The sequence below is a fragment of the Pseudomonas sp. UBA5666 genome (genome assembly GCF_002420785.1).
Taxonomy (GTDB): domain Bacteria; phylum Pseudomonadota; class Gammaproteobacteria; order Pseudomonadales; family Pseudomonadaceae; genus Aquipseudomonas; species Aquipseudomonas fulva.
In genome coordinates this window covers 111,356-166,042 of the sequence record NZ_DIIQ01000044.1, presented here as the reverse complement: position 1 = coordinate 166,042, position 54,687 = coordinate 111,356, and the positions used below count along the sequence as shown (strand labels likewise).

Sequence of the window (54,687 nt, the reverse complement as noted above, 5' to 3'; positions counted from 1 at the left end):
GATCGAGCGCGGGCTGTACCGCTGCATGCAGGCCTGGATGCAGGCACCGAGCGCGCAGGCGCAGCCGTATGTGCTTTCCCGAGTCAAATACTAGGACTTTGTTAGAGGGCTGCGTTGGCGTACACTGACGCGCAAGTCTGTGAGGAACCTACATGAGCGCTATAACCATTACCGACGCCGCCCATGACTACCTGGCCGATCTGCTGTCCAAGCAGAACACGCCCGGTATCGGCATTCGTATCTTCATCACCCAGCCGGGTACCCAGTACGCCGAGACGTGCATCGCCTACTGCAAGCCGGGCGAAGAGAAGCCTGATGACACTGCTGTGGGCCTCAAGAGCTTCACCGCCTACCTCGATGCGGTCAGCGTGCCGTTCCTGGAAGACGCGCTGGTGGACTACGCCACCGACCGGATGGGTGGCCAGTTGACCATCAAGGCGCCTAACGCCAAGGTGCCCATGGTCAATGAAGACAGCCCGATCAACGAACGCATCAACTACTATCTGCAGACCGAAATCAACCCTGGCCTAGCTAGCCATGGCGGTCAGGTCAGCCTGGTGGATGTGGTCGACGAGGGCATTGCAGTACTGCAATTTGGCGGTGGCTGCCAGGGTTGCGGTCAGGCAGACGTTACCCTCAAGGAAGGCATCGAGCGCACGCTTCTGGAGCGTATCCCCGAGCTCAAGGGCGTGCGTGACGTGACTGACCATAGTCAGAAAGAAAACGCCTACTACTAGTAGGGCTTCCGGGTTGCGCCGAGCCGGAATCGGACTTGGCGTGGGCCCTGTAAGCCGACGTGCCGCTTTGCGCTAGCAACAAACTGTTACGTTTGCAACCTCTGCGACAATTGGCCGCTGCCTGTATTCAGCGGCCTGGAGAGGTAATCGCCGCCGGTGGGTAGAAGGGACATGGGGGGCATGCCAGAATGCGCCGGTTTTCTGGCCGGCCCGTCCCGAGGGTCGGCACCTTCCCTGTAAAGGATGGTTTCATGAATGATCTTCTGACCCGGCGTTCAGTCGTCGCCGGCATGGGCGTTCTTGGACTTGGCCTGCTGGCAGGTTGCAGTCCGGCGCGTGGGCTTGAGTTCAAGTACGGCAAGAACATGAGCAATGAAATCCTTGGGCGAAAGTTCTCGCTGCGGGATCCACAAGGCAACGTCCGTACCCTGTCAAGCTTCTATGGCAGCATGCCGATGGTCTTCTTCGGCTTCACCCAGTGCCCGGCCATCTGTCCGACCACCCTGGCGCGAGCTGCTCAAATTCGCAAACTGCTGCGCGGCCGTGACCGTGATCTGTTCCAGGTGGTATTCATCACGCTCGATCCAGAGCGCGATACGCCGGAAGTGCTCGATGCTTACGTCAAGGCGTTCGACCCGACCTTCACCGCGCTTACCGGTACGCCTGAAGAAATCGACGCCGTGGCCAGGGAGTTCAAGGTGTTCTACGAAAAGGTCCCGGCCGGCGACACCTATACCATTTCCCATTCGTCCACCAGCTACGTCTACGACACCCGTGGCACCCTGCGGCTGAGCCTCGGGCATTCCCTGACAGCCAAGGAATGTGCCGAAGACCTGGTTACCCTGATGGAGATCTGCTGAATGTCATTGCAATCCGTTAAGCGCGGCCTGGCGGCCTTGGTCCTGCTGGGCATCACTGGGCCGGTACTGGCCCAGACCACCGTCAGCGAAGCGTGGGTGCGCGCCAGCGTGCCTCACCAGCAGTCGACCGGCGCATTCATGACCATTACCGCCAGTGGCGACAGCAAGCTGGTCAGTGTCGCCTCGCCTGTGGCCAAGACCGTCCAAGTACATGAAATGACCATGAACGGGGACGTCATGGGCATGCGTGAGGTCAAGGCGGTTCCGCTGCCGGCCGGCAAGCCCGTCACCCTGGACCCCAATGGCTTGCACGTAATGTTGATGGGCTTGAACGATCAGGTAAAGGAAGGCCAGCAGGTCCCGCTGACCCTGACGGTGCAAGCCGCTGATGGCACTACCGAGTCAGTCGCCGTGCAAGCTCAGGTACGTGCGCTCACTGCCCAGGCGCCAGGTGAGCATGATCATATGCACATGGACCACCCGTAACACTCAATGGGGCTGCTTTGCGGCCCCAGCAAGGTCAACTGCGAAATTTCGGTAGTGGCCTGTCCAGCGTCAATGACGTCAGTGCTCGGCGCACACGTGCTTCGTCAGCTTCCAGGGCCTTCAGGCTCGCCCTTATCTTACCGGCCGCCGGCAGGTCGCCCTGTCGGTCGATCCAGTCTGCGATCTCCTTGCAGGCGGTGCTTAGGCACGCTTGCCGCTGATTCATCAGTGACAGAAGGGTGGTGATCTCTCTTTCAGACATGACGGCTCCTCCTTTCAGCCTTTTAAGTGTAGCAGCGCCACGGCCAACCGACTGCGCCGCGTTGACGCACTCAAGCGGCGAAACAGGCTAACCGATAGGCCCCCGGGGTGATGCCATAGGCTTGCTTGAACTGCCTGTTCAAGTGGCTCTGATCGGCAAAACCCAGGCTGAACGCCACTGCCGCAGGCGGCTGCCCCTGCTTGAGCAGTTCCCTGGCCCTTACAAGACGTCGCTGTTTGAGCCAGGCGTGAGGGGGCATGCCCGTGGCCTGGCGAAACACCCGTGCGAAGTGAAACGGCGACAGGTTGACGGCAGCCGCCAGCAACTCCAGCGACGGCGGGTCGGCCAAGTGGGCTTCCAGCAACTCCCGGGCACGTACAACAGCGCGAGGCTCTTGACCTGGGGCAGACAGTTCGGCCAGGCGACCGTGGCGTTGAACCAGCGCCAATACCGCCTGGCGCCATACGGTTTGTTGATGCAGTGCGCTGGCGCTGCTCTCGGACAGTTGATGCAGTTGGCTGAAGGCGCTGGCAAGGCCAGGGTCGTGGATCACGCTATCGCGAAAGCGCGGCATCCCCGCATGGCCCAGTTCCAGTTCATCGAGCACGCCGGTTACGCGCTCATGTTCAGGGTAGAACCCGCGATAGCGCCACCCGGCTTCGTGGGCCTTGGCACCGGTGTGCAGTTCGTCCGGGTTGATCAGGACCATGCTGCCAACGGGGGCAAGGTGCTCGCTGCCTCGGTGCCAGAAGCGCTGGGCACCGGACTCGATGACCGTGAACACATAGCCTTCATGCACATGGGGTGCGAACCGCTGTTGCACATACCGGGCGTGCAGCATTTCCACATCGCCCAGCGCCGGTGCCTGCCATAGGTGCGTTTGCTCACAGGTCGTGGCGTTCATGAGAGGACACTTCGCAGGACGAAGAAAATCAACATGCTCAACAGCATGCTCAGCATCACGTTGCGGGTCAACCACACCAGTGCGGCGGCCACCACCGCCCCCAACAGGTAAGGGTTCAGCGGTTGCAGGTTGAGCGTATGCCCCGGCATGAAGATGATAGGCCCGCAGATGGCCGTGAGCATGCCCGGCACCGCAAAACCCAAAAATTGACGCGCATTGGCGCTCAGTCGCAACGGTAAGCGCGGTTCGAGAAAAGCATAGCGATTGAGGAAGACCACTACGCCCATGCCGATGATAAGCAGCCAGGTCATCACACAACCCTCCCAAGCTTCTGGCACGCGAAACCGGTGCCCATCCCAAGCAGGCCAGCGCTGACCAAGGCCGTTTCCCAATGCCAGTGGCTGAACAGTACTGAGGCGCCCAGTGAAACGGCGACACAAGCCAGGGTAGGCAGATTACGTACCAGGGGCGTGATCAGGGCGACGAACGTGGCGACGATTGAGAAGTCCAGGCCTAGCTGATCAAGGTGTGGAATGCTTTTCCCCAGCACGATTCCGGCCCAGGTGAAGAGATTCCATGCAACGTAGAATGTGAAGCCTATGCCCAAGGCATACCAGCGATTGAAATGCTGGTGGTCGTGCCGACTGGTCAGGGCAAAGAACTCATCGGTCAGCAGAAATCCAAGGCCCAGGCGCCAGCGCAATGGTAAAGGGGAGAGCGCTGGGCGCATCGACAACCCGTAAAGCAGGTGCTGTGAAGTGAGTAACAAGGTCGTCAGGAGTATGGAGGCCAGGCTGGCACCGCTTTTGAGCATGCCGATGGCCACCAGTTGCGCGGCGCCGGCAAAGACGATCGCCGAGAGCCCTTGGCCTTCCCAGGCGCTGAGGTTGGCTGCGATGGCCATGGACCCGGCCAGCAGGCCCCAGGGTGCGACAGCAAGCGACAACGGCAGGATGGCGATGGCGCCCTGCAGGAAGGCGTGGCGTGCGATGGACGGCATAGGTATGGGCATCTGGACAAGGCAGGCCAGCATGCCAAGCCATCACAGGCGATGGCTTGAACGTTCTTGCTCTCTTGTCACCCGCTTGGTGCGCCGCGCCCAGACCCGCGGCGGGTGGGTCAGGGCCGGCTGGTCAAATGCTGCTGCGCCGTGACACAGCCGTTGGTCTCTACGGCTTTTTGCAGCAATGAGTGGCGGTGTTGCGGATCGAGATCACCCAGCAGGCGGTAGACCTCAGCCTGGTAATCGCGCTGACGTCCCCACAGCATCTCAAGGCCCTGGGGTTGACTGCGGCTGCAGGCCATGCGGGTGGCAGGCTGGGGGTAGTAAGGCGCATAGAGGGTTGCCATGCTGGGTACGGCCTCCAAAGCGGCGCGGTACTGGGCACTGGCGTTGTAAGGTGGGCACCAGGTGGCGATGGCAGGCGCCGCCGGCGCAAACCCCTGGTCGAGGCTTGCCTGGAGCAAAGGGCAGGCAGCGTCGGGTATTTGCGCGGCGGGCAAGTAAGTCATGTAATAGAGCGCCAGACGGTACTGCGCGACTGGGTGACCGAGTGCGACCGACTTCTTGAGCAGTGCCACCGCAGTCGGCAAGGTGTGCGCCATGGCCTGCCCCTGACGACGCAGCTCTGGGTCGCTACCCAGGGCCGTTCGCAAGACGCTTTCATCCTCCTGGGTATCGGCCTGTTCCAGAAGGGGCAATGCCTGGCGGTAGAGCAGATCGGCATGGGGGTCAATGGACACTTCCAGTGCATGCCCCGCCGCAGGTGCCAGGGCGGCCAGTACCAGTGCCATTTGTGGCAAGCGACTCACAGGCTTGCCTCGCAAGTTGCCAGGCAAGGATGGACGGCTTCTCTATTCATGACAGTCAAGCGTACGCCTCAGGCAATCGGAACGACAGGCTATTCTAGCCATGCAACAGGCCGGTCCGAAAGACCACCCGACGATTGTCAGTCAGACACGCTTACAGTGTGCTTGCGCGCTGCGGTTTTTCCTGGGCAAGTCCGAGCTTGGCCGTTATCACTTTAGCCAACGCAGTCTGTCCCAAATCGTTGAGGTGCAGGCGATCAATGAACAGGTCCGAACCGAAGGCTGGGGAGCTGTCGAGCATGCAGTTCATGTCGTAGCAGGGCACCGGCGCGGCCTGTTCGCGAATGCGGCGAAAGAATGCCGCGTGTACCCTGCGATCGAAAACGCCTTCGAGCAAACGGTCGGTGCTTCCCGGCGTTTGCTGGAGCGCGCTCAGCATGGCCTGCTCACCCGCTGGCAGACTCTCGCGACACCAGTGCACCAGGGGCTGAAGGATGAAAGTGAGGGTGGTATGGGCGCTGCCTAGTAGCCGATCCCATTGCTGCACTGCGCGAGCGATATGGTCGGCTGCCTGGGTCATGCGTTTTTCTGCCGGGGACAGTGCTTCGATAGACTGATGAGGTCGAGGCGCGGCGGCCGGCGGTGCCAGCACCTTGGTCAACCGCTGCCAGAGGGTCAGGCCAGGCTGTGATGCTGCCTGGACTTCCTCTGAGCCGGCCACGGACGTTTGCCAGTCATTGCTCTGTTGAGGTTCAGGTGAGCAGGCAGTGATGTCCCAAAGCGCTTCGTGCGCCAAGCTGTTGAGCCCGCTGAGTATGACCACATGTCCCAGCGGCGCCAGGCGGTGCTCGTGGGTAAGGAACAGCAGCAGCTCCTGGCTCGCATCCAGCCCGCACCCGGCCAGGCTCAACCAGATTTCTCCGGTCAGCACCGAGAGCTGCGAGGCGACCGTGTGTTCATCCGAACTGGCGCCGATGCCCATGGCCACCGACCCCCCGACCAGCAGGTTGAGACGCGTAGTGCCGTTGCGTTCAGCCACCGAAAACCGCCGGCCGTTGCAGTAGCTGTAGCGCAGGCCCAGGGCGTCGGTGTTGACGACGGCCGAGCTGAACCCGGTTTCGTGCACCCGAACGCGTTGAGTGGCGCACTGGGTGGCCTTGGCAAGCAGCTGTTGGTACTCGAGCTGCAAAGGCGAAAGCCCTTGGCGACTGGCTGTAGACATCTGGTCTCCTGGCAAGGCACCGCGTCAGGCAAGGTGCTAGGCGGTTAGCTCCCTGAGGTTGTACAAAAGCCCGCCGATGGCGATCAACAGCAATGCCACGCCAGACGCAAGGCTGATGAATCGATGGCTGCGTGCTGAGGCAATCTTGCCGATGGCAAAGATGTAAAGACTCAGCACGGCGAAGTCGATAACGATCCATAGCAGAGAAAGCACGACCATGCTCTTGCCGAACGACTCGGTAATCTGGATGAACTGCGGGAAGAAGGCGATGAAGAAAATGATGTCCTTAGGGTTGGAGATGCCCACCATGAAGCCTTGCCAAAGACCCCCGCGGCCCGCGGGCTTGGCCATATCGGGCTCGTGGTTGGGATGCGGCGCCTTGAGCGCTTCCCTGAGCGTGCCCACGGCGATGTAGCCGATGAACAGGCAACCCAGCAGGCTCATGGCGCCAAGCCATGCCCTGTCAATGGCTGCGCTGGTAAGAATGATCCAGGCCGCTGCTCCGATCAGTACCAGTGAGGCCCAGTTGGTGCCCAGGGCCGTGAAAATGGCCTTGCGTGAGCCCGAAGCGGCTGCGGTGTTGACGATCAATGCCACGACCGGACCTGGAGTGGCGATCAGCAGCAGGACGGTAAGGGCGTAGGTGGCAGTCAGGGCGGTATTCACGTCATTTCTCGATGATGTTGTCGGGGGTGGCAGACACGGCGGTCCTGGCATGGAAAGGGCAGCGCGCCGGGTTCAACGAACCGGTTTCCTGCAACTGGTACTGCATCCACTCGAAATTATCCGCTTCACCGAAGAAACCGAGGCTTTCAGGTACTAACCCGTCGTTGTAGTGGCCGACCCGTTGACGAATGCGCTCGCGGATGCGCTGGCCGCTCTGGGTGGCGACATTGGCCACTTCGTCGAAGTTCTCTCGGGGGTTGATGACGAATGTGATGTGCTTACCCAGGTTGCGGCTTTTCATCTGCTCGTGGCCCGGGAAATTCATGTTGATGAACAGCGCCATGCCGGCAAAGCAGAACGACCAGCCGCTGTCGGCGGGGTCGGCTGGCACTGTCTGGGGCCAGGGGTTCGGATCCCGAGCATGAACGCCTTGCAGCACCTTCCAGGCAAGCGCCTGCTGTTGGGCAAGCGGCATGTCGGTCACCGTTTCGAGAAATATCACCAACGGGTGGCCGATACGTAGCTTGGGCGCAACCGGATCCATCAACCGGACATAGCTGGCCAGCCCTTGAGCGATGTCATCCGCCAGCTGTTCGGCGCGGGCGAAAAGGACATAGCACGTCTGCGCATTGACTGCCTTGCGCCCGAACAGGCAGGGGAATTCCGGATTGGCAAGGGTCTGGCGAAAGTGTTGCAGGGTAGCGATTGTCCAGTGTGTTTCGATGCACTCATGTTCGAGGGCCTGCTCAAACGCATCCAGGCGGTAGCAATGTCCATATGCCGTAAACATGGTTTCCCCGAGCTTCAAATGATGAACGATCCACGCAGATTCAGGCAGGATTGAGGTTATGTATGTTTTTTCACTGCATTTTCTAGCACTGTCGGCAGGTTGTAAAACGCGTGAAATTATGAGCTACTATTAGTCTTGCTAATACTCAGGAGGCGTCAATGTCGGAAAGGATTCAGGCCTTGCATGCACTGCGTGCGTTCGAGGTTGCGTCCCGCTATGGTTCATTCACCAAGGCGGCGGAAGAGCTCGCACTGACCCAAGGCGCAGTCAGTCACCATATCAAGACCCTGGAGGGCATGTTCGGCTGCGATTTGTTCGAGCGGCGCGGGCCCAAACTGAGCCTGACCGAGCATGGGCGCTTGCTCTCTCAAGAGCTCAAGGTCGGCTTCAAGATCATTGAGAACGCTTGCTCGCTTCTGCGCCAGGACCGCTACGGCCTGCGTCTGAAGGCGCCTTCAACGCTCACCGTGCGTTGGTTGCTAAGGGCACTGGATGGCTTCAAGAAACACGAAGACACCTGTTCGGTGCAGCTGTCGAGCGTGTGGATGGACATCGACAGCGTCGATTTCTATTCCGAACCCTACGACTGCGCCATCTTGCTGGCCAACGGTCGGTTCGCTGCCGATGTGGAGAGTTGCCGGCTGTTCGACGAGTGGCTCATACCGGTGTGCCACCCTGACTACATGGAGCAGGCGCAGCCTGTGCTGTCGGACCTGAACCGTTGCGAACTGCTGCATCCCTCGCCGGATCGGCGCGACTGGCGGCGCTGGCTGGCGCGGATGGAGGCCCTTGATGTCAGCATCGACCAAGGACAGGTGTTCGACACGCTCGATCAAGGTATCTCCGCCGCTCAGCAGGGCCTGGGCATCTCCGTGGTCGATCTGGTGTTGGCCAGTGCCGATCTGGCAGCCGGGCGCCTGGTGACACCTTTCAAGCAAGCCGTGGCAACTGGGGATGGCTACTACATGACTTGGCTGAAAAACAGCCCCAAGGCCCGTCAGATGCAAAAGTTGCGAGATTTTCTTCTCGGTCAAGTGCCTCCACTGGTGCTCAAGGACATCAACTACCTGTACAGCTGAATTCACTACACCGCACAGGGTAAGCGCGACCCGTCCACCGACGGTGGAGGTTAGACGCTGGGGCTTGGTTGCCGGCGCAATCATGTCGTCTCGCAGGCAAGGCCAGGTGCGCCTGGAGCGACCCGTTACATTCGTCATCATCAACAACGCAGAGGGCGCGGCGGTGGATTTGCAGCAGGGCTTCGTCCTGACCCGGCACTGGTACGACACGCAGGCAGGTACGTGCGTGGAGCTGTGGCTGGCTACCGATCAGGGCCCCCGGCAAGTGCGACTGGCGCCCCAGATCAATGTGGCGTTCGTCCCTCAGGCGCAACAAGCGCACGCGCAACGGTTGCTGGCCGACGAGCCGGATGCAGAACTGCGCCCGCTTGGATTGAAGACATTCGATCAACGCCCAGTAATGGGCCTGTACTGCCGTCAATACCGGCAATTGCTTCAGGTAGAACAACGGCTGCGCGCCGCAGGTATCGACGTCTACGAGGCCGATGTCAGGCCACCGGAGCGCTACCTCATGGAGCGTTTCATTACGGCCCCCGTGCAGTTCGCTGGACGCCTGGATGAGCAGGGCGTGCTCTGCGATGCCCAGCTCAAGCCGCACGGCAGCTACCGTCCATCGCTGCGCCTGGTGTCGCTGGACATCGAAACCACCGAGCGGGGCGAGTTGTACAGCATCGCCCTGGAAGGCTGTGGGCAGCGCCAGGTGTACATGCTCGGCCCACCCAACGGTGACCCTCGCGAAGTTGACTTCGACCTGCACTACTGCGCCGATCGCAGTGCGTTGCTGCACTGCCTGAACCACTGGATAGCGCGCCACGACCCGGACGCGATCATCGGCTGGAACGTGGTGCAGTTCGACCTGCGCCTGCTGCATGAACACGGCAAGCAGCTGCAAGTACCCATGCACCTGGGCAGGGGGGGAGCGGCCATGACCCTGCGCGCGTCAGGTAGTGGTGGCCATGTCTTCATCGATGTGCCCGGCAGATTGGTGATCGACGGCGTCGAAGCGCTGCGCTCGGCAACGTGGAGTTTTCCATCGTTCAGTCTTGAAAATGTCGCGCGAACCCTCTTGGGTGACGGCAAGGCCATCAGTACGCCCTACCAGCGCATGGATGAAATCAATCGCATGTTCGCCGAGGACAAGCCTGCGCTGGCGCGCTACAACCTGAAGGACTGTGAACTGGTCACACGCATCTTTGCCCACACCAGGTTGCTGGAGTTTCTGCTTGAGCGCGCGTCGGTCACGGGCCTGGCGGCAGACCGCAGCGGTGGCTCGGTGGCCGCCTTCTGCCACTTGTACATGCCTCACATGCACCGCCAAGGCTACGTCGCGCCCAACCTGGGCAGCCGCCCCGACGAAGCCAGTCCCGGCGGTTTCGTCATGGATTCACGACCTGGGCTGTACGATTCGGTACTGGTGCTGGACTACAAGAGCTTGTACCCCTCGATCATCCGCACATTCCTGATTGACCCTGTCGGCCTCGCCGAGGGGCTGCAACAGCCAGATGACACAAACGCGGTCGAAGGCTTCAGAGGGGCGCGTTTCTCACGCACACGTCACTGTCTGCCGGCGATCGTCGAACGTGTGTGGCGCGCCAGGGAACACGCCAAGCAGGATCGCAATGCGCCATTGTCCCAGGCGCTGAAAATCATCATGAATGCCTTCTACGGGGTGTTGGGCTCAAGTGGCTGCCGGTTTTTCGATGCGCGACTGGCCTCATCGATCACCTTGCGCGGGCACCAGATCATGCGCCAGACCCGCGCCCTGGTCGAAGCCCGCGGGTATGACGTGATCTATGGCGATACGGATTCGACATTCGTCTGGCTCAAGACCGGCCATGATGAGGCGGCGGCCGAGCAGATCGGCAATGCACTGGTGCGCGAGGTGAATCAATGGTGGCGCGAACACCTGCGCCAGACGCTCGGCCTGGAGAGTGCGCTTGAGTTGCAGTTCGAGACCCATTACCGGCGTTTTCTCATGCCCACCATACGCGGCACCGAGGAGGGCAGCAAAAAGCGCTATGCCGGCCTTGTTCAGCGTGCCGATGGCACTGAAGACATGGTCTTCAAAGGGCTGGAATCGGTACGCACCGATTGGTCGCTGCTGGCCAGGACCTTCCAACAGCAGCTCTACCGACGCATTTTTCGCGGCGAGCCTTATCGCGAATTCGTTCGCGAGTACGTCGGCCAGATGCTCGCTGGAGAGCACGACGCTTCGCTTGTATATCGCAAACGCCTGCGCCGCCCGCTGGCGGAGTATCAGCGTAACGTGCCACCGCATGTGCGGGCCGCACGGCTTGCCGATGACTATAACCGGGAACTGGGTCGCTCGCTCCAGTACCAGCGCGGAGGCTGGATCAGCTACCTCATGACCACTGCCGGGCCCCAGCCGTTGGAGAATCGTCGTGCCCCCATCGACTATGACCATTATCTGTCACGCCAGCTGCAGCCGGTCGCCGATGCGATTCTTCCCTTTGTGGGTGATCGCTTTTCTACGTTGATCGATGACCAGATGCTGCTGTTTTGATCGTGAGGTAGTACCCCGTCGCCGCAGGTATGTTTGTCGTCTCGCTAACCTCCCGTGCAAAATCACTTCACGGGAGCAACTGATGGACACCGCACTCACTGATCAACAGCTGGCGGAGCAGGCCTGCCAGGATGGCCTGATCGCTGCTCGCTTGCCGGCCTGGCTCAAAAAGCTCGATAAGGCATTCATTGCCCAGGCAGGGCAAGCGCTGAACAGCAGCCTGAAATGCCGCCAGCGTCTGGCCGAGCGGTGGGGATTGATCGAAGGTATCGAGGCATTCGCCAAGCCCCTGCTGGAAAAATCCCTGAGCGCTCGTTTCGGTATCACCCAGGGCGTGGACCAGTTGTGGTTTCGCAATGCTTACGAGGTACCGCTCGCCACTTACTTCCCGATACGGGTGCCCTTGTACGAACGCCACTACTACCAGATACCGCTGCTTGAAGCCGTCTTGCGAAATTTTACCGCTGAACAGACGCAGCCCCAGGTCTTGCCGCCGATGGCTGGCGTGTTCGACGCGGCAGGTAACTCGGTGCCCAGGCTTAGCGCCGCTCGGTTTGCCCAGTTGACCCGGGAACTGGATCTGGGTGGGCTCTATCAACAACACTTGTCTGCCCATCTAGCGTCGGCCTCCATGCAAGCGTTACTAGGTGAGCTGAACCGGCACGAAATGGTGCTTGATGCATTCAAGGCCGATGCCCAGGGCGTGTTCGCTCCCGGCGAGCTCGAACTGTTGGTCGATTTGTGGCAAAGCGGCAGGCTGGGACGCCTGCACGGCGATCGAGTGCTTCCTAAAAGCTTGCAGATTATGGATTGTCCATTGCAGCAGATTCTGGTGCTGGATGTGCGGGACGAATCGTTGGCACCTTTCTACACTTCGAGCAAGCGTGTGCTGGTGTATATCCCGGGTGACCCGTTTGGAGCCTGGAGCACAGCCGATAATCTGGAACGCTTTGAACGCGCTGTGCTCAACGCACGCTTGCGCCAGCCTGCCTATCAGCAGTTTTTTGCGCGTTTCATTCGACGTCGTGATAGCCAACGATTCTTCAGCCAGCTCGCGTCGGCTTTCTATGAAGACATACCGATCTGGGCAACAGCTGACCTGTACCCGGTAGCAAGCGCCTTGTCGGAGCCTGTGTTCGAAACCCTCGCCCGCAGCCGCGTTGCACACGTAATGGACGATGCCGCAACGCTGGCGCCTCCGGTCAACGCGTTGGATCGGGCCATTGGGCGCGCGCATGAGAAACGCCTGGCAGTCGAGGGCTGGACGTTGCTGGGGCTGGCCAGTTTCTGGCTACCTGGGTTGGGCCTGGTATTGCTTGCCGTGACTGCCTGGGAGTTGATGAAGGAGGTGTATCACGGGGTAGACACTTGGCACGAAGGCGAGACGGAGCAGGCTATGGACCATATGACCCATGTGGCCGCTCAAGTTGCATTGATTGGAGTTACCGCGGGAGCGGGTTATGGTTTGGCCAAGGTGTGGAAACGCTCGACGTGGGTAGATGGTCTGGTCCAGTCCAACGTTGAGGATGGGGGCGCGCGCCTGTGGTCCGAGGACCTGGCGCCCTTTCGAAGCTCCCCGCCACCTGTTGAAGCGGTGGCAGATCATGAGGGGATCAGCCGCCAGGATAGCCGCGCATGGATCCGCATGGACGGCCACACCTACCCGGTGCAGCAACGCACGACGGACGAGCAGTGGCAACTGGTGCCGCGCGAGGGTGTAGGTCCTCTTTTACAGCACAACGGTGCAGGTGCGTGGCGGTTGTGGAGTGAGTCTCCCCTGGATTGGTCGACCAGCCATTACCTGTTCAGGCGCCTGGGCGAGCCGATGGCTGAACTCGACGACACGCGAATCGAGCAGGTCATGGCCATTCACGCGCTCGACGATGACCAGCTACGCGGTTTGCATTTTCGCGGCGCCGACCTCTTGCCAGCGCTGATCGATACCAGCCGCCGTGCGCATCTTGCTCAGCGTACCGAGAACCTGCTGATGCAGTTGCGCACTGGTGTTGTAATCGAAGATCAGAGGCTGCTTGCGCAGGTTGTGCAGCTGACCGGCGGCGAGGGCCTGTCTTCTTCGGATCTGGCGGCGCAGCTCGATGCACAACGGTACGAGGTCATGCAGCACCTGCTTGATCAGCAAATGTCTCCTTCCAGTCAGGATATCCAGGCTTTGCAGTGCGTATTCCCACGCTTGTACCCCAGTGCGGCACAGGCGCTGCTGGCCAATGCGAGCAGTGTCGACCTGCAACGTCTGCGTCGGACGGGTCGCGTGCCATTGCAACTGGCCGAAGCTGCCCGTGAGCGCAGCTCGCACATTCGTGTGCAGCGCGCCCTCGAAGGCCTGTACTTGCGGACGTCGCAGGATACGGACTTGGCCAAGCTGGTCCTGAAATTGCTCGACTATCGAGTTGGAGGCATCGGTAATGTGCGGTGGCGCCTGTTGAGTGCGCAGTTCAACGGCGTGCAACTGACCAGTGCCGGAGAAGGGGATGTCGAGCTACAGCTGTTCCATGACACCCAAGGCTTCAGCGTAAGAAACGCCTTTTCGCAGGAAATCTGCCCTCCCGGGGACCTGTTCGAGGTCATCGTGAATGCCTACGATCAGGCCCAACTGACAACCATGGGGCTGCATGCGCCTTTCGCCGAAAGTTTGCGCCAGGAAGTCGCTGCGCTTGCCCAGGTTCACCGGGCAGCGCTGCCTGAGCTCCTGGGCATCGCAACTCGCGGCCGCTGGCAATTGCCCACCCGCTTGGCCGACGGCCGCGTGGGTTACGTGCTCAGTGGACGTGGAGGGCGCAGGCCCAACCCCTATCTGCGAAGGCTGAGGTTCCTGTACCCCACCTACACCGATAATCAACTCGACGAGTGGCTGACTGATGCGCGTTCGGCAGCAGGAGGCATCGAGGCGCGGCTGCAGTGCCTGGAGGATCAGTACCGGACGCTCAACATGCATTTGCGTATGTGGGCCAGGCAAGGCTCAAGTCATGCCGAGCGTCAACGTCGCCGGACGCTGGGAAGAGCCTTGCGCAATTGCTGGCAGCACGTGCTCGATGAGGGCATGCACGGCGACAGTCTGATTCTTGCCTATCGTTGGGACATGATCGGCATTCACACCGAAAGTCTACCGGAGCTGCCGCCCCAGATACGGTTTGATCATGTGTATTCACTGTCGCTGCGCGACGCCAGCATCCGCTACCTGCCTGAAAGCTTTCTGGGTGCGTTTACCAGTGTCCGGTCGCTCGAGCTTCCCGATAACCAGATCTCTCGGGTACCCCAGGCGCTCTTGCAGATGGAACATCTGTGGACGCTGAACTTGGCGCACAACCAAGTGGTGCTGGACGCGGGGCAGGCAACCATTCTCGGTAGCTGCAGCCATTTGCGTTACCTGGACCTCTCACGCAACCCGTTGGGCAGGCCCTTTTCGGTGGGCGGGCTGACATGCCTGCACGAGTTGCGTATAGCAGGCGCCGGCCTGCGCAGCTTGCCTTACCAACTGCTCGAGAGCACTTCGCTGCGGGTGGTCGACTTGCGCGACAACCTGCTTACGGCGTTGCCTGAAGACTTCTATGAATCGCGCCTGTGGGTGGAGGGGGAGGTCCACCTGGGCGGTAATCCGCTGTCGGCTGTTGAGCGCGAACGGCTGGAGCAAGCGTTACTCACAGCGGCTACCCGCGCCCGTGATCGAGCGATGGTACTGGTGCGGCTGAACTGGATGGATGCGATCGGCCTGGCCCAGCGCACGGAACTGGGCACCTGCTGGGAACACCTGCAGGCCATGGAGGGCAGCGGCGAGTTCTTCGGTCTGCTCGAACGCCTGATGGAAACAGCGGATTTTCAGCACCGCACAGGCGCGCGCTATCTTGCCGGCCGAGTCCTGACATTGTTGGGGGCCATGCGTGATTCGAGCGACTTGAGGATGGCGATGTTCAGCGACGCTGAGCAACTGACCTGTCAGGACAGCGTGGCATTGCGTTTCAGCGATCTGGAAGTGCGCCTGCGGGTCTGGCAGGCCGAAGTCCAAGCGCAGCAAGGTGAACGAGAGCAGGTGCTGTTGCACCTAGGGCGGCAGCTGTGGCGTTTGGATGAAGTCGAGCGTGTGGCCATGGACGACGTGCGCTGGCGACAGGCCGATGGTGCTGATCCTGACGAGATCGAGGTGGTGTTGGCTTACCGCCTGGCGCTACGCGAGCGCCTTGACTTGCCCATTTTCACCAGCGGCATGTCATTCAGGGCGGTGGCCGGGGTCACCGAGACGCATATCGAAGGAGCAGCCAGGCGCGTGTTGCAAGCAGAAACCAGCGAGCAACTGGCCAACTCCCTGTTGGACAGGGAATTCTGGTGCAGTCACGTGCGCCGCTTGCATGCACAACGTTTCGACGAGATGAACGCACCTTTTCATGCACGGCTGGAGGCTGTGCAAGAGGCTGCTGATCTGAGCGAACAGCAGGTGTTACAGCAGACGGAAGAAATTTCGCAGCAACGCCAGGCGGCCGAACGGGCGCTTCTGCTGGACATCACGCGTCAGGCGCTGGACAGCGCGGCCGAGCCCCTTCAACCCTAGGAACAGGAGCGCCGTCGTGCCGGAGCAGGGTGAGCGTGTTGAGCTATGCTCGTAGGCATGCACGAGCCATGTAAGGCGCCACATGGCAGGGTGACACCTCCAGTTACTTTTGAGTTGCGCCTTGCCGGGTGGGTTGGTTTAGGCTCCTGCGTCGGATCTTTCTCCAAGGTCCGTAGTCTTTGTTTGATCGAGAGAATAAGGAGATGCGCATGCTTGTCCGGTCATTGACCCTCGCCGCCCTGCTCGCCGCCGTGAGCCCGGCTTTTGCGGCCGACAGTAGTGGGCCATTGGCCCAGGAGCTGGGCAAGGCAAGGCCATTGGTCATCATCGCTCCCAGCAGTGCCGACCCTACCCTCAGGGCCGTGACCAAGGCCATGGAGGATCCGGCTACGCAGGCTGCCTTCAAGGAGCGCAACGTCGTGCTGTACAGCGTCGCCCAGATGATGGGGAAACGGGACGACAAGAACCTGGAGCAGCAGACCACCATGGCACTGATCCGCGAGCTCAAGCTTGGTGCGAGCAAGGGGACCAAGGTCATCCTCGTTGGCAAGGACGGTGAGCGGCACATGCTCAAGGATGATGACACTGGGGAGGTCCTCGATCCCCAGGCCATCATCAAGGCGGTGGACGATCTACCTGCCAGTGAAAAAGCGGTCAAGGCTTCCGAGCCGGTTGCGACCGCAGTGCAGGAAAAGACCAAGGAAACCAAACCGGGCAAGGCCGCCAAGCCCACCTCACCGCCCAAGCCCTTGGAAGACTGAGCCTCTTGTCGAGCCCTCTCATGGAAGACCGGGTGCCATGCAGGGCTGCCAGCGCAGCCCTCACGGGTCAGGTCGTGGATTGTCCTGCGCTGCCAGTTTGGGCCAGGGATGGGTCATCATGCAGCGATATCCGCGAGGTTTCCGGCAACGCCAGCCCGCCTACTAGCGCTATCAAGGCAATGACGACCAGATAGAAAGCCGGCGCCAGACTGCTGCCTGTCTGCCCGATCAGCCAGGTCGCGACCAGTGGGGCGGTGCCGCCGAACAGGGTATAGGCAACGTTGTAGGTGATGGCCGACGCGGTATACCGTGTACGTGTCGGGAAACTTTCTGATAGCAGGGCCGCGGTTACCACGCCGCTGGACAACGCGCCTACCGCCAGCAGCACGACACCGAGCAAGGCGCCGAACATCGACCCCGAGCTGGCCAGCCAGTAGGCTGGGAACACGCACACCATCACCCACAAGCAGGTGAAGCCAATGGTCTTGCGCCGCCCGATCCGATCCGACACAGCGCCGGCAACCGGGCAGCCAGCGGCGGCGAACAACAGCGCGACAGTGGTCACCAGCAGCGACTGGGCGCGAGTCAGGTTGCCCACCAATTGCAGGTAGGTGGCGAAGTAGGTGGTGAACATGTAGAACGACAGTGCAGTGAGGGAGATGAACGCGCCCAGGTTGCGTATCGCTCGTCCATGGTGGCGCAGGGTCTGCTTGAGAGGCGAATGCTCGTGTTCCTTGCCCTGGGCCAGTGCGTCACGGAAGGCTGGCGTTTCCTCCATGCGCCAGCGCAGGTACAAACCGACCAAGCCCAGTGGTGCGGCGATCAGAAAGGGTACGCGCCAGCCCCAGGTGGCCATGGCTTCCGTGGTCAAGCTCGCTTCCAGGCCGTAGGCGATCACGGCAGCGCAGGCAAAGGCCGAGAACGTCGAGACCGGCACGAAGCTGCCATAGAACGCGCGCTTGTCGTTCGGTGCATGCTCCATCAGGTAAGCACAGGCCCCCGCATATTCACCGCCTGCCGAGAAACCTTGTAGACAGCGGGCGAGCGTCAAGAGCACGGGGGCTGCCAATCCGATGGTGGCATACGTGGGCAGTAGCCCGATGAGGGTGGTCGAGCCTGCCATCAGCAAGATAGTCAGCGACAGGATACGTTTGCGTCCCAGGCGGTCTCCCAGGGCGCCGAACACGATACCCCCCAGTGGGCGCAGGGCGAACGCCACCGCGAACACTGCGAAGGTCTTGAGCAGGGCGACGCTCGGGTCACCACTGGCGAAGAATTGGCTGGCGATGAGTGTTGCAAGAAAGCCGTAAACGGCGAAATCGAACCATTCGACGAAATTGCCGATGGCCGAAGCGGCGATCACCCTGCGCAGGGTGGCAGGGGATACCTCGTGAAGTGCGGACATGCGGGTGCTCTCCGATTTTCCATTGGCAGCCATGACGAGCGTGGTGCGGTCGAGCCGCGCCATCAGTAGTTATGGTTGTCAGTAGATCGGCCCCGCTTACGAGTCGCTTTGTCGAGGACGACCTTCGGATGCCAGAAACGACCGCGGCGAGCGGGGCTTTAGGCCACGACAACGCGATTGCGCCCACCTTGCTTGGCCAGATACAGCGCTCTGTCAGCCGCGGCCAACGTGCCGGCCGCATCGCCTGTGCCCTCCCAGTGCGCCACCCCAAGCGACACTGTCAGGGCGCCCACCGGCGCTACCGGGGTGTCCCCGATGGTCGCGCGCAGGCGCTCGGCCACACTGGCTGCCACAGCTAGATCCGCACCGGGCAAGAGCATCAGAAATTCCTCCCCGCCAGTACGGCACAGCAAGTCGCCTTCCCGGCAGCAACGGCGCATCGAATGGGCCAGTTGTCGCAACACGGCATCGCCGGTGTCGTGCCCGTGGCCGTCGTTGATCCGTTTGAAATGATCCACGTCCATGACGATGGCTGAAAAGCGCCGCCCTTCGGCCTCCAGCAACGACAGGCTGAATTCCAGCCCGCGGCGATTGATCAGCCCTGTCAGGGGGTCGGTCTGGGCTTCGCGGTTCAGGCGGCCAATGCGTTCGTGCAGCAGGTTCAGGCCGAACAACAACGCTCGCTTGAGCTCAGCCGCCTCGAAATACCACGCACGCACCCGATGCAAGTCTTCGGCCGTGTTGGCGCTGTCCATCATCCGTGCACTTGCGGCGAGCTGCCAGAGCGGCCGAGCGATGACCAATGCCAGCCACCAGAGCAGCAGGCTGCCGACCAGCGCCAGTGGCGCTGATGTACCTATCACATTGAGGACCAGGGTATTGAGCGGCGCCACGGTGCGTGACAGTGGTTGCTGGGCGACCACGCCCCAGCGGGCGCTGGGCACGGTGGCGAAGCCTGCGAGCATCTCGACGTTCTGGCTGTTGGTGAGCGCCACGGTGCCGCTGGGCAGTGTTGGCAACTGATCGATCAAGGCATTGCCCTGCACGACAGTACCGACGCGCTGGTTATCAGGGTGATAGAGCAGGCGTCGCTGGTGGTCGACTACATAGAGGTATGAGCCGTCCTTGTAGAAATGCTCGCCCAGCAGGCTGTTGAGGATATTGCGTTCGCGCAGGTAGAGGGTGCCCCCTACGTAGCCCAGGTAACGGCCTTGCTTGTCGATGATCGGCTGCGAAAGCGTGACCACCAGGTTGTTGGCGGCAGAGACGTACGGGGTCGAGACCAGCGCACGCCGCAGGTGCAGCGCTTCGTCGACGCCTGGGGAGCGCATGCGCCCGCCCACCAGGTGCCGTAGCGGCGCAGGGGAAACTGACAACAATGTGCCGTCGGCATCGATCACGAACGTGGAATTGAACGCCATGCTCTGCGCCAGCACGCGGTCTGTTTCAACCTGCAAGGCCACGGCGTCACTCAATTGTCGGCCTTGTACACCTGCGCTGAACTGCAGTTGCTGCAAGGCGTTACCGATGAATGTTTCGGTGATGGTGGCCAACTTGGTGGCGTACACCCGGTTCGCTTCCAGTGCGTGATTGATCAGCAACTGTCGCTGGACGCGGTAGCTGGCAAAATAGCTGGCGCACAGCATCACCAGTGCGGTGAGTGCGCAGAGCACCAGAATGAGCCTGCGCAGGTCCAGTCGCAATCCATGCTTGGTGTTAGGCAATCCTGACCTCGGAATCATCAAATGCGGCGAATGGCAAGGAATGCTCATTGGCAGTCGCGTAGCGCGAGTGTCACTCAGGGGGCGTTTTTTTCAAGCGCCTTGAGTTCAGCCTCCACGTCCTGCATGCGCTGTTCAGCCACCGCCTGTACCTTGGCATCTGCGGCGGTTTGCTGCATCAGTGCCGTGAGTTTTTCACTCAACCGCTTGCCTTGCGGTGTCTTTTCCAAGGCGCGGGCCTTGGCGGGGTCCTGCAAGGCGCCGACGATACTGGCGAATTCGGCATCGGTGAAGTTCTGTTCGCTGTACAAGCGGAACAGGTCCTGACGCTGGTCGTCAACCGTCAGGTGCCGACGCAGGACCTGTTCGATACGGGTCTGGCTCACGTCAGGGTGCTTGCCCGCAAGGAGCACGGCCATGCGCTGAATGTTGTGGTCATAAGCCTCCTGCAGCGGCAACTGGGCAACGATCTGTTCTTCTCGCGAGGGTTTCTGGTCGCACGCCGTGACCGCGGCGGTGAGCGCAAACATGAGCAGCAACTTCGGGAGGCGAGGCATGGCTTGGCCTGAATGGGCTGTGGGGTAGGGCGATTATACGGGTGCGCGCACGTCCGGGACGAGCGTTGCATTTGCCTTGCCGGGCTGGCTGCGGTAGAACCAGGCCTTTGACTGCAACGGTTGCCCCATGCCTGAACTTACCCTGCGCCCCGTGACCCCCGAAAGCCGTGACGAGGTCGTGGCCTTTGTCGAGGCCGCGCGCCGGGACTTGTTCCCGATGCTTGCCAAAGCGCCTTTACCTCCCGACCTTGCACAGTTTGATGATGTCTATCTGCAAGGCGCCGGCGCCTTCCTCGAAGCACGGGCGGGCGCAGGCCTAGTGGGCGTGATCGGCTACCTGCCCTATGACAACCGCTTTGCGCAGTTCGACTACGGTGACCAGCGTGTGGCCGAGGTCGTGCGCCTGTTCGTGTTGCCTGCCTATCGCCGGCTTGGCGTGGCGGCACGCTTGTTCGGGGCCTTGAAAGCACAGGCGGCAATCGATGAAATCGACCGTTTTTACCTGCACACCCACCCATTTCTGCCGGGCGCCGTCAGCTTCTGGGAGCGGCAGGGCTTCACCCTGCTAGACGTTGAGGACGACCCGATCTGGCAGACGACCCACATGGACCTGCGGCTGCGTTAGGCGCTCGGACATGTCCTACATTGACGCGGGTGTGATGGACCACGCGTTCATTTTCTTACAAGGCAGGTGATGGTTTGCTTCCTCGTGCACGGACTTTTCACAGCCGCAGAGGGAGAGTGACAATGCCGCACATGGCCCTGTACAAACTGAAACTGCTGGATGAATTCGAGGTTCGCACAGACGGTTGGTCGTTCGACGATTTCCAGAACCGCCTGATGGACATCTGGCGTGGCGCCACCCGCCAGGATGCCGCCTGCATCATCAATGCCGCGCACCGAGAGGGCAGGTGGCCCAGGACGGTCAGGCAATACCTGTTGAGTCGCATCAAGGTGGCCGGCCACGTCGAACCGGAGTTGGAAGCCACGTTCATCGAACTGTCTGGCTCGCTCACTGGCCAGGAGCGGGCGCAATGGTGCCGCACGGCGACCGATACCGTTCACTGACCGCTGACAGGGGCGCGCGGCGGCCTCGCTGTCGCCGCCCGTATTCAACATGCACTACCGTCGGCCTACTCGATGTTCACGATGTGGCGCGTGATACGCAGGCGCTCACGCGCTGCGAAAGCGCAATACCTGAGCGCCGTCCAGCGGGTCGGTGAGCACGTGTGCGTGAACGCCGAAGGTACTCAGCAAGCAATCGGGCGTGAGCACATCCAGCGGTTTGCCCAGTGCGACCAGTCGCCCCTTGTTCAATACCGCCACACGGTCACAGGTCAATGCCTGATTGAGGTCATGCAAGGCCACCAAGGTGGTGACCGGCAATGCCTGCACCTGCTGCAACAGGCCGAGTTGATGCTGGATGTCGAGGTGGTTGGTAGGCTCGTCCAGCAATAGCACCGCGGGGCGTTGCGCCAGCGCCCGGGCGATGTGAACGCGCTGGCGCTCACCACCGGACAACGACCCCCACAGGCGGCTGCGCAAATGCAGTGCATCCACATCAGTCAGCGCGTGTTCGACGATGGCCTTGTCGTCCTCACCGAACGGCGCCAAGGCCGATAACCAGGGGATACGGCCCAACGCCACAGCGTCGAAGACTCGAATGGCATCGAGCGTGTCCGCATGCTGCTCGACCAGTGCCAATGACCTTGCCACCGCTCGGCGAGGCAGGCGCGAGAGCGACTTGCCCAGCAGTTGCACGGTGCCAGTGGCCGGCTTGCGCAGGCCTGCCAGCACTTTGAGCAGCGACGACTTTCCCGAGCCGTTTGGCCCGACGATGGCCAGGGTCTCGCCGGCGTGCACCGTCAGGTCGATCCCGTCGAGCACTGGGCGGCCCCCCAGGTGCAGGCTGATGCCCTGGCAGCCCACTGGGGCGAGCTGCATGGGCGCCATGGCGGTCACGCGCGCCCCCTGCGGGCCACCAGGATAACTGCGAACACTGGCGCACCGATCAGGGCCGTGACCACCCCCACGGGGATGACCTGCCCGGCAATCAGCGTCCTCGACAGGATGTCCGCGGTGATCAAGAACAGCGCCCCGCCCAGGGCACTGGCCGGCAGCAGGCGGTCATGACCGGGCCCGAGCAGCAGGCGTAGCGCATGGGGTATGACCAGGCCCACGAAACCGATCGCGCCGACGATCGAGACCATGACGGCGGTCACCAGGGCTGCACAGCTGATCAGCAGCAGTTGAGTGCGCCGTACCGCAACCCCCAAGGAGGCTGCCGAGTCGGCGCCGAAGGTGAAAGCGTCCAGCGCTCGGCGTTGCCACAGGCAAACCAGAAGGCCCAATAGGGCAACTGGTACGGCCAGCCAGACCGAAGGCCAGCGCACGCCGCTGAGATTGCCCAGCAGCCAGAACAGAATGCCGCGGGCCTGTTCGGCCGTGGCCGACTTGGTAATAAGAAGCGCCGTCACGGCATTGAACAACTGTGAGCCGGCAACCCCCGCCAGGATGATGTGAGCGCCAATGCCGCCCGGGCTCGCGGCGCGCGCCAGTAGCAGCACCAGTGCTAAGGCGGCCAGGGCACCGATGAAAGCCCCGGCTGACATGCTCAGCGTCATGCTGCCCAGGCCCAGCAGCCCGACCAGCACTGCACCTGTTGAGGCGCCTGCCGACAGGCCCAGCAGATAGGGCTCGGCCAGCGGATTGCGCAGCAACGCCTGGAGGATCACGCCGCAGGTGGCCAGCCCTGCGCCGCAGGCCGCCGCGACAAGGCTGCGGGTCAGCCGGTAGTTCCACACGACACCGGCGTCGATGGGGTCGACCGGGTAGCCCGCCTGCCAAGCATGGTTGGCCAGTACCTGGCCGACCAGGCCCAATGACAGCGGGTTTTCACCGATTGAAGTGCCCGCCAACAGCGCGCCCAGCAGGGCCGCCAGTGCGGCGCAGGTCAGCCCCAGACGCTTGATCACTGCGCTGCGACGCCGGTGGAGAAGGCCGTGGCCAGCGTCTGCACGCCGCGGAACAAACGAATGCCCGCCTGCATCGCCTCGGCATCGAGCACGATGATACGCCCATGCTTGACGGCGTCCATGTGCTGCGTCACAGGGTCATTGCGCAGAAAATCGAGTTTTTTCTGGTAGTCGTCGGCCGGAAAACGGCGGCGGTCCATGCGTGCAATGATCAGCCAGGTCGGGTTGGCCTTGGCCAATGTCTCCCAGCTCACGGTTGGCCACTCCTCGGTGGAGCTCACCACGTTGCGCACGCCAAGGGCACGCAGCATGAAGTCCGCAACGCCCTGGCGGCCCGCCACGTACGGGTCGGTGGCCAGATCGGCGCTGGAGAACCAGAACAGCGCCGAGGTAGTGGACAGGTCAACGCCCGCCAGCTGCGCCTGGGCATGGGCCAGGCGGCCCTTGAGTTCGTCGTTGAGGGCGGCGCCACGAGCCTGCACATCGAAGACGCTGGCCAACTCACTGACACTCTTGTAGATGCTTTCGACCTGGAAGGCTTGCAGCCGCGTGCCGTCGGCGCCCACCCGGTTGTCCTTGCCTTCGCAATCCGACGGCAGCACATAGGTGGCGATGCCCAGCTCATTGAATTGCTCGCGCGTACCCACCGCACCTTGGTCCCCCACCATCCACTCGAACTGGGCCGTCACCAGCTGCGGGCGCTTGCCCACTACCGCCTCGAAGCTGGGCTCGTTGTCGGCAAGCCGAGGGACCTTGGCGTCCTGCGCCTGGTAATCGGGCAATACGTCATTGAACCAAAGCGATGACGCGGCCAGCCGGGGGGCCAAGCCCAGCGCGTACAGCATTTCGGTGCCTGCCTGGCCAATCGTCAACACGCGTTGGGGGGCTTGGGCGAACACCTGGGGTTTGCCGCAGTTGTCGACCGTCAGCGGATACGCGGTAGGTGCACCCTGAGCCAAGCCGGCAATGCCAAGGCCAGCGAGCAGGGTGGCGAAACGGGGCAGCATGCAGGACGATCTCCTGTTGGGCAGTTCCCGGTGGCTCGCGCAAGACGAACGCGGGATTCACTATTGATTTGAGCGGTGGAAACCGGGGGGCACGCATGGTAGACCATCGCGCCGCCGGGTGAAACGCTTTAAGGGGCTGATTTAGCGCCTAGAAATACTTCAGCCACGCCAAGTCACGCCTGCGCGCCTTCAACCGGGCGAACCAGCGCACAGGTGGGTAGAGCATCAGCGGTAGCAGGGCCGACGTCAGCCAGACTGCGGCAATGGTCTCGAAACCGAAATAGGCGCCCTGGTTGGCGCCCCACACGCCCACTGCGCTCAGGTACAGCAGTTTGAGCACGTACAGGTGCAGGAGATAGAAAAACATCGGGGCTGCGCCAAACATCGCCAGCACTGCGATCCAGCGCGGGTGCCCGGCGCGCTCGAATGCGCGCAGCAACAGCAGCCCAACGCCCAAGGTCAACATCAGGAACAGCAGTGATGGAGGGTACTTGGTGATGTTGAAGAAACTCATCAGCGTCTGCGTCAGCGCAGGGTGAATGCTCCAGTGCGCTTCGCCATAGCCGTTGATCACGCGTAGCGCGACAAAGCCCAGGAGTGCGCCGCACCCAGCCTGTAGCAGGCGTCGTTGACGCAGTGCCGGCGTGCAGGCGCTGTGCAACCAAGGGCCCAGCCAGTAGCCAACGGCGATGACGCCGAGCCAGGGCAGTACCGGGTAGGATGTGCGCAGACGCAGTGTGGCGCTGATGTCGAGCCAGGTACGGTCATGCGCGATGGCCCACGGCACATGCCAAGGGGATGTGGCGTCGAAGTGTACGCCGTCAAGCAGGTTGTGCCCGGCGATGATGGCCAGCCCAACAGCGAGCAGACCAGCCCGGGGCAGCCATATCAAAGCTGACAGCGCCATCATGCTGATACCGATGGCCCAGATCACTTGCAGGTAGATCACAGTCGGCGGCACCTGGAATGTCCAGGCAACGTTCACTAGGGTGAGCTCCAGCACTACCAGAAACAGCCCGCGCTTGAACAGGAATAACGAGACTTCCCTGCGACTCTGCCGCTTTTCGCCATAAAGCCAGGCAGACAAGCCGGTAAGCAGCACGAAGACGGGCGCGCACAGGTGGGCGAGGGTGCGACTGACGAACAACGCCGGGTCGGTGGTTTCCACTGCCATCGGGTCACTGACCTGATGCTGCATGAAAAACGTTTCGCGGACGTGGTCCAGCAGCATGATCAGCATGACGAAACCGCGAAGGGCGTCGATGCTCTGCAGGCGTTGATGGGAGAGGGGCGTTGGCAGGATTGCAGGGGGCATGGACATCACGTATCAAAACGAAGATCGCAACGTTATCTTATAACTCATGCGCTGAGCAAGGCTGTCCTTGGCATGCGCACCTCGCTCGTATCGCCCAGGGCCGTTGCACGCATCCGGCCCTAACGCCCCTGCGCCTGTACTGGCTACCGACCCTTGCGACGCGCTACGCGCGCTTCGATGTTCTTGCGCCCAATGAGCAGCGCAGGCTTTTCCGTGACTGGCTCATCAGCCAGCCATTTGTACATGACAAGGCAATCCACCAACCCCAGATGCGCATGCCGATAGGCCTTGGGCAAGCGGCCGACGGTTTCGAAGCCCAGCTTGTGCCACAAGGCGATCGCCACCTCGTTGCTGGCAACCACCGAATTGAATTGCAGCGCCAGAAAGCCTTCCTGGCGAGCCAGCTTCTGTGAGTGCTCGCACATCAAGCGCGCCACGCCTCGGCCACGTGCCTGCTCGGTCACCATGTAGCCGCAATTACCCACATGGCTGCCTGGTCCGCCGGCATTGGCCTTGAGGTAGTAGGAGCCCAGGAGCTCGCCCTGGGCTTCGGCCACCAGTGTGTGCCGGGGCAGCTCGAGCCACAGATGCCGGGCCTGCTCAAAGGTCATGTCGGGGTCAAGGGCGTAGGTTTCCCGCGCCTGAACCACCGCCTGTAGCGTAGGCCAGAAGCGCTCGAAGTCGTCTGGCGTCATGGGGCGGATATTGATCATGTGCAGCCTCAGATGTAGATGAACACCAGCACCAACGCGGCGACCACTGCCCATTTCTCGAGGTAGTAACGCATGCGATTACGCTTCTTCAGCGCCTTGCCCCGTTCGCGGATGCGATAGATACGGGTGAACAGGCGATTGATGGCGCCGGTCTTGTCCCCCGCATCGTTGGGTGCAGCGGCAGCGGCCATGACGTTGCGGCTGAACCAGCGATTGAACGCCGTGGCCCAGCGGTACTTGAGGGGGCGCTCCACATCGCAGAACAGAATGATGCGATTGTGCTCGGTGGTGTTAGCCGCATAGTGGATGTAGGTTTCGTCGAACACCACGCCCTGGCCATCGCGCCACGAATATTTCTCGCCATCGACGTCGATGTAGCAGCCGTCGTCGTTGGGAGTGTCCAGGCCCAGGTGATAGCGGTAGGAGCCAGCATAGGGATCGCGGTGCCGAACCAGCTTGGCCCCAGGGGGCAGGGTGGCGAACATGGCGGCCTTGACGGTGCCGATGCCTTGCAGCAGTTGTGTGGTGCGTGGGCACAGGGTCATGGCCGACGGATGACTCTCGCCGTACCACTTGAGGTAAAACCGCTTCCAGCCGGTTTTGAAGAACGAGTTGAAGCCAACATCGTCGTAATTATCGGACTTCTTGATTTCACCCACCTGGAGTAAACGCTGGGCTTCCTCACGGATCTCCTGCCAGTGTTCCTGCAGCGGTTGTAGCTCGGGGAAGGCTTCAACCGGCAGGTAGGGCTTGGCTGGATGTTTCGAGAACAAGTAAAGGAAACTGTTGACCGGGGCCAGGAAACTGGAATGGTCACCCAGCTGGCGAGTCAGCTTGTGACGTACCCGACCGCGCAGGTGAACGTAGGCGATCGAGAAGACGAAGAGCAGAACGAGTGCAATTTTCATGGACGTTTACTTGTCGAAAAATGGCCATGCGCATGGCATAAGCCCGCCAGCATAAACAATCGTCGCAGCAGTTTGTACTGATTGTTACGAAACTGTCCGGCCGATTCGGTGTCGCGTTGCACGGTCCGCGACCCTGGTTTCACCTTCAGGAGATCTTATGGTTCAGGACACACGCTCCAGCGCCAGCCCTTTCAAGCGGCTGTTTTTCGCCCTGCCGGTCAGTGATGCCCAGCGCCGCGATGTCTCCCAGTGGCGGCGCAGCCTGGCGCTGCGCAGCGGCAAGCCGGTGCCAGCCGCCAACTTCCATGTCACCCTGGCCTTCTTGGGCAATGTCGACGCGGCTCAGGTGCCGTCTGTGTGCGCTGCCGTCGACCAATTGGTGCTGCCCGACAAGGCGCCGAGGCTGGTGCTCGATCGCTTGCAGGTGTGGCAGAAGGCCGGTGCCTTGGTGCTTGAGGCGCAGCATACGCCTGCGGCGCTTCTTCAACTGGTCTATGGGCTGCAACAGGCGCTGCTGCCCCTGGGGATCGCCGTGGCAGACCGCAGCTTTCGCCCGCACTTGACGCTGTCTCGCGAGTTTCACGGGCAGCCCCCTGAAGCCAGCTCGCCACCGGAGTTCTTTGGCAGCGCCCGGGAATGTGTACTTTACGAGTCCCGAAAGGGCGCTTACCAGGCACTGGCGCGCTGGGCATTAGGGGATGGGGGCGCATTTCTGAGCCCGCCGGGCTCACACCGGTAGGCTCTGATAGGGCAATTCTTCGCCGGGGCTGCGTTCGAACTGGCGTTTGTACTCGCGGCTGAACTGCGACGTGCTCTGGTAGCCCACCCGATGGGCGACCTGTGCCACGCCCATTCCTTCGCCGATCAGCATCTGCTGTGCCTTCAGCAGCCTCAGGCGCTTGAGGTACTGCATAGGCGCCATGTCCGTGCAGCGTTTGAAATGTTCGTGGAAGGTGGAGACGCTCATGTTCGCTCGCCCAGCCAGAGCCTCGACGCTCAGGGGCTCGCTGTAGTGCTCGCGCAGGTGGGCTAATGCAGCACCAATGCGGGCGAAATGGCCCTGCTGCTCGACCAACGCTCTCAGTACCCCGGCCTGTGGGCCACGCAAAGCGGCGTACAGCACTTCGCGTACCCGGGCCGGCCCCAGCACCTTGGCGTCCACAGGGTCTTGCAGGCACTCCAGCAATCGCTCGACCCGCTCGCGCATGGGCGCGTCCAGGGCGGCCGAGGTCATCGACTGGGGCGTCTGAGCCTGTACCGGGCCATCCGTGGCAAGCCCGGTGCTCTGCACCAGTTCGCTCAGCGTGGCGCGGTCGATCGCGACTGCCACGCCCAGCAAGGGCACATCGGGCGTGGCGAAGGTCTCGCACATGAAAGGGACCGACAGCGCCTGCACTAGGTAATGCCCGGCGCCGTACTCGAGCGTGCGGGGCCCCAGGCGGGCCAGCTTGCTGCCCTGGGCCAGGATCATCAGGCTCGGCTCGTAGATCTGCGGGCTGCTGGCCACGTAGTGGTCCCAGCTCAGCACTTGTACCTGGGGCAGGTGGGTGGACACGAACCCTGGGCGTAGTGCCAGGCGACGTATGAGCGTGCAAAGCGGGGCATTGGCGTCTACGTGACGGGTCAGTTGCATGGAGCACCGGGGCAGAGAATCGGACAGCATGGGGAGTCGAATTATGCCCGCCGCGCGTGGTCTTCACCAGCAGCTTCGGAGAATCAGGCAAGGCTTCCGGAGAATCTGCGGTGGGCAATGTCCCTCTCTAGGAACAAAATGCTTCACATGAACCGTTTCACTTAACCGCGAGGTCTCCATGTATACCGCTATCGGTTACGCCGCCCAAACCCCCACCAGCCCGCTGGCACCCATGACCTTCGAGCGCCGTAGCCCGCGCCCGGATGACGTGGCCATCGACATCCTGTATTGCGGGGTGTGTCACTCGGACATCCACCAGGCCCGCAACGAATGGGGCATTGCGGTCTATCCCTTGATGCCCGGCCACGAGATCGTCGGCCGCGTGACGGCAGTAGGCGCCCAGGTCACCGGCCACAAGGTCGGTGACCTGGTCGGTGTCGGCTGCATGGTGGATTCCTGCCGTCAGTGCGCGGCCTGCGCCAAGGACCTCGAGCAATACTGCCTCGAAGGCCCGACCATGACCTACGCCACGCCCGATCGCGTCGATGGCAGCAACACCATGGGTGGCTACTCCAGCAGCATCGTGGTCAGCGAGCATTTCGTGGTACGCATCCCCGAAGGCATGGACCTGCCTAGCGCCGCTCCTATCCTGTGCGCCGGTATCACCACCTATTCACCGCTCAAGCACCACGGTGTAGGCCCAGGCCACAAGGTGGGCATTCTTGGCATGGGTGGCCTGGGGCACATGGGCATCAAGCTGGCCAAGGCGCTGGGTGCCGAAGTCACGCTGTTCACCCGGTCCGAGGCCAAGGCCGCTGAGGCGCGTCGACAGGGAGCAGACCATGTGATCGTGTCCACCGACGCCGAGCAGATGAAAGCCGCTGCCGGTCGCTTCGACTTCCTGCTCGACACCATCCCTGTCCAGCACGACCTCAATCCCTACCTGGAAACCCTGACGTTCGACGGCGTGCACATCCTCGTCGGGCTGATCGAACCGATCGAGCCTGCGCTGCATGCTGCCAACCTGGTCATGAAGCGACGCGTGCTGGCCGGCTCGTTGATCGGCGGTATCGCAGAAACCCAGGAGGTGCTGGACTTCTGTGCCAAGCACGACATTCGCTGCGACATCGAGATGCTGGACATCCGCCACATCAACGAGGCGTATGAGCGCATGATCGCAGGCGACGTGAAGTACCGCTTCGTGATCGACATGGCGACCCTCAAGGCCTGATCAGCCATTGACCTGCACCGGGGCAACCGGTGCAGGTCCTGTTGCTGGCCCTACCAGGCCAGCGGCTTCTCCCCACCTTTCCAGAACAGCCAGCGCCGGACCTCACCATGCGGGCCTGTGCCGATCTGCCAATCGGGTCGGCCACTGTCGAGCGCGATCACCGAGATGAACCCCGCATGGCTTGCAGCGACGAGGGTTCTCCCATCCTCGCTGATGTCCATCGCGCTGATGGTCGAACCCAGATAGTGCTGCCAGCGTTCGCTACCGTCTTCCCCGAACGCCCTTAGATAACCATAGGCATCACCGACGATGTACTCGTCCTGGCGCGCCACGCCTGCATAGACCCGGGCGCCTTCCTGCACCACCGGCGTGCGGGGGTCCTGGCTGTAGTAATCGGTGTCCAGGCCTTCCAGGTCGCTCACCCTGACGGCCAGCGACGCGCCGCTGTAGAAGTGACAGGCATTGAGCAGCAACTGGTCCCCGGCGCGGTTGAACAGGGCGTAGTGCGGGTATTCGCTGGCCGGCCCGATACTGGCAACAGGCCGTAACCGATGGTCCAGCACCTGGTGTCGGTTGGCTTGCTCGCCCACCACGACCCGCTTGCCGTCAGGCGAAACAGCGCCGTGGGCCATGCTCAGGCCAAGGATGATGTCATCGGGGTCCGTGCCCTCTGCCAACGCCTGCTCGACCTGCTCCTGGCGTGGCAGCAGCCGGCTCGCGCCCTGCTCGGATAGCACGAAAATGCCCTCGTCGCTAACCAGCAGCACCTGTTGCCCGTCGGGGAACGGTATCAAGGCAGTCGCAACGGGGGGCAGGTCGAAAGGCTCGAACGGATAGCCCTTGGGCAACCCCTCCAAACCGGTAGGCCAGGCCAGCCGCCGCACCTGTGGGCCCCCCCATCCATCGGTCACGCGCACACCCTCGGCATTGGCCAGGGCGAAGAAGCGCCGAGCCGGGCACCGGCCGAAATGCTCGACGCCGATGATGGGTGTCACGCTGTAACCATCGATACGCACCACCTGGCCTTTCTCGTGAGGCATGCCGATCCGTGCGAGCAGGCTGCCGTCGTCGAGCAGCAGTAACGTGGCGATGCCCTGGCCGTGCGTATCGAGCAGGGGCAACAAGGGCGCATGGGCTGGCGGCCAGGCCTGGCGAAACGCCTGGCGCTGGTGCTCCTCGACAGCCGGCTGATTGACCGTGCGCAAGGCGGCGCGCCAGGCGTCCAGCAAGTGCTCGGTGGCAGGGTGCCGGGGTTCTTCGAGCTGGTCCCAGCCGTGCGCACGGCCTTGTGCGACATAGTCGTTGACGGCCTGGGCGTAGGTGATAACGGCCTGCTGCCATTGCTGCTGGGGATGCTGCTTGTCCATGAGTGGGTGGAACTCCTTGATGTGCGCCAGTATCCGAGATTGCGCATGGTACTCCTTCGGTACGGCGGTTGTGAGGCCCAAGCATGACGCGTACCATGCCTGCGTCCCCAATTTTAATAAGACACACGCTCATACCGCTCCTTGCCGGGGCTGGACGTGCGTGGTCTTGCCTTGCCTGTGGAGAACCGGTTTCACGCCATGAACGGACCCCTACCTGACCATTTGCCACCCACTGTAGGCGGCGGCAGCTGGCTGAGCGTCATCGCCCTGGCGTTGGCCGCCTTCATCTTCAACACCACCGAGTTCGTGCCGGTGGCGCTGCTCAGCGACATTGGCCGCAGCTTCGACATGACCACTGCGCAAGTGGGGCTGATGCTGACCATCTACGCCTGGGTCGTGGCACTGGCATCACTGCCGATGATGCTGATGACCCGCAACATCGAGCGGCGGCGCCTGCTGCTGTTCGTGTTTCTGGTGTTCATCGTCAGCCACCTGCTGTCGTGGCTGTCGCAGAGTTTTGCGATGCTGCTGCTCAGCCGCATCGGCATAGCCCTGGCGCACGCCGTGTTCTGGGCGATCACTGCCTCGCTGGCGGTGCGCGTCGCCCCGCCTGGGCAACAGGCCAAGGCGCTGGGCCTGTTGGCCACCGGCACGACGCTGGCGATGGTGCTCGGCATCCCCCTGGGGCGCGTGGTGGGCGAGGCGCTGGGATGGCGCGTCACCTTCCTGAGCATCGCCGGCGTGGCGCTGGCGACCATGCTGTGCCTGATGAAATCGCTGCCGTTGTTGCCGAGCCAAAACTCGGGGTCGTTGCGCAGCTTGCCGATACTGTTCAAGCGGCCTGCGCTGGTCATCACCTACCTGCTGGTGACGCTGGTGATCACCGCGCAGTTCACCGCCTACAGCTATATCGAGCCGTTCGCCTTGCATGTCGCGCAGATCAGCGGTGAACGCACCACGTTGGTCCTGCTGTTGTTTGGCGGCGCTGGCGTGGTCGGCTCGTTCCTGTTCAGCCGCTACAGCGATCGTTTCCCCCAGGGTTTTCTGGTGGGTTCGATCGGCATGCTGGCAGTTTGCTTGCTGCTGCTCTTGCCCTTGTCCGGCAGCTTCAATGCATTTGCTGTGCTGAGCATGTGCTGGGGTGTGGCGATCTTGAGCTTCAGCCTGTCGTTGCAGTCACGCACCTTGAAGCTGGCTTCCGACGCCACGGATGTGGCCATGGCGTTGTTCTCCGGCATCTACAACATTGGCATCGGCGGGGGGGCGTTGCTGGGCAGTATCGTCAGCAGCTACCTGGGCGTGGCCAATATCGGCCTGGTCGGCGGCAGCGTGGCAGTGGTCGGCTTGTTGCTGGCAGTCGGCAGTACCCGCCGCTTTCGCGACGCGCTGACGCATTGAGTGTGGCTTACAGGCCAGCAAGGCTGCTCAGCTCAGTACCGCAGCCCACGCTGAGAGCAAGAGCAGCCCGCCCAGGGCTCGGTTGAATAAGCGCATGCGGCGTGGCGTTTGCAGCCAGCCCGCACTGCCTGCGCCCAGCACCGCCCACAGCGTCATGCACGGCAGGGCGATCACCAGAAACACCAGCGCCAGTTGCCACACCGCCAGGCCAGGCGCGGCAAACACGCCGATCACGGCCACGGCCATCAGCCACACTTTGGGGTTGATTACCTGCAACGTTGCCGCGTCCACTGCCGTAAACGCCCGCACCTGGGCTGCTGCGCCGGTGTCGCCGGCGCTGCGCAGCAGTTGCCAGGCCAGCCAGCTCAACCACAACACCCCGCCCCACATCATCAGATGCTGGGCTTGGGGGTGGCGCGTCAACCATTGGCCCAGCCCCATGCCAACCAGCAATACGGTGGCCGCAGCGGCCAGGCAGGCCGCCAGGATGGGTACCAGTGTGCTGCGCAGGCCGTGACGCGCACCTTGGGCAAGGATGAGCAGATTGGTCGGGCCCGGGCTGATGCTGGCAACCAGGGCAAATGCCATAAATGGCAGGAAAGAATGCGTCATGTGCAGGGGCTCCTTGAGATCAGCCACCATGCTCGCCGTTTGCATCGCGTCAGTCTGGAAGGATTGAGCAGCGTTTGCGGTAGTGTGCCGGCGTGAGTCGATAGGCCCGCCGAAACCAGCGGCCCAGGTGGCTTTGATCGGCAAAGCCCAAGGTGACGGCTACGTCTGCAGGGCTGGCTCCGCTGGCGAGCAAACGCCGGGCCCTGGCCAGACGCAGCTGGATCAAGTACGCATGGGGGGCAAGCCCGAATGCCGCCTTGAAGGCTCTGGTCAAGCGATAGCGGTCGATACCACAGGCTGTTGCCAGCTCCTGGAGGCCCACATCCCGTGCGAGGTTGTCATGCAGATAATCGCGGGCCCGTTGCGCCGTGAGCGGCAGGCGCGGGTCCGGGTCGACCCGCTTGCGCCAGTGCAGGTGGCGCGTGAGGCAGGCGAGCAGGGCGTCGGTGGCCGACTGCCTGACGATGAGTAGCTCGTTTGCATGCAGTGCATTGAAGGCAAAAGCGGTGGTTTGGGCGAGCTGCAGGTCCTGAGTCAGCGTGTCGGCGAAACTGGGCAAGGCATCACGGGGCGCGTGTTCGAACAGCAGGCGCAACTGCTGCTCCAGCCAGTCCGGCTCCAGGTAGAGCGTAGAGTAGGTAAAACCGTCTTCAGTGGGCGCAAGCCCATCGTGCAGGTCCCCAGGCTCAAGCATGAAGACCTGACCCGGCACGCTGCGGTGCCTGACCCGACGGCAATTGAATTGCTGGACCCCTTGCTCGGTCACACCGACCAGGTAGCTGTCGTGCCAATGGGGGTCGTAGGCATGACCGACGAAATGCGCGCGGATCGACTCGATGCCGGTCTCGGCGTCCTGCTTGAGGTCGATCCAGTTACTCATGGGAGCTCGCTGTGTGCACGCTGATGCGGGGGCTGTATCACGAGCCTAATGCCCCCGGTTCCAGGTGTCTGGAAGATTTGTGCAACTGCCGAGCCTGGCTGCCGGCTGCAGTGCGTCGAACCGCTGGCGCAGCCACTGGTGCAGTTGCGTGACGGCGGGCGTGAGCTGCTTGCGGTGCGGACATACCAGCGTGACCGGCGTCGGCTCGCCCGGCCATTGAGGCAGGACGATTTCCAGTCTGCCACAGGCCAGATCGTCGCTGACATCCAGCCACGACTTGTAGACGATTCCCTCGCCAAGTACCGCCAGGCGGCGAATCACATCGGCATCATCACTGACCAGTGGCCCTTGCACGTGCACCGTGCGTTGGCCGAGTTGCCACTTGTCGTACACCCGTCCGTGCTGCATGTACAACAAGCAGGCATGAGTGTGCAGTGCTTCGGGTGTCTGGGGTCGGCCGTGGCGGGCCAGGTAATCGGGCGAGGCGACCAGCACGCGCTGGTTCCAGTCGGCCAGGGGGAGGGCAATGTAGTTGGCGTCCTGATTCAGGCCGTAACGCACGGCGACGTCCACCGGATCACGGCTCAGGTCGGCAATCTGGTCGGACAGCATGAAGCGCAGGTGCAGGGCCGGGTGTTCCCGGCGAAACGCGCTGAGCCATGGCAACAGCATGTTGCGGCCCAGGTCCGAGGGCGCTGAAACCTGCAAGGTGCCGCGCAGGGCGGTGGCATTGCCATGCAAATCGTCATGCCCGCGGCGTAGGCTTTCCAGCACGTTCACGGCGGTCGGCAGGTAGCGCTCGCCCTCAGCAGTCAGGCGCAGGCTGCGGGTGGTACGAACGAACAAGCGTACGTCCAGGTCACGCTCCAGCCGCTTGATGGCCGCTGCCACCTGGCCGGGTAACAGGTTCGCTTCTAGGGCAGCTGCGGTGAAGCTGCCCAGTGCGCTACTGCGTACGAACAGTTCGAGGTCGGCAAGGCGCAGCATTGTCACTCCGTGGGTGAAAGTGTTGCTCGATTGTGCCGGTTTTTATTTGTGGCAGGAAAGATACCATGGGCACTTCTTTCCTCTCGACGATCGGAATTGCCCATGGATACCGTCTCGCTGGCCAAGCGCCGCTACACCACCAAAGCCTACGATGCATCGCGTCAAATTCCCCAAACCACGGTCGATGCTTTACTCGAGCAATTGCGCCACAGCCCCTCGTCGGTCAATTCTCAGCCCTGGCATTTCGTCGTCGCCCAGAGCGAGGCTGCCAAAGCCCGCCTGACCACGAGTACCGACACCGACTACGCCTACAACTCGCCCAAATTGCGCGATGCCTCTCATGTCATCGTTTTCTGCACGCGTACCGACATGACCCAGGCGCACCTGGAGGCCGTGCTCGCCCAGGAAGCACTCGACGGGCGTTTTCGGGATGAGCAGGCCAAGGCGGCTCAGGACAAGAGCCGACGCCACTACGCCGACCTGCATCGTTACGAGCGCAAGGACCTGCAGCATTGGATGGAAAAGCAAACCTATCTTGCCCTGGGTACCGCCTTGCTGGGCGCGGCTGCCTTGGGCCTGGACGCTACCCCCATCGAAGGTTTCGATAGCCAGCGCCTGGATGCCGAGCTGGGGTTGCGCGAACAAGGCTTCACCAGCGTAGTGCTGCTGAGCCTGGGCTATCGCAGTGAAACCGACTTCAATTCCGGGTTGAGCAAATCGCGGCTCCCGGCCTCCCAGGTATTCACCTTCCTGTAAAGGCATGCCCGGCTGGCGTGATTCACCACAGTGCAGCGCTGGCCGTCTTCAATGCCGAGGCCATTACCGCAATGGCCTTGTCTACCTCTGCCTCTGTGGTGAACCTGCCGATGCTCAGGCGAATGCTGTTACGGGCACGGCGCTCGTCCAGCCCCAGGGCCAGCAGGACGTGGGATGCCGCATTGTTCGCCGAATTGCAGGCCGAGGTGGTCGACAGCGCCAGTTGCGTGGCAAGCGCCGCGTTGTTGAACCCCGCCTGCTCGATACACAGGTTCAAGGTGTGCGGCACGCGCTGGGTTGCGCAGCCGTTGAGCGTGATGCCGGGCAGTGCCAATAGGCCCTCGCGCAGGCGCTTGGCCAACTGTGCCAGGCGCTGGTCCTCGCCGTCGCCCGGTTGACCCGCCAGGGCAAACGCGCTGCCCATGCCCGCGATCTGATGCGTCGCCAGGGTGCCGGAGCGCAAGCCTTGCTCGTGACCACCGCCATGCAGCTGCGCACGCATGCCGGCGCGGGCCCGGGGGCCGACGAACAGCGCACCGATGCCCTTGGGGCCATACACCTTGTGGGCTGAGAAGGACATCAGGTCAACGGGCAGGCCGGCCAGGTCGATGTCGAGCTTGCCAACCGCCTGGGCGGCATCCACGTGCAACAGGGCGCCGTGCGCCCGCACCCGCTCGCCGATGGCAGCGATGTCGGTCACCGTTCCCAGTTCATTGTTCACCGCCATCAGCGACACCAGGCGCGTGTCGGCGCGCAGCGCGTCCTGAACCATGGCGGGATGGATCAGGCCTGATCGGTCCGGTTGCAGTCGCGTCACTGTCCAGCCCTGGCGCTCCAGTTCGGCCGCTGTGTCCAGAACGGCCTTGTGCTCTAGCTGACTGGTAAGCAGATGCCCAGGCTGGCCCAGTCCCTGTGCGATCCCTTTGAGCGCCAGGTTGTTGGACTCGGTCGCCCCGGATGTCCATACCAGCGACGCCGGCGACGCCCCCACGCGTTCGGCCACCTGCTCACGGGCCAGTTCGACTGCATCACGCGCTGCCTTGCCGTAGACATGCCCGCTCGAGGCCGGGTTGCCGAAATGGGCATGCCGACCCAGGCACGCAAGCATGGTCTCGATCACTCGATCGTCGACCGGGGTGGTGGCAGCGTAATCGAAGTAGAGCGGGGCGTCAGTCATGAGCAGGTCCATTGGCAAGAGAACGAGGGTGCCTGAACAAGATTAACTGCGCTGTGAAGAGACTTTTGCTCTAAATCAGGGCTTTTTAAGACCATTTTGCAAAAGCTTTCTCCCGCTCAGGCATAACGGAAAAAATGTTCCCGTGCTTGCCACGACCCTTCAGACGGTTTTTCTTCACGCACCGCGCAGAGACCGTTCCTCTTCGCTGACTACTCGCTCGCACAACTCTGTGATCTGCTCGCGCATCCAGCGGTTCGCGGGGTCCTGATCAGTGCTTTCATGCCAGTACAGGTGCGTCTCCAGCGCAGGCACCTCCACAGGCAGGGGCTTGTAGCACAGCTGATGACGGCGGGCGAAACGCTCTGGCACGGTCATCACCATGTCGGTTTGCTGCAAGACTTGCGAGGCCATCAGGTAATGCTGTGAGCGCAGGGCAACCTTGCGCTGTACGCCCATCTTGCCCAGCGCAAGGTCCACGTAACCCAGCCCGTTGCGGCGGCTGGAAATGTGGATGTGGGTCATGCCAAGGTACGCGTCCAGGCTCAATGCCTTGTCGGCCTGCGGGTGGCCTTGGCGCAGGGCGCAGACGTAGCGGTCCTGCATCAACTTGATGTGCCGCACTTGAGGGTCGGTGTTGAGAGGGGCATCGATGGCGAAGTCCAGTCGTCCCGCGGCGAGCTCCTTGGTCGTTTCTCGACGCTTGCACAGGAAACTCTCGATCAGCACCCCAGGTGCCAGGCGACGCAGACGCTGGAACAGCGGCGGCAGGATCACGGCCTCGGTCAGGTCGGTCATGCTGATGCGAAAGGTCTTGCTCGCTTGCAGGGGATTGAACGTTCGGCTTTCCTGCACTGAGGTGCGCAGCAACGCCAGGGCGCTGCGGACCGAGCCGATGATGTTTTGCGCCATGGGTGTCGGCACCATGCCCTGGGCGGTGCGCACGAACAGCGGATCGTTGAAGGTCTCCCGCAGCCTGGACAATGCATTGGACACGGCAGGCTGGGTGATGCCGACGATCTGCCCGGCACGGGTGAGGTTAGCTTCGGTGTAGATCGCATCGAAGACGATGAACAGGTTGAGATCGACCTTGCTGAGGTTCATGAGCGCCGCTCGTTCTTGGAATTATCGGCTGATCATATATCGGTTATGAATGTTAATACACGCCGAAAATAGACTAGGTGGATGACCCATGCCTGCCCTAGGCTTGCTTCATGTCATTCGACCCGAAGGAACCCGCCAATGGATTTCGCCTATTCGCCCAAGGTGCAAGCGCTGCGCGAGCGCGTGACTGCATTCATGGATACCTACGTCTATCCTGCCGAGTCCGTATTCGACCGCCAGGTGGCCGAAGGCGATCGTTGGCAGCCTACCGCCATCATGGAGTCGTTGAAGACCAAAGCGCGCGAGGAGGGCTTGTGGAACCTTTTTCTGCCTGAATCCGAATACGGTGCAGGGCTGACCAACCTGGAGTACGCCCCACTGGCAGAGATCATGGGCCGTTCATTGCTGGGCCCGGAGCCGTTCAACTGCTCGGCACCGGACACGGGAAACATGGAAGTGCTGGTGCGCTACGGCACGGCCGCCCAGAAGCAGCAGTGGCTGGAGCCTTTGCTGCGGGGCGAGATCCGCTCGGCATTCGCCATGACCGAGCCCGATGTGGCGTCCTCAGATGCCACCAATATGGCGGCCACAGCAGTGCGCGAAGGGGACCAATGGGTCATCAATGGCCGCAAGTGGTGGACCTCCGGCGCCTGTGACCCACGGTGCAAGGTGCTGATCTTCATGGGCCTGTCCAACCCGAACGGCCCGCGGCATCAACAACATTCGATGGTTCTGGTGCCGATGGATACCCCCGGTGTGAGGGTGCTCAGGCCTTTGCCGGTGTTTGGCTACGACGACGCCCCCCATGGCCATGCTGAGGTGGTGTTCGAAAATGTGCGGGTGCCGTTGGAGAACGTGCTGCTTGGAGAAGGCAGGGGGTTCGAGATCGCCCAGGGCCGACTGGGGCCTGGGCGCATTCACCATTGCATGCGATCCATTGGCATGGCCGAACGGGCCCTTGAACTGATGTGCAAGCGCGCGGTTGGCCGGACTGCGTTCGGTCAGCCACTGGCGCGCCTGGGCGGCAATGTCGACAAGATTGCCGATTCGCGCATGGACATCGACATGGCACGACTGCTCACGCTCAAAGCGGCCTACATGATGGACACGGTGGGCAACAAGGTGGCCCGCAGCGAAATCGCCCAGATCAAGGTGGTAGCACCGAACGTGGCGCTGCGCGTGATCGATCGGGCGATCCAGTTGCACGGTGGCGCGGGGGTCAGCGCTGACTTTCCGTTGGCCTACATGTACGCCATGCAGCGCACGCTGCGCCTGGCCGACGGGCCCGATGAAGTACACCGGGCTGCGATCGGCAAGTACGAGATCGGCAAGCACCTGCCTGCGTCGGGTTCAGCGGCCCAACGCTGATTGCTGTGGTCACCCCGCGAGGCTCAGCGGGCCGAACGGCTGTTGGTATCGGCAGGCGTAGTGGTGGCAGGTTTGTGCAGATGCGCGCCCGTAGGGTCATCCAACTGAATGACGACGCCTTTCTGCCAACTGTCGGCGCCGGTGTCAGGCGTCGGAATGTCGATGTCAGCGCGCTGCTTGCGCGTCTGGGTGGTATCGATGCCCAGGCGACGATTGCGCTGCTCGACCATTGCAGGGTCTGCCTGACCGTCTGCCGTAAAGCCCATCATCAGTTGGGGCACGCCCATCGGCAGGGACTTGTCCTGGTCGGTATGCCAGGTATGCCACGTCTTGCCGTAGGTGGTGGCCAGGCGTTTCATCAAGGCATGCTCGGCAGGCGCAGGTATACCGGGCGCCACCAACTGGCCAGAGGACACTTCATAACCGTGGCTGTGCCACAGGGCTTTTTCCTTGTCGGGTAAACGGGCGAACAACTTCTGATCGATGATGTACTCCACGCCCATGATCTTGGCCGTGGCCGTGCTGCCATCGTAGATCACGCACTGAATGACGTCTTCGTTGAGGATCGCACAGTAATGATGCGCTTCCATTTGAATATCCGGATGGCCGTTATAGAAGTGAAAGCCGTCCAGGTAGGCATTGAGTGCCTCAATGGGTGGTTTGGACTGTAACAGCGCCGCGCCTTTTTCAAGCCATTGCGTCCCGGTTTTTATTGGGGCGCCGGGTGTGTGTACGGGTGATGCGGTTTTGGCACCTGAGCAACCGGCGAGCAGGGCGCTGGCGATACACAAGCCAAGAAGGCTGGGGAACGGGTTGGGCATGATTCAGTCTCCGCTGGGTGTGCGCAACAGACCGCTTGCAGGGCACTAACATTTTCTTTGACGGACAGACGGTAATGCGGTCTAGTTAGTCAAGCGGGTTGAACCAAGCGTATGTTCGACTGCACTAACAAGTTACTGAAGTTTTATTGCCCGTCGTACTGAAAAGGAAACGTCCCCATGTCTCGTCTTGCAGAGTTTCGACAACTGGAACAGAAATTGGCTGCCCAACTTGCAGAGCTGGAAGCCATGAAAGGTAGCCCTGAGCTGCAGAAAGAAATCGAGTTTGAAACCAAACTGCGAAATCTGCTGGCCAAGTACGAATACAGTTTGCGCGACATCGTCAACCTGCTCGATCCGAAAAACGGTCAACGTCCCGCTGCGCCTGCTGCGTCCCAGAAAGCGCCGCGTCGTGCTCGGCAAGTCAAGCAGTACAAGAACCCTCACACCGGTGAAGTCATCGAGACCAAAGGTGGCAATCACACCAAGCTCAAGGCATGGAAGGCCGAACACGGCGCAGATGAAGTGGAAAACTGGCTGGCCAAGTAATGCCTGCCCAGCGTTATCCCACGACCCCGGACGGCCGCTATTTCGTTGTCCGGGGGCGGTTGTGGCGCTGTACCGACCCCTCCCTGTCCGAGGCTGAGCGTCAGCACTGGGTGCATGCCCTGATGGACGCCCGCAGAGCTGTAAAGGACGCAAAAGCCGACAACGATCCCGATCAGTTAACCCGCGCCCGTGCCCAGGTTCAGACGGCAAAGGTGGCGCTGGGTGAGCGGGGTCCTGTCTGGTGGGCCGACGGGAGCCCGGACTTCAACCGGCGCATGGCGGTCAATACTCCTTATGCCCAGTGGTTCCAGTCGCTTGATCCGACTCAGTAATCGCAGCCTTGCCCTGACCACGTGTTTTTATCAGCGACACCAGCACACCGCCCAGCAGCAGTCCGAACGTGACACCCAACGACAAGAGGGCGGGCACCTTGCCAATCAAGCCGTGGTAGAAGATCTTGCAACCGATGAAGATCAGCACGAGCGCCAACGCATATTTCAGGTACACGAAACGGTGCATCAGTGCCGACAAGGCAAAGTAAAGCGAACGCAGGCCCAAGATGGCAAAGATATTGGATGTGTAGACGATGAAAGGGTCCTGAGTAATGGCGAATATTGCCGGAACACTGTCCACGGCAAAGACGAGGTCGGCCAGTTCAATCAAAACCAGCGCAAGGAACAGCGGCGTAGCGTGGCGCACAGCATGGCTGCCCCCGCTGGGCGTGATGTGCACGAAAAACTTCGAGCCGTGGATCTGATCGGTCACGCGCATGTGCCGCCGTACAAACTTCAGAATCGGATTGTTGGCCAGGTCCGGTTGGCTGCCTTCCTTGGACAGCGCCATCTTCACGCCGGTAAAAAGCAGGAAAGCGCCGAAGATATAAAGTACCCAGGCAAAGTTCTGCACCAGGGCCGCACCTACGCCGATCATGATGGCGCGCAACACCACCACACCGAGAATGCCCCAGAACAACACGCGGTGTTGGTACCGCCTGGGAACGGCGAAGTAGCTGAAGATCATCGCCATGACGAAGACATTGTCCATCGACAACGACTGCTCGACAAGAAACCCCGTGTAGAACTCCAGCGCCGGCTGCGCGCCCAGGTAGTACCAAACCCCAACGCCGAACAGCACGCCAACGCCAAAATAGCCCGAATACAGCAGCAGGCTTTCGCGCATTTCGATTTCACGGTCATGGCGATGCAGCACGCCCAGGTCGAGCACCAGCAAGCCGACGACGATGGCGACGAAGATCAGCCATAGCCAAGCGCTGGTGCCAAGAAAAGGTGTGGTGAGAAAGGTGTGCAGAGCTGTCATGAGCCCCTCCTGGTCGGCCGACGTTGCGTGGCAACAGTGATCCGACATGGCGGCTGGCAACCGTCAGAGGGGCCCGGTATCACTTAAGCTTGAGCGTAGATCCATTTGTGGGGCACGCCGAATGGGCAGCTGTTACTTTTTTTTGCGAAGGGCTTTCGATGCGCTGACGGCTCAGGTCTTGGTGCAGTACTGCAAGCCTCAATAGACCCAGATCTCGACGCGACGGTTGCGCAATCGGCCTTGCTCCAGCTCGTTACCGGCCACCGGCATCTGGTCACCTAACCCCGCCACCTCCAGCACCTCGATACCCCCGCGCGCCAGCGCCTGGCGTACCGCCTCGCCGCGCAGGCGCGAGAGCAGGGCCGCGCGTCCCGGTGTGTCCTTGGGGTCGCCGAAGCCGACCAGCACAGCCTTGCGCTGCTGCTTGCCGGCCTGGTTCAGGTAATCGATGATCCGCTGAACATCCTGGATGGCCTTGCTGTCCAGGGCGGCACTGCCCGGTTGAAAGCGCAAATTCACGCTCAGCCGCTGGGCGTGCTCTACGAGGTCGCGATACCGGGCGGGCATGTCCGGAACAGGCACCACCCGCTGGGCCAAGACCTGTTGTGACACAAAGCCTTGTTCGGCCACGATGGCCTGACCAGCAGGGCTCTGGATGAAGTCGATCAATGCGGTGGCTTGAGGGCTTGAGGGAGTGGGCAGATACAGGAACAGGCGACGTGACAGGGGGTAGTTCTCGCTGGCCACCAAGGCGCGTTCGGGCAGCTGCGCCGCAGCGGTGCCTTCGGCCACTGCCAGCACCTTCGTCCCGTGTCTGGTCGAAAGGCCGGAGAATCCGATTGCCTGGCGATCACCCGCTACCTGGGCGGCCAGACGATCGCCGGCTTCGAAACGCGTGGCTGTCGGCGCCAGGCTGACCTGCCCAGGCGCCAGCACCCGTGCTTTGAACGTTTCGAACGTCCCGGAGCGTTCGTCCCTGGCGTACAGGTGGATGTCGCCACCGGCCACTCCCAGTTGCTCCCAGCGCTGTATCTGCCCGCTGAAAACCTGCGCAATTTGATCCAGGGACAACTCATGCAACGGGTTGGCAGGATTGACGAGGATGGCGACGCCGTCCAATCCGATCACATGTTCGGCGGCAGGGGCCCGCAGGTCACCAAATGCCTGCAATTGCCGCGCTTCGCTGTCATTGATCGGACGTGAGGCGGCGACCAGGTCGGCCTCGTTACGAGCCAAGGCAGAAAAGCCCGTATTCGTACCATGTGCCGCGATGTCGACCCGAACGGCTACGCCGTCGGCGCGGGTCGCCGTGATCACTGACTCATTGTCAGACTGACCGCGGTGAACCTGCACCTGGGTGGCGAGCTCAGCACGCAGTTGCGCCAGTACCAATGCCGGTAGCAGGGCGCTGCCAAGCGTGTTGGAGCCCTGGATGCGCAGAGGCACGGACTCGGCCCAGGCCATCACCGGTAGCATGGTCAACAGGAGGGCGAACAGGCGGGCCATGCCGATTGGACCTTTACGGTGGGAATGGCCTGAGCGTAAGACAGTGGCGTGATGGTGTGATGACAAGGCGGCCGTGCGCAGGCATTAGCGCACGGCCTGATACGTGGCGTCAGCTCCTCGGCTCAGTGAGCGCCGGCCGATTTGCTCAGGTCACTTTCTGCCCATTGGGTATAGATACACGCATCGGCCACGGCCCAGCGTACCTTGACGGTGTCGCCTGGCTGCATCGGCATGCCTGCCGCCGACAGCGCCTTGACCGTCAACGATGTACCGCCTGCAGTGACCACATGACAGGTTTGGCTTTCACCCAGGAACAACACCTCGCCGACCGTGGCGCTGACTTCATTCCAGCCCGCAGGCAGAGGTTGCTCGGCAGCTTGCTGAGCAGTCAGGGCCAGGGCCTTCTCGGGTCGCACCATGATCAGGGCATCCTGGTCCTGGCTCAGGCCTGGGGTCAGGCGGATGGCCACGCTCTGGCCTTCGAAGCTACCGGCGCCGTTGCCATTGGCCTTGATCCGCAGGAAGTTGGAGTTGCCCAGGAACGAGGCGACAAACGCGTTGGGCGGGTTCTGATACAAGTCGTAGCCACTGCCAAGGCCCACGATTTTGCCATGGCTGAAGATCGCGATGCGCTGGGACAGGCGCATGGCCTCTTCCTGGTCATGGGTGACGTAGACGATGGTAATGCCAAGACGCCGGTGCAGTTGGCGTAATTCGTCCTGCAGGTCTTCACGCAGCTTCTTGTCCAAGGCACCCAGCGGCTCGTCCATCAGCAGGATGCGCGGCTCGTAGACCAGCGCCCTGGCGATGGCCACGCGTTGCTGTTGCCCGCCAGACATCTGCGAGGGCTTGCGGTGCGCGAAGGGCTCCAGTTGCACCAGCTTGAGCATGGCATCGACACGCTTGCGTGTTTCAGCCGCACCCAGCTTGCGAATGGCCAGGGGGAAGCCGATGTTGTCGCGCACGTTCAGGTGCGGAAACAGCGAATAGCGCTGGAACACCATGCCGATGTCGCGCTTGTGCGGCGGCACGTTGACCAGCGATTGGCCCTCCACGAGTATCTGGCCGCTGCTGGGCGTCTCGAAGCCAGCCAGCATCGAAAGGGTGGTGGACTTGCCGGAGCCGCTGGAACCCAGGAAGGTCAGAAATTCGCCTTCCTGAATGTCCAGGTCCAGGTTGTCCACGGCGGTGAAGTCGCCGTAATGCTTGTTCAGGCCGCGCAGGCTGACCAGGGCCTTGCCACGCGCGTTGTCTTGGATCACTGCACTCATGGGTTAATCTCCGCGCGCTCAGGCGTTGGTTTCGGCACGCCGGCGCAGGGCGGCGGCAAGGAACATCACAAGCAGCGACAGACCGATCAGCAAGGTCGATGCCACGGCGATTACCGGGCTGAGGTCCTGGCGCAGGGTGGTCCACATCTTTACCGGCAGTGTCTGCAGGTCGGGGCTGGCCATCATCACGCTCAGCACCACTTCGTCCCAGGACACCAGAAACGCGAACAACCCGCCGGCGATCATCCCAGGCCGGATGGCCGGGAAAGTCACCTTGAAGATGGCCTGCAGGCGCGAGGCGCCGCAGATGACGGCGGCGTCTTCGATTGACTGGTCAAACAGCTTCAGGGAATTGATGATGGAGATGATGGTGAAGGGCAGGGCGACGATCACGTGGCTCACCACGAAGGCGAACAAAGTCCCGGTGTAGCCCAGCTTGAGGAACAAGGCGTATACCGCCACGGCGATGATCACCAGGGGCACGATCATGGGCATGGTGAACAAACCGTACAGCAGTTCGCGCCCCGGGAAGCGACCCCGTACCAGGGCAAAGGCCGTGGGTAGGCCCAGCAGCACTGCCGCACCGGTGGTGAGCACGGCGACCTTTAGGCTGGCCAGGGCCGCGTCCATCCACTCAGGGTTGGAGAAAAACTGCCCGTACCATTTGAACGTCCAGCCCGGCGGCGGAAACACCAGCCATTGGGATGAGCCGAACGACAGCAGCACGATGAAGACCACCGGCAGCAGCAGGAAGGCAGCAATCACGCCGGTGGTCAAGTACAGGCCGGTGCGAAGCGGCCGGCCCATGGCGTTGGGAGACAAGAGCATGTGGTTTACCTCGCAGTGCCAACCGGGGATTCCGGCTGCAGCTTCAGGTACAGGTAGAACAGCACCAGGGTGATGACCACCAGCAAGGCGGCTGCCGCGCTGGCCAGGCCCCAATTGAGGAACGACTGCACCTGCTGGATGATGAATTCAGGCAGCATCATGTTCTGCGCCCCGCCCAGTAGCGCCGGGGTGACGTAGTACCCCAGCGACATGACGAACACCATCAACGCCCCGGAGAACAGCCCCGACCGGCACAGCGGCAGAAACACTTTCCAGAAATTGGTCCACGGGCTGGCACCGCACACCGAGCCTGCCTGCAGCACCATCGGGTCGATGGCATGCATGGTTGCCTGCAGCGGCAGCACGATGAACGGGATCATGATGTAGCTCATGCCGATCACCACGCCTGTGAGGTTGTGCACCATCTCAAGTGGGCTATCGATGATGCCCATGGCCATCAGCATTTTGTTGATGACCCCCGAGCTTTGAAGCAGCACCAGCCAGGAGTAAGTGCGTGCGAGCAAGCTGGTCCACATCGACAGCAGTACGATGTTCAGCAGCCACCGGCCCCAGCCCTTGGGCACCAGCGTGATCGCCCAGGCCAGCGGAAAGCCCAGCAGTACGCTGATCAGCGTTACCAGCCCGGCCACCGAAAAGGTGTTGAACAACACCCGGGCATAGGCCGAGTTGGCGAACAGCTGTTCATAGTTGCCAAGGCCAGGCGTGGGCTCGAGCACGCCGCGCAGTAACAGGCCAACCAACGGTGCGAAGAAAAACAGGCCCAGGAACAGCAGGGCTGGCAGCAGGTTGCGGCTGCCCTTCCAGCGCTGGCTCAGGGAGGCGCGCCGTGGCCCGGCCCCTGGAGCACCGGTGCCCGAAGGGGCACCTTGGGCGTTATGCAGGGCATTGATCGCGACTTTCATTTGACCAGCCACTCATTCCAGCGGGCGGCAATGGCCTGGCCGTTCTTGGCCCAGTAGGCAAAGTCCAGGGTAACCTGATCCTGCGCATAGGCAGTCGGCAGGTTCGGGGCCAGGTCCTTGTCCAGCTTGGCGAGGCTGTCGGTATTGACCGGGGCGTAGGCCGTCTTGTTTGCAAACTCGGCCTGGCCTTCGGCGCTGCTGGCATTGGCCAGGAACTTCATGGCCGCATCCTTGTTCTTCGCGCCTTTGGGTACGACCAGGAAATCGGCCATGACCAGGTTCTGTTTCCAGCTCACCCCTACAGGCGCGCCGTCTTGTTGCAGGGCGTAGACGCGGCCGTTCCAGAACTGGCCGAGGGAGGCTTCACCGGAGGCAAGCAGCTGTTGCGACTGCGCACCGCCGCCCCACCAGACGATGTCCTGCTTGATGGTGTCGAGCTTCTTGAAGGCGCGATCCAGGTCCAGCGGGTAGAGCTTGTCCGGTGCTACGCCATCGGCCAGCAGCGCCAGTTCCAGCACACCTGGGCTTGGCCATTTGTAGAGGGCGCGCTTGCCGGGGTAGGTCTTGGTGTCGAACAGCGCGGTCCAGTCGGTTGGCTTGCTGGCACCGAGCTTGCCTTCGTTGTAGCCGAGCACGAAGGAGAAGAAGAACGAACCCACGCCATGATCGGAAACGAAGCGCGGGTCAATCTTGTCGCGCTGGATCTGGGAAAAGTCCAGAGGTTCGAGCAGGCCTTCGCTGGCAGCACGCAGGGCAAAGTCAGCCTCGACGTCGACCACGTCCCACTGCACGTTGCCGCTTTCGACCATGGCCTTGAGCTTGCCGTAGTCGGTCGGGCCGTCTTGCACCACCTTGATGCCGGTAGCCTTGCTGAACGGGGCTGCCCACGCTTGTTTCTGAGCATCCTGGGTCGTTCCGCCCCAGCTTACGAAATTCAGGCTCTCAGCCGCCTGAGTGGCCTGGCAGGCCAATGTCAGGAGGCTGGCCGACAGCACTGCGGTTACACGTTTGCTCAACAGCATGATTACGCCCTCGTTGCTTTTTGTTATTCGAGGCAGGGCTTGTGGTGCGCCCGCCAACAGTATTCGGGGAGCAGCGGTAGACAAATTCAAGGTCTACGGAATGTCATATTATGGTATTCCAAACTTTTCGCAAGTAGCAGCAGGCTACCGGCCATCATTTGGTCGATGGCCATGCAGGCTGCGCGATCAGCCAGCCATTGGCTCGAACGGTACGCTCTGCACCACTTCCAGCTCGTAGCCCGCCAAGCCTGCATACTTCAAGGGCGGACCCAAATGACGAAGCTTGCCCACGCCCAAGTCTTGAAGTATTTGCGCACCAGTGCCGACCTCCGAATACACCTTCGACTGCCCGCGCCGGTAGGGGCGCTGGGGTTGGGTCAATTGCGGCACACGTTCGAGCAGCGCCTGGGAGGACTCATGGTTGGCCAGGATCACGACCACGCCTGCGCCTTCCTCAGCCACTTTCTGCAGTGCCGCCCACAACGTCCAGTTGGCCGGGCCCGCCCACTCGGCGCCGACCAGGTCGCGCAGCGGATCGATCACGTGCACCCTCACCAGCGTAGGCGTCTCACGGCGCAGTTGGCCCATGACCATGGCCATGTGCACGCCGCCGTCGATACGGTCCTCATAGGTGACCAGGCGGAAGGTGCCATGCACCGTGGGCAGCTCACGCTCCCCGATGCGCTTGACGGTCTGCTCGGTACTCAGCCGGTAGTGGATGAGGTCGGCAATGGTGCCGATCTTGATGCCGTGGCGGGCCGCGAAGGCTTCAAGCTCGGGCCGACGGGCCATGGTGCCGTCGTCGTTGAGCACCTCGACGATGACCGACGCCGGGCTCAAGCCTGCCAGGCGGGCCAGGTCACAGCCGGCCTCGGTGTGTCCTGCGCGGGTGAGAACACCGCCTTCGCGGGCGCGCAACGGGAAAATATGCCCAGGCTGCACCAGGTCTTCCGGGCGCGCATCGGCGGCCATGGCAGCTGCCACGGTGCGTGCGCGATCGGCGGCGGAGATGCCCGTGGTGACGCCGGTCGCGGCCTCGATCGAGACGGTGAAGGCGGTGCTGAACATGCTGCCATTGGCCGGAACCATCTGTTCCAGGCCCAGGCGCTGGCAGTGCTCATCCGTCAGCGTCAGGCAGATCAGGCCACGGGCTTGCTTGGCCATGAAGTTGATGGCCTGTGCGTCGCAGTATTCGGCGGCGATCAGCAGGTCGCCTTCGTTCTCACGATCTTCGTCGTCCACCAACAAGACCATCTTGCCTTGCCGATAATCCTGGAGAATTTCATCGATGCTGTTGAAAGGCATGTCGAGTGCTCGTGCTGAGAGTTATTGTTTATGGTATACCATCATACACAAAAGCCCCCACGCAGGAGACAAGCGGATGAAGGCCTATTGGATTGCCCATGTGGATGTGACCGACCCGGTTCAATACCAGCAGTACACTCAGCGTGCCCCGGCAGCCTTCCAGGCCTACGGTGGGCGCTTTCTGGCCAGGGGAGGGCGCAGTGAGGCCTTGGAAGGGCGGCCTACGCCCCAACGCAGCGTGGTGATCGAGTTCGACTCCTATGACCAGGCCGTGGCCTGCTATCGATCCGACCTTTACCAGCAAGCCTGCGGCCTGCGCCAAGGTGCGGCGTGCGCCGAGGTGATCATCGTCGAGGGCGTCGCGCCATGACACCACCGGGCGTAGCACGGGTGCCGCAATCCTGGCTATGCTTGGGCAATGACCAACTCTGTACCATTGCGCCAACCTTGCCCGCCCGGTGCGTGCATCTGCGGTCGCGATCAGCTGGCCACCGAGTGCGAGCCTGCTCGGCGCATCCTGCTGCTGACCCGGCAGGAAGAAAAGCGCCTGCTCGAACGCCTGGAGAACCTTCAGGACATCGAGGATCTCTATCGTCTGCAACGTCGGCTATATGACAACCTGGGCATCCGGCTGCATATCGCACCGGGCCATCATGAAGTGCGCACCATGCGCGGGATCGTCATCGAGCTGGACGATCAGCCTGGGTTGTGCCGCAAGACGCGCCAGGCCATACCGGCGGCCATACGCAAGGGGCTCGAACGAAATCCGCAGGTTGCCTTCCGCCTGCTCGACACCCACGACCTGTTGCGCGATACCTGACCGAACCGGCCCCACATCCCCAGGCCGGCTCGGCATTGCCTGGTCGCCTAATTTTTTCCACTCCCTGCACGTCTACTTGAGAGTTCCCCTGCGCCGCGCGCGCAGTGGCAATCCCACTCAAGGAGGCAGGCAACATGACTTCAGTTTTCGACCGTGAAGACATCCAGTTCCAGGTCGTGGTCAACCACGAAGAACAGTATTCGATCTGGCCGGAATACAAGGCGATCCCCGAGGGCTGGCGGGCGGTGGGCAAAGCAGGGCTGAAAAAGGACTGCCTGGCCTACATCGATGAGGTGTGGACCGACATGCGTCCGCTCAGCCTGCGTCAGAAAATGGCTGAAGCTGGCGCACAGTGACGGTGATCAATCTCCTGTGCCTGCCGTATTCGGGGGCCAGTGCGATGGTGTACAGCCGGTGGCGCCGCGCGCTACCGGCGTGGTTGCAGGTTAGGCCAGTGGAATTGCCAGGCCGCGGCGCACGCATGGCCGAGGCGTTGCACACCGACATGCAGGCGCTGGCCCGACAGCTGGCCCAGGAGCAGCGCCTGACGACCAGTACGCCTTATGCCTTGCTCGGCCACAGCCTGGGCGCGCTGCTGGCCTTCGAACTGGCCCATGAACTGCAGGCGCTTGGTTGCCAGCCACCGCTGGCGCTGTTCGCCTGCGGCACTGCTGCGCCTACCCGCCGGGAAGACTATGACGGCAGGCACTGGCGCGAGCCGAAGTCCGACACCGAGCTGATCGATGAATTGCGTGAGCTGCAAGGCACGCCAGAGCAGGTGCTTGCCAATGATGAACTGATGAGCCTGACACTGCCGATCCTGCGCGCTGACTTTCTGCTGTGCGGGACCTACACGTATCGCCAGCGGCCCGCGCTTCGCTGCCCGTTGCACGTACTGGGTGGCGAAGATGATCGGGCCAGCGACGAGCAGCTACGGGCCTGGCAGCACGAAACCCAGGGCTCGTTTTCGCTGCAGGTGTTCCCTGGCGGTCACTTCTTCATCCATGACCACGAGCCAGGCGTGCTGGCGGCATTGACCAGCGCCCTGGAACCGCTGCGCCTGACGGGTTGATTGACGTCTCGCCCAGGGTCGGCGAGGCTAGGGGCTTTGAACCTCCAGGACAGACCATGCTGATCGATCTCTCTGCGCGCCCGTTGGCAGGAGCCCACCTCTGAACGGGCGCATGCTGGCCGCAGCCGTTCTGGCCCTGGCCGTATTGCAAGGGTGTACGGGGCGCCGAGCGTCCGTACCCCAAGCCGACCCTGCGCAGGTGCACGCAGAGCTGATGCGGTTGTTGCCCGCCAAGGCTGGCGACCGGGCCGGCTGGGCCGCTGATATCCAGAAGGCGTTCCAGGCCCAAGGTATCGAGCCTTCAAAGCGAAACCTGTGCGCGGTACTGGCTGTGACCGAGCAGGAGTCCACCTTCAACGCCGACCCCCAGGTGCCCCAGCTGGGCCGTATCGCGCGCGAGGAAATCAATCGGCGGGCTGCCCGTGTGCATGTGCCTAGAATGCTGGTCGACGGCGCGCTGCAAACCCCGTCTGGCAATGGCAAGACCTACGCACAGCGCTTGCAGGCAGTGCGCACCGAGAAGCAATTGAGCGAACTGTATGATGAGGTGATCGCGCGGGTGCCATTGGGCCGTACCTTGCTGGGGGGGCTCAACCCGGTACATACCGGCGGCCCGATGCAGGTGAGCATCGACTTTGCCGAGAAACACGCGCAAGCCTATCCCTACGCACGCGAGGGTAGCGTGCGCCAGGAAGTGTTCACGCGCCGCGGTGGCCTGTATTTCGGGATTGCGCATCTATTGGGCTATCCCGCCAACTACGAGCGTCAGCTCTATCGGTTCGCTGACTTCAACGCTGGCTGGTACGCCAGCCGTAATGCGGCGTTTCAGGCGGCGCTCAGCCAGGTCACCGGGATAGATCTGGCGCTGGACGGTGACCTGATTGCGCCTGGGTCGATCATGCCCGGCACCACGGAAAGGGCAGCACGTCAGCTGGGTCGGCAGTTGGGCCTGCGCAACCCGCAGATTCGCAGTCAGCTGGAGCAGGGCACCGAACTGGATTTCGAAGAGACTCGGCTGTACCGGGAGGTGTTTGCCCTGGCCGATGCCAGGGCCGGCCGTGCATTGCCGCGGGCCGTGCTGCCGGGCATCGAGCTCAAGAGCCCGAAGATCACCCGCAAGCTGACCACTGCCTGGTTTGCCGAGCGGGTGGATGGGCGCTATGAGCAGTGTATGAGTCGTTGAGTAAGTGCGGGTCTGCTCTTCTTATTCGGCCCTTATGCTCCACACAGGTACTGCGCTACCCCTTCAGCCTTGGCCTAATGCCTCGACGATCAGATCAACGCTGCTCTTCAAGCCTGCCAGCGTGTCGTCGGTATCGCTCTGCACGACAACCAGCTTCGCGCCGCTGTCTTTGATGACCTGCGCCACGGCGGCCTCTGGTTGCCGATGATCCAGGACCAGGGCCACGTCCTGGTTTTTGAGGTTGTCGGCCAAGGCTTTGAGCGCAGCGGCATCCCATTCGGTGGGCAGCGGCTGGTCCACCAGGTCCAGGTTCAATCCGCTGGCCAAGTAACCCAGCCGCTCCGAAAGGCTGACGGTGGTCAGGTTTTCCACCTTGGCCAGACGCGTCTGGCTATCGGCGGCCAGCGCCAACACTTGCTGCTTGAAGCCGGCAAGGTTGGTTTTTATGCGTGCCTTGTCCGCAGGTGACAGCCGCTCCAGATCATTGGCCACGACATCGGCCATGCGGCCCAGGTTGGTGGGGCTGAGCCATGGGTAGCCGGCGTAGGCATCAGCCCCCGTCACGGCGATGCCTGGCAATGCACCATCGACGGGGCGAGCGGCGTCGATTTCCACGATGCGGATATTGCTGCGCCGCGCCACCGGATAAAGCGGATCGTCTCGCCAGATCGAACGCACGCCGATCACAGCGTCAGCCTGCTGGGCCGCCTTGTGCAGGCTGGCTTCGCCACGACCACTGAAATATGACGGCTGGCGGCTGGCGGGCAAATTCGCCGGCGCAGCGCGTTTGAGCTCAACCGAAGTGCCTTCGAGCAAGGTGTTGGCCAGGCTGTGGGTCACCGGCAGGGTGGTCAGCACCTGGGTGGCCGAGGCCAGGGACGGCAGGCTGGTAAGGGCGACGGCCAGACACAGGCGTTTGAGGTTCATGCCGGGTTTCCTTGCAGACGTGGGACGAGCGCGCGGGCCAGGGCGGCCAGGGCGAAGCAGAGGCCAGCGACCAGAATGATCGCGGCGCCGGACGGTACAGGCAGGTCGAAGACAATGGGCAGCAGAATGCCGAACAGGGTGCTCAGGGTAGCGATGAACACCGAGATGAAGAAAAAGCCTTTCAATGACTGGCTGACCAGGCGCGCGGCAGCCGCGGGGATGACCAGTAACGCGCCCACCAGAATCGCACCGATTACTTTGACCGCGGCCACCGTGACCAAGGTCACCAGCACCACGAACAGGTAGTCCAGGGTTTTGACCGCCACCCCGCGTACAGCAGCCAGTTGCGGATTGAAGCTGGCCAGCATGATGCGGTTGTACAGCGGCAGCGCCAAGGCCAGCACCAGCACGGCGACGATTCCCAACACGACCAGGTCCTGACCGCTGACGGTCAACACCGAACCGAACAGCACGTTTTCCAGAATGTGCACGTTGATCCTGCCGGCCAGCATCAGCAGCAGGCTGGCGCCTAGCGCCAATGACACCGACAGGAACACGCCAATCAGCGTGTCGGGCGACAAGCCGGTGCGATTGCGCAGGAAATTCAGCAGGATGCCGAACAGCAGGCAATAGCCGAACAGACTGCCGTAGGGCCCAGTATAGGGTTCGCCCAACAGGATGCCGATGGCCACGCCAGTCAGCGCCGCGTGGCCGACCGCTTCGGAGAAGAAGGCAAAGCGCTTGACCACCACCAATGTGCCAAGGCCACCGAGCACCGGCCCGATCATCAACCCTGCCAGCAGCGCATTGACGACGAAGCCGTAGGCCAGCGCTTCGGGCAAGTAGCCTTGAACGGCCCACTGCTGCACCAGTTCACGGAAGGATTCGAAACTCATCAGGCAAGGCTCTCGCTGCGCGGATGGACGGAGAACAGCCCGAGCAGACGCTCAGGGGTGAGAGCCTGGGCAGGCGGTGCATCGAACAGCACGCGGCGGCTCAGGCCGGTTACCCGGTCAGCCAGCCGCAGCACGGCTTCAAGGTCATGCTCGATCCACAAGACAGTGGTGCCGGAGCGACGCCAGCTGGCCAGCAAGTGCTCGAACACACGAATACCCGCTTCGTCCAGTGCCGACATGGGTTCGTCCAGTACTAGTAGTTGCGGTTCGGGAATCAGCCCTTGCGCCAGTAGCACCCGCTGACGCTCACCGCCCGACAGTGCCCCCATGCGCCGCTTGCGCTTGTCGAGCATGCCGACGTGGGTCAGGGCCGCCTCGATGGCCGGCTGGACACGCTTGGACAACCCTAGGAAGGCGGGCTGGCGCTGGCACATGGCAGCCATGAAGTCGTCCACGGTCATGGGCAAGCCGCGGTCGA

57 protein-coding genes (2 of these 57 only partly in view) are annotated in these 54,687 nt (G+C 62.2%); 22 read left to right on the top strand and 35 right to left on the bottom strand.

What is annotated here, in order from left to right; translation table 11 throughout:
- The 4 genes from B2Y33_RS19890 to B2Y33_RS19875 form a co-directional block, all read left to right on the top strand.
- Window positions 1–94 carry the 3' portion of an acyltransferase family protein gene (locus B2Y33_RS19890; protein ID WP_027914644.1) on the top strand. Its footprint begins 941 nt before the window's first position, so only the last 94 of its 1,035 coding nucleotides appear in the window; the start codon falls outside the window, past its left edge; its stop codon occupies window positions 92–94.
- A 58-nt stretch (window positions 95–152) separates the two neighbouring features.
- Window positions 153–737, top strand: coding sequence for a Fe-S biogenesis protein NfuA (gene nfuA / locus B2Y33_RS19885; protein ID WP_023536208.1), 585 nt, complete (start codon window positions 153–155; stop codon window positions 735–737).
- A 251-nt stretch (window positions 738–988) separates the two neighbouring features.
- Window positions 989–1,597, top strand: coding sequence for an SCO family protein (locus B2Y33_RS19880; protein ID WP_027914645.1), 609 nt, complete (start codon window positions 989–991; stop codon window positions 1,595–1,597).
- Window positions 1,598–2,083, top strand: coding sequence for a copper chaperone PCu(A)C (locus B2Y33_RS19875; protein ID WP_027914646.1), 486 nt, complete (start codon window positions 1,598–1,600; stop codon window positions 2,081–2,083). It abuts the gene before it with no gap.
- Window positions 2,084–2,117: 34 nt separating this feature from the next.
- Here the strand turns inward: B2Y33_RS19875 and B2Y33_RS19870 are convergent, their stop codons facing one another.
- From B2Y33_RS19870 to B2Y33_RS19835, 8 genes are all read right to left on the bottom strand, one after another.
- On the bottom strand, window positions 2,118–2,345 hold the full coding sequence (locus B2Y33_RS19870) for a hypothetical protein (RefSeq protein WP_027914647.1): 228 nt from the start codon (window positions 2,343–2,345) through the stop codon (window positions 2,118–2,120).
- Window positions 2,346–2,415: 70 nt separating this feature from the next.
- On the bottom strand, window positions 2,416–3,249 hold the full coding sequence (locus B2Y33_RS19865) for an AraC family transcriptional regulator (protein WP_027914648.1): 834 nt from the start codon (window positions 3,247–3,249) through the stop codon (window positions 2,416–2,418).
- Window positions 3,246–3,560, bottom strand: a complete 315-nt coding sequence (locus B2Y33_RS19860; protein WP_049696178.1) for an AzlD domain-containing protein — start codon at window positions 3,558–3,560, stop codon at window positions 3,246–3,248. The genes B2Y33_RS19865 and B2Y33_RS19860 overlap by 4 nt, the downstream gene beginning before the upstream one ends.
- Complete coding sequence (locus tag B2Y33_RS19855) at window positions 3,560–4,249, bottom strand: AzlC family ABC transporter permease (protein WP_027914650.1); 690 nt, start codon at window positions 4,247–4,249, stop codon at window positions 3,560–3,562. The genes B2Y33_RS19860 and B2Y33_RS19855 overlap by 1 nt, the downstream gene beginning before the upstream one ends.
- 119 nt (window positions 4,250–4,368) lie before the next feature.
- Complete coding sequence (locus tag B2Y33_RS19850; RefSeq protein ID WP_219858017.1) at window positions 4,369–5,043, bottom strand: sel1 repeat family protein; 675 nt, start codon at window positions 5,041–5,043, stop codon at window positions 4,369–4,371.
- 169 nt (window positions 5,044–5,212) lie between these two features.
- Window positions 5,213–6,280 carry a hypothetical protein gene (locus tag B2Y33_RS19845; protein WP_027914652.1) on the bottom strand — a complete coding sequence of 356 codons (1,068 nt, stop codon included), beginning with the start codon at window positions 6,278–6,280 and terminating at the stop codon, window positions 5,213–5,215.
- Between the two features lie 36 nt (window positions 6,281–6,316).
- On the bottom strand, window positions 6,317–6,946 hold the full coding sequence (locus tag B2Y33_RS19840) for a LysE family translocator (RefSeq protein WP_028686959.1): 630 nt from the start codon (window positions 6,944–6,946) through the stop codon (window positions 6,317–6,319).
- A 1-nt stretch (window position 6,947) separates the two neighbouring features.
- A complete protein-coding gene (locus B2Y33_RS19835) occupies window positions 6,948–7,736 on the bottom strand; it encodes a YqcI/YcgG family protein (protein ID WP_206405297.1) in 789 nt (262 codons plus the stop codon).
- A gap of 158 nt (window positions 7,737–7,894) precedes the next feature.
- On the opposite strand from B2Y33_RS19835, the gene B2Y33_RS19830 reads away from it, so the two are divergent.
- From B2Y33_RS19830 to B2Y33_RS19815, 4 genes are all read left to right on the top strand, one after another.
- A complete protein-coding gene (locus B2Y33_RS19830; protein WP_027914655.1) occupies window positions 7,895–8,815 on the top strand; it encodes a LysR substrate-binding domain-containing protein in 921 nt (306 codons plus the stop codon).
- Window positions 8,816–8,978: 163 nt separating this feature from the next.
- On the top strand, window positions 8,979–11,339 hold the full coding sequence (locus B2Y33_RS19825; protein WP_027914656.1) for a DNA polymerase II: 2,361 nt from the start codon (window positions 8,979–8,981) through the stop codon (window positions 11,337–11,339).
- 82 nt (window positions 11,340–11,421) lie between these two features.
- A complete protein-coding gene (locus tag B2Y33_RS19820; RefSeq protein ID WP_288633308.1) occupies window positions 11,422–15,900 on the top strand; it encodes an NEL-type E3 ubiquitin ligase domain-containing protein in 4,479 nt (1,492 codons plus the stop codon).
- A gap of 209 nt (window positions 15,901–16,109) precedes the next feature.
- A complete protein-coding gene (locus tag B2Y33_RS19815) occupies window positions 16,110–16,661 on the top strand; it encodes a DUF4174 domain-containing protein (RefSeq protein WP_145279217.1) in 552 nt (183 codons plus the stop codon).
- Window positions 16,662–16,728: 67 nt separating this feature from the next.
- Here B2Y33_RS19815 and B2Y33_RS19810 read toward each other — a convergent pair whose 3' ends face one another.
- From B2Y33_RS19810 to B2Y33_RS19800, 3 genes are all read right to left on the bottom strand, one after another.
- Window positions 16,729–18,066 (bottom strand): MFS transporter, encoded by a 1,338-nt coding sequence (locus B2Y33_RS19810; protein ID WP_145279215.1) that lies wholly within the window; start codon window positions 18,064–18,066, stop codon window positions 16,729–16,731.
- A 158-nt stretch (window positions 18,067–18,224) separates the two neighbouring features.
- The gene (locus B2Y33_RS19805) at window positions 18,225–19,790 is read right to left on the bottom strand and encodes a sensor domain-containing diguanylate cyclase (RefSeq protein WP_027914660.1); all 1,566 of its coding nucleotides are present in this window, start codon (window positions 19,788–19,790) and stop codon (window positions 18,225–18,227) included.
- 74 nt (window positions 19,791–19,864) lie between these two features.
- Window positions 19,865–20,344, bottom strand: coding sequence for a hypothetical protein (locus B2Y33_RS19800; protein WP_206405295.1), 480 nt, complete (start codon window positions 20,342–20,344; stop codon window positions 19,865–19,867).
- Between the two features lie 127 nt (window positions 20,345–20,471).
- Between B2Y33_RS19800 and B2Y33_RS19795 the strand changes: the two genes are divergently transcribed.
- A complete protein-coding gene (locus B2Y33_RS19795; RefSeq protein ID WP_110606813.1) occupies window positions 20,472–20,969 on the top strand; it encodes a GNAT family N-acetyltransferase in 498 nt (165 codons plus the stop codon).
- A gap of 122 nt (window positions 20,970–21,091) precedes the next feature.
- Window positions 21,092–21,412, top strand: coding sequence for a hypothetical protein (locus B2Y33_RS19790; protein ID WP_088522986.1), 321 nt, complete (start codon window positions 21,092–21,094; stop codon window positions 21,410–21,412).
- Window positions 21,413–21,517: 105 nt separating this feature from the next.
- Here B2Y33_RS19790 and B2Y33_RS19785 read toward each other — a convergent pair whose 3' ends face one another.
- The 6 genes from B2Y33_RS19785 to lpxO form a co-directional block, all read right to left on the bottom strand.
- Window positions 21,518–22,297 carry an ABC transporter ATP-binding protein gene (locus B2Y33_RS19785; protein ID WP_206405368.1) on the bottom strand — a complete coding sequence of 260 codons (780 nt, stop codon included), beginning with the start codon at window positions 22,295–22,297 and terminating at the stop codon, window positions 21,518–21,520.
- Between the two features lie 5 nt (window positions 22,298–22,302).
- On the bottom strand, window positions 22,303–23,319 hold the full coding sequence (locus B2Y33_RS19780; RefSeq protein WP_206405294.1) for a FecCD family ABC transporter permease: 1,017 nt from the start codon (window positions 23,317–23,319) through the stop codon (window positions 22,303–22,305).
- Window positions 23,316–24,326, bottom strand: a complete 1,011-nt coding sequence (locus B2Y33_RS19775) for an ABC transporter substrate-binding protein (protein ID WP_206405293.1) — start codon at window positions 24,324–24,326, stop codon at window positions 23,316–23,318. Before B2Y33_RS19775 ends, B2Y33_RS19780 begins: the two co-directional genes overlap by 4 nt.
- Window positions 24,327–24,474: 148 nt before the next feature.
- Entirely contained in the window at window positions 24,475–25,641 is a 1,167-nt protein-coding gene (locus tag B2Y33_RS19770) for a DUF1624 domain-containing protein (RefSeq protein WP_206405292.1), read from the bottom strand.
- A gap of 143 nt (window positions 25,642–25,784) precedes the next feature.
- Entirely contained in the window at window positions 25,785–26,354 is a 570-nt protein-coding gene (locus B2Y33_RS19765; RefSeq protein ID WP_027914667.1) for a GNAT family N-acetyltransferase, read from the bottom strand.
- Window positions 26,355–26,362: 8 nt separating this feature from the next.
- Window positions 26,363–27,262 carry a lipid A hydroxylase LpxO gene (lpxO, locus tag B2Y33_RS19760; RefSeq protein WP_027914668.1) on the bottom strand — a complete coding sequence of 300 codons (900 nt, stop codon included), beginning with the start codon at window positions 27,260–27,262 and terminating at the stop codon, window positions 26,363–26,365.
- 157 nt (window positions 27,263–27,419) lie between these two features.
- Between lpxO and thpR the strand changes: the two genes are divergently transcribed.
- Window positions 27,420–28,001: an RNA 2',3'-cyclic phosphodiesterase gene (gene thpR, locus B2Y33_RS19755; protein WP_206405291.1), complete on the top strand. Its 582-nt coding sequence runs from the start codon at window positions 27,420–27,422 to the stop codon at window positions 27,999–28,001.
- On the opposite strand, the gene B2Y33_RS19750 is transcribed toward thpR, so the two are convergent.
- Window positions 27,990–28,895, bottom strand: coding sequence for an AraC family transcriptional regulator (locus B2Y33_RS19750; RefSeq protein WP_027914669.1), 906 nt, complete (start codon window positions 28,893–28,895; stop codon window positions 27,990–27,992). The two genes, thpR and B2Y33_RS19750, sit on opposite strands and share 12 nt — an antisense overlap.
- A gap of 178 nt (window positions 28,896–29,073) precedes the next feature.
- Between B2Y33_RS19750 and calA the strand changes: the two genes are divergently transcribed.
- Entirely contained in the window at window positions 29,074–30,126 is a 1,053-nt protein-coding gene (calA, locus tag B2Y33_RS19745) for a vanillin reductase (protein WP_027914670.1), read from the top strand.
- A 50-nt stretch (window positions 30,127–30,176) separates the two neighbouring features.
- Here calA and B2Y33_RS19740 read toward each other — a convergent pair whose 3' ends face one another.
- A complete protein-coding gene (locus B2Y33_RS19740) occupies window positions 30,177–31,493 on the bottom strand; it encodes a hypothetical protein (RefSeq protein WP_132578869.1) in 1,317 nt (438 codons plus the stop codon).
- Between the two features lie 198 nt (window positions 31,494–31,691).
- Between B2Y33_RS19740 and B2Y33_RS19735 the strand changes: the two genes are divergently transcribed.
- Window positions 31,692–32,891 carry a sugar transporter gene (locus B2Y33_RS19735; protein ID WP_028686967.1) on the top strand — a complete coding sequence of 400 codons (1,200 nt, stop codon included), beginning with the start codon at window positions 31,692–31,694 and terminating at the stop codon, window positions 32,889–32,891.
- A gap of 27 nt (window positions 32,892–32,918) precedes the next feature.
- Here B2Y33_RS19735 and B2Y33_RS19730 read toward each other — a convergent pair whose 3' ends face one another.
- Genes B2Y33_RS19730 through B2Y33_RS19720 form a run of 3 tightly spaced genes read right to left on the bottom strand, consistent with a single transcriptional unit; the run spans window position 32,919 to window position 35,370 of the window.
- Window positions 32,919–33,503 carry a LysE family translocator gene (locus B2Y33_RS19730; RefSeq protein ID WP_110606808.1) on the bottom strand — a complete coding sequence of 195 codons (585 nt, stop codon included), beginning with the start codon at window positions 33,501–33,503 and terminating at the stop codon, window positions 32,919–32,921.
- A 49-nt stretch (window positions 33,504–33,552) separates the two neighbouring features.
- Complete coding sequence (locus B2Y33_RS19725; RefSeq protein ID WP_028686969.1) at window positions 33,553–34,383, bottom strand: AraC family transcriptional regulator; 831 nt, start codon at window positions 34,381–34,383, stop codon at window positions 33,553–33,555.
- A 45-nt stretch (window positions 34,384–34,428) separates the two neighbouring features.
- Window positions 34,429–35,370, bottom strand: coding sequence for a LysR family transcriptional regulator (locus B2Y33_RS19720; RefSeq protein WP_028686970.1), 942 nt, complete (start codon window positions 35,368–35,370; stop codon window positions 34,429–34,431).
- Between the two features lie 102 nt (window positions 35,371–35,472).
- Here B2Y33_RS19720 and nfsB point away from each other — a divergent pair, with 102 nt between their 5' ends.
- Window positions 35,473–36,126, top strand: a complete 654-nt coding sequence (nfsB, locus tag B2Y33_RS19715; RefSeq protein WP_206405289.1) for an oxygen-insensitive NAD(P)H nitroreductase — start codon at window positions 35,473–35,475, stop codon at window positions 36,124–36,126.
- Window positions 36,127–36,148: 22 nt separating this feature from the next.
- Here the strand turns inward: nfsB and B2Y33_RS19710 are convergent, their stop codons facing one another.
- Window positions 36,149–37,303, bottom strand: coding sequence for a cysteine desulfurase family protein (locus B2Y33_RS19710; protein WP_206405288.1), 1,155 nt, complete (start codon window positions 37,301–37,303; stop codon window positions 36,149–36,151).
- Window positions 37,304–37,477: 174 nt separating this feature from the next.
- Window positions 37,478–38,404 carry a LysR family transcriptional regulator gene (locus B2Y33_RS19705; protein ID WP_110606805.1) on the bottom strand — a complete coding sequence of 309 codons (927 nt, stop codon included), beginning with the start codon at window positions 38,402–38,404 and terminating at the stop codon, window positions 37,478–37,480.
- A 138-nt stretch (window positions 38,405–38,542) separates the two neighbouring features.
- Here B2Y33_RS19705 and B2Y33_RS19700 point away from each other — a divergent pair, with 138 nt between their 5' ends.
- Window positions 38,543–39,772, top strand: coding sequence for an acyl-CoA dehydrogenase (locus B2Y33_RS19700; protein ID WP_027914679.1), 1,230 nt, complete (start codon window positions 38,543–38,545; stop codon window positions 39,770–39,772).
- Between the two features lie 23 nt (window positions 39,773–39,795).
- Here the strand turns inward: B2Y33_RS19700 and B2Y33_RS19695 are convergent, their stop codons facing one another.
- Window positions 39,796–40,593 (bottom strand): OBAP family protein, encoded by a 798-nt coding sequence (locus B2Y33_RS19695; protein WP_049696171.1) that lies wholly within the window; start codon window positions 40,591–40,593, stop codon window positions 39,796–39,798.
- Window positions 40,594–40,770: 177 nt separating this feature from the next.
- Here B2Y33_RS19695 and B2Y33_RS19690 point away from each other — a divergent pair, with 177 nt between their 5' ends.
- Both B2Y33_RS19690 and B2Y33_RS19685 read left to right on the top strand, forming a co-directional pair.
- Entirely contained in the window at window positions 40,771–41,139 is a 369-nt protein-coding gene (locus B2Y33_RS19690; RefSeq protein ID WP_023536121.1) for a histone-like nucleoid-structuring protein, MvaT/MvaU family, read from the top strand.
- A complete protein-coding gene (locus B2Y33_RS19685) occupies window positions 41,139–41,471 on the top strand; it encodes a hypothetical protein (RefSeq protein WP_080992879.1) in 333 nt (110 codons plus the stop codon). Before B2Y33_RS19690 ends, B2Y33_RS19685 begins: the two co-directional genes overlap by 1 nt.
- On the opposite strand, the gene B2Y33_RS19680 is transcribed toward B2Y33_RS19685, so the two are convergent.
- The 7 genes from B2Y33_RS19680 to ribBA form a co-directional block, all read right to left on the bottom strand.
- Window positions 41,422–42,456 (bottom strand): TerC family protein, encoded by a 1,035-nt coding sequence (locus B2Y33_RS19680; RefSeq protein WP_027914682.1) that lies wholly within the window; start codon window positions 42,454–42,456, stop codon window positions 41,422–41,424. The two genes, B2Y33_RS19685 and B2Y33_RS19680, sit on opposite strands and share 50 nt — an antisense overlap.
- Before the next feature lie 198 nt (window positions 42,457–42,654).
- Window positions 42,655–43,962, bottom strand: a complete 1,308-nt coding sequence (locus tag B2Y33_RS19675) for a substrate-binding domain-containing protein (protein WP_206405287.1) — start codon at window positions 43,960–43,962, stop codon at window positions 42,655–42,657.
- Between the two features lie 122 nt (window positions 43,963–44,084).
- Window positions 44,085–45,233, bottom strand: coding sequence for an ABC transporter ATP-binding protein (locus B2Y33_RS19670; RefSeq protein WP_027914684.1), 1,149 nt, complete (start codon window positions 45,231–45,233; stop codon window positions 44,085–44,087).
- An 18-nt stretch (window positions 45,234–45,251) separates the two neighbouring features.
- Window positions 45,252–46,061, bottom strand: coding sequence for an ABC transporter permease (locus B2Y33_RS19665; protein WP_206405286.1), 810 nt, complete (start codon window positions 46,059–46,061; stop codon window positions 45,252–45,254).
- A gap of 5 nt (window positions 46,062–46,066) precedes the next feature.
- Complete coding sequence (locus B2Y33_RS19660) at window positions 46,067–46,984, bottom strand: ABC transporter permease (protein ID WP_027914685.1); 918 nt, start codon at window positions 46,982–46,984, stop codon at window positions 46,067–46,069.
- Window positions 46,981–48,006, bottom strand: a complete 1,026-nt coding sequence (locus B2Y33_RS19655) for an ABC transporter substrate-binding protein (protein WP_027914686.1) — start codon at window positions 48,004–48,006, stop codon at window positions 46,981–46,983. The genes B2Y33_RS19660 and B2Y33_RS19655 overlap by 4 nt, the downstream gene beginning before the upstream one ends.
- A gap of 186 nt (window positions 48,007–48,192) precedes the next feature.
- The gene (gene ribBA, locus B2Y33_RS19650; RefSeq protein WP_027914687.1) at window positions 48,193–49,311 is read right to left on the bottom strand and encodes a bifunctional 3,4-dihydroxy-2-butanone-4-phosphate synthase/GTP cyclohydrolase II; all 1,119 of its coding nucleotides are present in this window, start codon (window positions 49,309–49,311) and stop codon (window positions 48,193–48,195) included.
- 76 nt (window positions 49,312–49,387) lie between these two features.
- On the opposite strand from ribBA, the gene B2Y33_RS19645 reads away from it, so the two are divergent.
- The 5 genes from B2Y33_RS19645 (at window position 49,388) to B2Y33_RS19625 (ending at window position 52,386) form a co-directional block, all read left to right on the top strand.
- Window positions 49,388–49,681 (top strand): DUF1330 domain-containing protein, encoded by a 294-nt coding sequence (locus B2Y33_RS19645; protein WP_027914688.1) that lies wholly within the window; start codon window positions 49,388–49,390, stop codon window positions 49,679–49,681.
- A gap of 48 nt (window positions 49,682–49,729) precedes the next feature.
- A complete protein-coding gene (locus B2Y33_RS19640; protein ID WP_027914689.1) occupies window positions 49,730–50,131 on the top strand; it encodes a hypothetical protein in 402 nt (133 codons plus the stop codon).
- 134 nt (window positions 50,132–50,265) lie between these two features.
- Window positions 50,266–50,487 carry an MbtH family protein gene (locus tag B2Y33_RS19635; RefSeq protein ID WP_028686977.1) on the top strand — a complete coding sequence of 74 codons (222 nt, stop codon included), beginning with the start codon at window positions 50,266–50,268 and terminating at the stop codon, window positions 50,485–50,487.
- Window positions 50,484–51,203, top strand: coding sequence for a thioesterase II family protein (locus tag B2Y33_RS19630; RefSeq protein ID WP_206405284.1), 720 nt, complete (start codon window positions 50,484–50,486; stop codon window positions 51,201–51,203). Before B2Y33_RS19635 ends, B2Y33_RS19630 begins: the two co-directional genes overlap by 4 nt.
- 112 nt (window positions 51,204–51,315) lie before the next feature.
- A complete protein-coding gene (locus B2Y33_RS19625; protein ID WP_165919251.1) occupies window positions 51,316–52,386 on the top strand; it encodes a DUF1615 domain-containing protein in 1,071 nt (356 codons plus the stop codon).
- 63 nt (window positions 52,387–52,449) lie between these two features.
- Here B2Y33_RS19625 and B2Y33_RS19620 read toward each other — a convergent pair whose 3' ends face one another.
- The 3 genes in view from B2Y33_RS19620 to B2Y33_RS19610 are tightly spaced (each overlapping or abutting the next) and all read right to left on the bottom strand, a layout consistent with a single transcriptional unit that may run on beyond the window.
- Window positions 52,450–53,313 (bottom strand): metal ABC transporter solute-binding protein, Zn/Mn family, encoded by an 864-nt coding sequence (locus B2Y33_RS19620; RefSeq protein WP_028686980.1) that lies wholly within the window; start codon window positions 53,311–53,313, stop codon window positions 52,450–52,452.
- Window positions 53,310–54,209 carry a metal ABC transporter permease gene (locus B2Y33_RS19615; protein WP_027914694.1) on the bottom strand — a complete coding sequence of 300 codons (900 nt, stop codon included), beginning with the start codon at window positions 54,207–54,209 and terminating at the stop codon, window positions 53,310–53,312. The genes B2Y33_RS19620 and B2Y33_RS19615 overlap by 4 nt, the downstream gene beginning before the upstream one ends.
- Window positions 54,209–54,687 carry the 3' portion of a metal ABC transporter ATP-binding protein gene (locus B2Y33_RS19610; protein WP_027914695.1) on the bottom strand. 268 nt of this gene lie beyond the right edge of the window, so only the last 479 of its 747 coding nucleotides appear in the window; the start codon falls outside the window, past its right edge — the gene reads right to left on this strand; its stop codon occupies window positions 54,209–54,211. The genes B2Y33_RS19615 and B2Y33_RS19610 overlap by 1 nt, the downstream gene beginning before the upstream one ends.

Bases quoted from the DNA above. Each gene is read 5' to 3' on its own strand.
- nfuA (WP_023536208.1), top strand. From the start codon at position 153: ATGAGCGCTATAACCATTACCGACGCCGCCCATGACTACCTGGCCGAT.
- B2Y33_RS19880 (WP_027914645.1), top strand. From the start codon at position 989: ATGAATGATCTTCTGACCCGGCGTTCAGTCGTCGCCGGCATGGGCGTT.
- B2Y33_RS19875 (WP_027914646.1), top strand. From the start codon at position 1,598: ATGTCATTGCAATCCGTTAAGCGCGGCCTGGCGGCCTTGGTCCTGCTG.
- B2Y33_RS19870 (WP_027914647.1), bottom strand. From the start codon at position 2,345: ATGTCTGAAAGAGAGATCACCACCCTTCTGTCACTGATGAATCAGCGG.
- B2Y33_RS19865 (WP_027914648.1), bottom strand. From the start codon at position 3,249: ATGAACGCCACGACCTGTGAGCAAACGCACCTATGGCAGGCACCGGCG.
- B2Y33_RS19860 (WP_049696178.1), bottom strand. From the start codon at position 3,560: ATGACCTGGCTGCTTATCATCGGCATGGGCGTAGTGGTCTTCCTCAAT.
- B2Y33_RS19855 (WP_027914650.1), bottom strand. From the start codon at position 4,249: ATGCCGTCCATCGCACGCCACGCCTTCCTGCAGGGCGCCATCGCCATC.
- B2Y33_RS19850 (WP_219858017.1), bottom strand. From the start codon at position 5,043: ATGGCACTGGTACTGGCCGCCCTGGCACCTGCGGCGGGGCATGCACTG.
- B2Y33_RS19845 (WP_027914652.1), bottom strand. From the start codon at position 6,280: ATGTCTACAGCCAGTCGCCAAGGGCTTTCGCCTTTGCAGCTCGAGTAC.
- B2Y33_RS19835 (WP_206405297.1), bottom strand. From the start codon at position 7,736: ATGTTTACGGCATATGGACATTGCTACCGCCTGGATGCGTTTGAGCAG.
- B2Y33_RS19830 (WP_027914655.1), top strand. From the start codon at position 7,895: ATGTCGGAAAGGATTCAGGCCTTGCATGCACTGCGTGCGTTCGAGGTT.
- B2Y33_RS19820 (WP_288633308.1), top strand. From the start codon at position 11,422: ATGGACACCGCACTCACTGATCAACAGCTGGCGGAGCAGGCCTGCCAG.
- B2Y33_RS19815 (WP_145279217.1), top strand. From the start codon at position 16,110: ATGCTTGTCCGGTCATTGACCCTCGCCGCCCTGCTCGCCGCCGTGAGC.
- B2Y33_RS19810 (WP_145279215.1), bottom strand. From the start codon at position 18,066: ATGTCCGCACTTCACGAGGTATCCCCTGCCACCCTGCGCAGGGTGATC.
- B2Y33_RS19800 (WP_206405295.1), bottom strand. From the start codon at position 20,344: ATGCCTCGCCTCCCGAAGTTGCTGCTCATGTTTGCGCTCACCGCCGCG.
- B2Y33_RS19795 (WP_110606813.1), top strand. From the start codon at position 20,472: ATGCCTGAACTTACCCTGCGCCCCGTGACCCCCGAAAGCCGTGACGAG.
- B2Y33_RS19790 (WP_088522986.1), top strand. From the start codon at position 21,092: ATGCCGCACATGGCCCTGTACAAACTGAAACTGCTGGATGAATTCGAG.
- B2Y33_RS19785 (WP_206405368.1), bottom strand. From the start codon at position 22,297: ATGGCGCCCATGCAGCTCGCCCCAGTGGGCTGCCAGGGCATCAGCCTG.
- B2Y33_RS19775 (WP_206405293.1), bottom strand. From the start codon at position 24,326: ATGCTGCCCCGTTTCGCCACCCTGCTCGCTGGCCTTGGCATTGCCGGC.
- B2Y33_RS19770 (WP_206405292.1), bottom strand. From the start codon at position 25,641: ATGCCCCCTGCAATCCTGCCAACGCCCCTCTCCCATCAACGCCTGCAG.
- B2Y33_RS19765 (WP_027914667.1), bottom strand. From the start codon at position 26,354: ATGATCAATATCCGCCCCATGACGCCAGACGACTTCGAGCGCTTCTGG.
- lpxO (WP_027914668.1), bottom strand. From the start codon at position 27,262: ATGAAAATTGCACTCGTTCTGCTCTTCGTCTTCTCGATCGCCTACGTT.
- thpR (WP_206405291.1), top strand. From the start codon at position 27,420: ATGGTTCAGGACACACGCTCCAGCGCCAGCCCTTTCAAGCGGCTGTTT.
- B2Y33_RS19750 (WP_027914669.1), bottom strand. From the start codon at position 28,895: ATGCAACTGACCCGTCACGTAGACGCCAATGCCCCGCTTTGCACGCTC.
- calA (WP_027914670.1), top strand. From the start codon at position 29,074: ATGTATACCGCTATCGGTTACGCCGCCCAAACCCCCACCAGCCCGCTG.
- B2Y33_RS19740 (WP_132578869.1), bottom strand. From the start codon at position 31,493: ATGGACAAGCAGCATCCCCAGCAGCAATGGCAGCAGGCCGTTATCACC.
- B2Y33_RS19735 (WP_028686967.1), top strand. From the start codon at position 31,692: ATGAACGGACCCCTACCTGACCATTTGCCACCCACTGTAGGCGGCGGC.
- B2Y33_RS19730 (WP_110606808.1), bottom strand. From the start codon at position 33,503: ATGACGCATTCTTTCCTGCCATTTATGGCATTTGCCCTGGTTGCCAGC.
- B2Y33_RS19725 (WP_028686969.1), bottom strand. From the start codon at position 34,383: ATGAGTAACTGGATCGACCTCAAGCAGGACGCCGAGACCGGCATCGAG.
- B2Y33_RS19720 (WP_028686970.1), bottom strand. From the start codon at position 35,370: ATGCTGCGCCTTGCCGACCTCGAACTGTTCGTACGCAGTAGCGCACTG.
- nfsB (WP_206405289.1), top strand. From the start codon at position 35,473: ATGGATACCGTCTCGCTGGCCAAGCGCCGCTACACCACCAAAGCCTAC.
- B2Y33_RS19710 (WP_206405288.1), bottom strand. From the start codon at position 37,303: ATGACTGACGCCCCGCTCTACTTCGATTACGCTGCCACCACCCCGGTC.
- B2Y33_RS19705 (WP_110606805.1), bottom strand. From the start codon at position 38,404: ATGAACCTCAGCAAGGTCGATCTCAACCTGTTCATCGTCTTCGATGCG.
- B2Y33_RS19700 (WP_027914679.1), top strand. From the start codon at position 38,543: ATGGATTTCGCCTATTCGCCCAAGGTGCAAGCGCTGCGCGAGCGCGTG.
- B2Y33_RS19695 (WP_049696171.1), bottom strand. From the start codon at position 40,593: ATGCCCAACCCGTTCCCCAGCCTTCTTGGCTTGTGTATCGCCAGCGCC.
- B2Y33_RS19690 (WP_023536121.1), top strand. From the start codon at position 40,771: ATGTCTCGTCTTGCAGAGTTTCGACAACTGGAACAGAAATTGGCTGCC.
- B2Y33_RS19685 (WP_080992879.1), top strand. From the start codon at position 41,139: ATGCCTGCCCAGCGTTATCCCACGACCCCGGACGGCCGCTATTTCGTT.
- B2Y33_RS19680 (WP_027914682.1), bottom strand. From the start codon at position 42,456: ATGACAGCTCTGCACACCTTTCTCACCACACCTTTTCTTGGCACCAGC.
- B2Y33_RS19675 (WP_206405287.1), bottom strand. From the start codon at position 43,962: ATGGCCCGCCTGTTCGCCCTCCTGTTGACCATGCTACCGGTGATGGCC.
- B2Y33_RS19670 (WP_027914684.1), bottom strand. From the start codon at position 45,233: ATGAGTGCAGTGATCCAAGACAACGCGCGTGGCAAGGCCCTGGTCAGC.
- B2Y33_RS19665 (WP_206405286.1), bottom strand. From the start codon at position 46,061: ATGCTCTTGTCTCCCAACGCCATGGGCCGGCCGCTTCGCACCGGCCTG.
- B2Y33_RS19660 (WP_027914685.1), bottom strand. From the start codon at position 46,984: ATGAAAGTCGCGATCAATGCCCTGCATAACGCCCAAGGTGCCCCTTCG.
- B2Y33_RS19655 (WP_027914686.1), bottom strand. From the start codon at position 48,006: ATGCTGTTGAGCAAACGTGTAACCGCAGTGCTGTCGGCCAGCCTCCTG.
- ribBA (WP_027914687.1), bottom strand. From the start codon at position 49,311: ATGCCTTTCAACAGCATCGATGAAATTCTCCAGGATTATCGGCAAGGC.
- B2Y33_RS19645 (WP_027914688.1), top strand. From the start codon at position 49,388: ATGAAGGCCTATTGGATTGCCCATGTGGATGTGACCGACCCGGTTCAA.
- B2Y33_RS19640 (WP_027914689.1), top strand. From the start codon at position 49,730: ATGACCAACTCTGTACCATTGCGCCAACCTTGCCCGCCCGGTGCGTGC.
- B2Y33_RS19635 (WP_028686977.1), top strand. From the start codon at position 50,266: ATGACTTCAGTTTTCGACCGTGAAGACATCCAGTTCCAGGTCGTGGTC.
- B2Y33_RS19625 (WP_165919251.1), top strand. From the start codon at position 51,316: ATGCTGGCCGCAGCCGTTCTGGCCCTGGCCGTATTGCAAGGGTGTACG.
- B2Y33_RS19620 (WP_028686980.1), bottom strand. From the start codon at position 53,313: ATGAACCTCAAACGCCTGTGTCTGGCCGTCGCCCTTACCAGCCTGCCG.
- B2Y33_RS19615 (WP_027914694.1), bottom strand. From the start codon at position 54,209: ATGAGTTTCGAATCCTTCCGTGAACTGGTGCAGCAGTGGGCCGTTCAA.